This window comes from Streptomyces sp. NPDC007901, assembly GCF_042959465.1.
Lineage (GTDB): Bacteria > Actinomycetota > Actinomycetes > Streptomycetales > Streptomycetaceae > Streptomyces.
In genome coordinates this window covers 1-56,468 of record NZ_JBIBKW010000003.1, presented here as the reverse complement: position 1 = coordinate 56,468, position 56,468 = coordinate 1, and the positions used below count along the sequence as shown (strand labels likewise).

Sequence of the window (56,468 nt, the reverse complement as noted above, 5' to 3'; positions counted from 1 at the left end):
TGCTGATCGGCTGGGCCACCCAGTCCCGGACGGACCGTCAGTGGCGCTTGCTGTCCCGGCTGTCCGGCCACTTCCTGGACGTGGTCGCCGGGTTGCCCACGCTGAAGGTGTTCGGCCGGGCCAAGGCGCAGGCCGAGTCCATCCGCCGGATCACCGGCGAGTACCGGCAGGCGACGATGCGGACCCTGCGGATCGCCTTCCTCTCCTCCTTCGCGCTGGAACTGCTGGCCACGCTGTCGGTGGCGCTGGTCGCCGTGACCATCGGCATGCGGCTCGTCCACGGCGACATGGACCTGTACATCGGGCTGGTCATCCTGGTGCTGGCGCCCGAGGCGTATCTGCCACTGCGCCAGGTGGGCGCCCAGTTCCACGCGGCCGCGGAGGGGCTTGCGGCGGCCGAGGAGATCTTCGCGGTGCTGGAGACACCGGTGCCGGTGTCCGGCGCGGACGAGGTGCCCTCGGGGGCGGCTCTGGCTTTCGACGGGGTGACGGTCCGCTATCCGGGCCGGTCGGCTGACGCGGTCACCGACGTCTCGTTCACCGTCGAACCCGGTGAGACCGTCGCCCTGGTCGGCCCCAGCGGGGTGGGCAAGTCGACGCTGCTGAACGTGTTGCTGGGGTTCGTACGGCCCGCGGAGGGGCGGGTACGGATCGGGGGAGCCGACCTCGGCGAGGTGGACCTGGAGACCTGGCGGTCGCGGATCGCGTGGGTGCCTCAGCGGCCGCACCTGTACGCCGGGACGATCGCCGAGAACGTACGGCTCGCGCGTCCCGACGCGGACGACGACGCGGTACGGCGGGCGCTGAAGGACGCGGGGGCGCTGGAGTTCGTGGACGCGCTGCCCGAGAGGGCGGAGACGGTTCTCGGCGAGGACGGGGCCGGACTCTCCGCCGGGCAGCGGCAGCGGCTGGCGCTGGCGCGGGCGTTCCTCGCGGACCGGCCGGTGCTGTTGCTGGACGAGCCGACGGCCGCGTTGGACGGGGCGACCGAGGCGGAGGTCGTGGCGGCGGTACGGCGGCTCGCCGAGGGGCGGACCGTGGTGCTGGTCGTGCACCGGCCGGCGTTGCTGTCGGTGGCGGACCGGGTGGTGCGGGTCTCCGGGGGCGAGGTCACCAGGGGGCTCCGCCCCCTGGACCCCCCGGACCTTCGCCCACCGACCACCCGGCTCGGTTCGTTGGAAAGTGAGGTTGCCGAGCCGCTCGGGCAGTTGGAAAGCGGCCCGGTGGAAGGCTGCCTGGGGGAAGGCGGCTTGGTGGAAGGCGGACGCCTGGAGTCGGCGGGGGGACGTTCGAGGAGCGTGCTCGCCCGGGTCCGTGCCGCCTCCGGTGCCCGGCGGGGGCGGCTGCTGCTCGCTCTGCTGCTCGGGGCTCTCGCGCTTGGCAGTGCCGTGGGGCTGATGGCGACCTCCGGATGGCTGATCTCGCGGGCCTCGCAACAGCCGCCGGTGTTGTATCTGATGGTCGCCGTGACGGCCACACGGGCGTTCGGGATCGGGCGGGCCGTGTTCCGGTACAGCGAGCGGCTGGTGTCGCACGACGCCGTGCTGCGGATGCTCGCGGACACGCGGGTGGCGGTGTACCGGCGCCTCGAACGGCTGGCGCCCGCCGGGCTGCGGGCCACCCGGCGGGGCGATCTGCTCAGCCGGCTGGTCGCCGACGTGGACACCCTGCAGGACTACTGGCTGCGGTGGCTGCTGCCCGCCGGGGTCGCGGTGGCCGTGTCCGCCGGGGCCGTGGGGTTCACGGCCTGGCTGCTGCCCGAGGCCGGGGCCGCCCTCGCGGTGGGACTGCTGGCGGCCGGTGTCGGTGTTCCGCTGGTCACCTCCGCCGTGGCCCGTCGCGCCGAGCAGCGGCTGGCGCCCGCCCGCGGGCTCCTCGCGACCCGGGTGACCGACCTGCTCACCGGTACCGCCGAGCTGACGGTCGCCGGAGCCCTGCCCGCCCGCAGGGCCGAGGCCCGGCAGGCCGACGGCACGCTCACCCGGATCGCCTCGCGGGCCGCCACGGCCACCGCGCTCGGCGACGGGCTGACCGCACTGCTGACGGGCCTGACCGTCGCCGCGACCGCGCTGCTGGGCGCCCAGGGTGTCGCCGACGGCCGGCTCGGCGGAGTGGCGATGGCGGTCGTCGTCCTCACCCCGCTGGCCGCCTTCGAGGCCGTGCTGGGGCTGCCGCTCGCCGTGCGGCACCGGCAGCGGGTGCGCAGGAGCGCCGAGCGCATCTACGAGGTGCTGGACGCGCCGGAGCCGGTACGGGAGCCGGAGCGGCCGCGCCAGGCGCCCCCCACGCCGTTCCCCCTCGTACTGAAGGGCCTGTCCGCCCGCTACGAGGGCCAACGGCGGGACGCGCTCGCCGCGGTCGACCTCACGCTCCCCGAGGGGCGCAGGGTTGCTGTGGTCGGTCCCTCCGGCTCCGGCAAGACGACCCTCGCCCAGGTCCTGCTGCGGTTCCTCGACCCGGACGCGGGCTCCTACACCCTCGCCGGCGTGGACGCCCACGGCATGGACGGCGACGACGTACGGCGGCTCGTCGGGCTCTGCGCCCAGGACGCGCACCTCTTCGACAGCTCCGTGCGCGAGAACCTGCTGCTCGCCCGGAAGGACGCGACCGAGGAGGACCTGCGGGACGCACTGGGCCGGGCCCGGCTGCTCGACTGGGTGGACGGGCTGCCCGACGGCCTGGACACCCTCGTGGGCGAGCACGGGGCCCGGCTGTCCGGCGGGCAGCGGCAGCGGCTGGCGCTCGCCCGGGCGCTGCTCGCGGACTTCCCGGTGCTCGTCCTGGACGAGCCCGCCGAGCATCTGGACCTGCCCACGGCGGACGCGCTCACCGCGGATCTGCTGGCCGCCACCGAGGGCCGCACGACCCTGCTCATCACCCACCGGCTGGCGGGCCTGGAGGCCGTGGACGAGGTGCTCGTGCTCGACGAGGGCCGCGTGGTGCAGCGCGGCCCGTACGCGGAGCTGGCCGCCGAGGCGGGGCCGCTGCGCACAATGGCGGAACGGGAGTCGGCGGCGGAGTCACTGGTGGGGGCGGCGACCCCTTAGCCCCCTTGGACGACCAGGACCCGTCGGCTGTGCCGGTGGCGTCAGTCGCGGGCGACCAGCAGCTGCTCGATCACGACCGCCACCCCGTCCTCGTTGTTGGCGACCGTGCGGCCGGAGGCGGCGGCGATGACGGCGGGGTGGGCGTTGCCCATCGCGTACGAACGGCCGGCCCAGGTCAGCATCTCGACATCGTTGGGCATGTCGCCGAAGGCCACGACCTCCTCGGGCGAGATGCCGCGCTCGGCGCACTCCAGGGCGAGCGTGCTGGCCTTGGAGACACCCGGGCCGCTGATTTCCAGCAGGGCGCTCGGGCTGGAGCGGGTGACGGTGGCGCGGTCGCCGATGGCGAGCCGGGCGAGGGTGAGGAAGGCGTCGGGGTCCATATCGGGGTGGTAGGCGAGGATCTTGAGCACGGGCTCACCGCCGCTCGGACCGCCGGCCGCGAGGATCTCCTCGGCGGGCAGCAGATGGTCTGGTATCTCCATGTGCATCTTGGGATAGGCCGGCTCCTGGTGGAAGCCGTACGTCTGCTCGATCGCGTACACCGTGCCGGGCGCGGCGTCGCGCAGCAGCCGTACGGCGTCCAGCGCGTTCTCCGTGGCCAGCTCGCGCACCTTCACGAAGCGGTGGGCGCCGCGGCCGCCGTGCAGGTCGACCACGGCGGCGCCGTTGCCGCAGATCGCCAGGCCGTGGCCGTGGACGTGGTCGCTGACCACGTCCATCCAGCGGGCCGGGCGGCCGGTGACGAAGAAGACCGCGACACCTGCCTCCTCGGCGGCGGCCAGCGCGGCCACCGTCCGCGGGGAGACCGACTTGTCGTCGCGCAGCAGGGTGCCGTCGAGATCGGTGGCGATCAGCCGGGGCGGGGTCGCGAAGGCAGGGGTCTCGGGCTGTCGGGTCGCTGAGGTCACCGGGCCATTCTCGCGCATATGCCCGCACGCCAGTGCGGCACTGTGCACAGATGAGACACAGACGACTCCGAAGTGTCCTGAAGGGCGCCTCAGCCCAGCTGGGCCGGGGCCTCCATGGCGATCTGCTCGAAGACCTTCTGCTCGGCCGCGAAGTCCGAGTCGGGGATGGGCCAGTGGATCACCAGCTCGGTGAAGCCCAGCTCCTGGTGGCGGCCGGCGAAGTCCACGAAGGCGTCCAGGGACTCCAGCGGCCGAGCCCGGTCCGGGGTGAACCCGGTGAGCAGGACCTTCTCCAGCTCCGAGGCGTCCCGGCCGGTCGCCGCGCAGGCCTCGCCGAGCCTGCCCAGCTGGCCGCGGAGCGCCTCGACCGACTGCTCGGGCGTGCCGTTCTCGTAGAGCTTCGGGTCGCCGGTGGTCACCCACGCCTGGCCGTGCCGTGCGGCCAGCTTCAGCCCGCGCGGGCCGGTGGCCGCGATGGCGAAGGGCAGCCGGGGCCGCTGCACACAGCCGGGGATGTCGCGCGCCTCGTGGGCCGAGTAGAACGCGCCCTCGTAGGTCACGGAGTCCTCGGTGAGCAGCCGGTCGAGCAGCGGCACGAACTCGGCGAACCGGTCGGCGCGCTCGCGCGCGGTCCACGGCTCCTGTCCCAGCGCGGTGGCGTCGAAGCCGGTGCCGCCGGCGCCGATGCCCAGCGTCACCCGGCCACCGGAGATGTCGTCGAGGGAGATCAGCTCCTTGGCGAGCGTCACCGGATGCCGGAAGTTCGGCGAGGTGACGAGCGTGCCCAGGCGCAGCCGGTCGGTGACGGTCGCGGCGGCGGTCAGCGTCGGGATCGCACCGAACCACGGGCCGTCCCGGAAGGTGCGCCAGGACAGGTGGTCGTAGGTGTAAGCGGTGTGGAAGCCGAGCTCCTCGGCCCGCGTCCAGGCGGCACGGCCGCCCTCGCTCCAGCGGCGGTACGGCAGGATCACGGTGCTCAGACGCAGACTCATGCGTCCGAGACTAAGGGGACCCGTCGACAGCGGACGAAACGGTCACCGTATGCGGCCGCTCAGCCACGGCGTGAGCAGGTTCGCGGAGAGGTGCTCCTTGTACGTGCGGTCCCCGGGCAGCGGCACGACCAGCGAGGCCGTGGGCGGGAAGCGGCGGGCGCGGACGTGGGCCAGGCCACCGAAGACCGACCGGAGGAACGCGGGCACGTCGTCGCGCGGGATGTCGTGGAACTCGACGCCCTCGACCGTGATCAGCGCGTCGTCCTCCGGGTAGAGCCGCACCCGCACCCGGGGCACCCCGCCGAACTCGGCGTACGCCTCGTGCGGCAGCGAGCCGTCCGGGTCGGCGGTGACGCCGAAGCCCGCCGCGCTGCGGCGCGAGGTCTGGTCGGCGCGGATGTCGTGCGTCACCTCGATCTCGCGGCCGTACTCGACGGCGATCGCGTGGAGAGCGGTGACGGCGGCCTCGGTCGTGGGGAGGTGCTCGGCGTACTCCGAATGGTCCATACCAGTCATGATGCCGGGGTCAGTGCCCGTCGGGGAAGCGCAGGTATTCCGGCGGTACGGCCTTGGTCAGCCAGACCCCGTTCGCGCTGACGTGGAAGACATGGCCGTCCCGCTGCATCGCGCCCGCGTCGACCGACAGCACGACCGGACGGCCGCGCCGGGCGCCGACCCGGGTCGCGGTCTCGCGGTCCGCCGACAGATGTACGTCGTGCCGGTTCATGGGCCTGAGGCCGGCGGCCCGGATCGCGTCCAGGTTCCGTGCGACGGTCCCGTGGTAGAGGTACGGCGGCGGGGTCGCCGGGGGCAGTCCGAGTTCGACCTCGATGCTGTGGCCCTGGCTGGCGCGGATCCGGGTGCCGTCGATCGCGAACCGCTGCTTGTCGTTGCCGGCGACGACGTGGTCGAGTTCCTCGCGGGTGACCGGGAAGCCGTGTGCGGCCACCGCAGCGAGCAGCGTGTCGATCTCCACCCAGCCGGCTTCGTCGAGCGCGAGGCCGATGCGCTCGGGCTGGTGGCGCAGGTGCTTCGAGAGGTACTTCGACACCTTCACGGTGCGCCGCTCGTCCCACGTCTTGTCGTTCTGTCCGATGTTCGGCTTGTCATTCTGTCTGTCGTTCCGTCTGGGGCTCTTCTTGTCGTTCACCTCACCAGCGTGCCGGGAGAGACGGGGATCACGCAGTTATTTTTCGCCGGAGGTTTGATCCACAACCAAGTGCGGTTATCCACAGGGGAATTGGCAGCACTGTGGACAACCGCTGGGCGATTCACGGTGTTTCGTCAAGATCGTTAACAGGGTGGTGATGTGTGGCCAGCTCGTCCAAGTGCCGGGCCCGGACCTCGCGTTCGGCGGCCAGTGCGATGAACTCGGCGGTGCGGTCGGTCCCAACAAGACGTCGTACGGCCTGAATCGTCTCGGCGGGTAGAGACACGGTACGCGACTCCTCCCGGCTGATGGGCTGCTCCCCCGCACCCAGCTGCCGGCGCACCTCACGAGTCGCGAACAGACGCATGGCACGGGCGAGTTCGGCGTCCACCGTCTGCTGCGCGAGAGGGCGCAGACGTCGTACCAGCGAGGCCGCCTCGGCCGCTTTCGCGTCGGTGCGGTGGTCCGGGTCGTCGAGGTAGCGGGCGAAGACGTGCTCGGTGGTGAACTCCAGGAAACGGGCGGCTATGTGCTCCACCTGGACCCTCAACTCCCGCAGGTGCTCGGAGATCGCGAGGAGAGGCACCCCGGCCGCGTGCAACTCGGCGGCCACCGCGAGCTCTTGGGGGCTCGGTACGAGGAACGCGTCGGGGTCGCCGTCCGCCGGCTCCAGGATGCCGAGCTCCACGGCCTCCGCCACAGCCAGGTCGTCGGGGGTGCCCCCGAAGCGGGCGTCCAGCTCGGCGCGGGACAGCCGGACCGGTTCCTCGTCCGTCCAGGGCCCCTCCGCCTCGGTCACCAGACCGAGGACGCCCGCCAGGCCACGCCCGGTGTCCCAGGCGTCGAGCAACTCCTTGATGGAGGCCAGGGTGTAGCCGCGGGCGAGGAGGTCGGCGATCTGGTGCAGGCGGGTGAGATGCGCGTCGGAGTAGAGATTGGCCCGCCCTCGGCGCTCCGGGCGGGGGAGCAGCCCCTTGTCCTGGTAGGCGCGGATGGTCCGGACGCTGGACCGGCTGCGATGGGCCAGGTCCTCGATGCGGTAGGCGGGGGTGGCCGGGGGGCCGGTCATGTGAGGTTCCTTGGCTGGTGCGGCTGGGTGGGGGCTGAGGGCTGGAGACGCTTACCGTCGGAGAAGCTGCTGGGCAGCGCCCCGTCAGGGGCGCTGGGGGAGGAACTGCGCGACCAGCCCCCACCCACCCGCAGCCGAACACCGGCCGCCGCCGACGCCACCGTCACAACTTCGGCTCCACCCGCGCGATCCGCCGCAACACCCCCGGCGCCACCCGCGACAGCACCCGGGCCCCCCGCGCCTCCGGCGTCACCGGCACCACTGCCCTGTTCTTCTCCACCGCCTCCAGGATCGCCGAAGCCACCTTCTCCGGCGGGTAGTTCCGCATCCCGTACAACCGCGCGGAGCGCTGCTGCCTCCGCCGTTCCTCCGCCTCGTCGACCCCGGCGAAACGCGCCGTCGACGTGATGTTGGTGTTGACGATGCCGGGACAGATCGCTGTTACGCCGATGCGCCGGGGGGCCAGTTCGGCGCGCAGGCACTCGGAGAGCATGAGCACCGCCGCCTTGGAGGTGCTGTAGGCGGGCAGGGCGCGGGAGGGCTGGTAGGCCGCCGCCGACGCGACGTTGACGATGTGGCCGCCTTGGCCGCGCTCCGCCATCCGGGCCCCGAAGAGCCGGCAGCCGTGGACCACGCCCATGAGGTTGACGTCCAGGACCTTGCGCCAGTCGTCCGTGGTCGTCGCGAAGAAGGACCCCGACAGGCCGATGCCCGCGTTGTTGACCAGTACGTCCAGGACGCCGTACTCGCGGTGGACCTTCTCCGCGAGCTTCTCCATCGCCTGCTCGTCGGAGACGTCGGCCGTCTCCGCCCAGGCGTCCGCCGCGCCGACCAGCCGGGACAGCTCGGCCGTGCGGGCGGCGGCCTCCGCGTCCCGGTCCACGGCCACCACCCGCGCGCCCGCCTCGGCGAACGCGAACGCCGTCGCCCGGCCGATGCCGCTGCCCGCGCCGGTGACCAGGACCAACTGCCCGCCGAACCGCTGGGCATGGCGGTCGGCACGCTTGGGCTCCGCGCCCCGCCCGTCCTCCACCGACGTCACGAACTCCTCGATCCAGGCCGCCACCTGGTCCGGCCGGGTGCGCGGGATCCAGTGCTTGTCGGGCAGGGTGCGCCGGGTCAGCTGCGGCGCCCAGCGCTCCAGGTCGTCGTAGAGCCGCTCGGAGAGGAACGCGTCGCCGAGGGGCGTGATGAGCTGCACGGGCGCGTGCGCGTACGCGTCCTCGCGCGGGCGGCGCAGGCGGGACCGGACGTTGTCGCGGTACAGCCAGGCGCCGTGTGCCGCGTCCGAGGGCAGGGTGGCGGTGGGGTAGTCGCCGGAGGCGGGGAGCCGCTCGACCCGCTGGAGGATCTTCGGCCACTGCTTGCCGAGCGGGCCGCGCCAGGCCAGTTCGGGCAGGGCGGGGGTGTGCAGCAGGTACACGTACCAGGATTTGGCGCCCTGGCCGAGGAGCTGGCCCACCCGGCGGGGTGTCGGGCGCTTCACGCGCGCGTTGATCCAATGCCCGAAGTGGTCCAGGGACGGCCCGGACATCGAGGTGAAGGAGGCGATCCGGCCCTCCGTGCGGCCCACCGTGGCGAACTCCCAGGACTGCACCGAGCCCCAGTCGTGGCCGACGAGGTGGACCGGGCGGTCCGGGCTGACCGCGTCCACGACGGCCAGGAAGTCGTCGGTCAGCTTGGCCAGGGTGAAGCCGCCGCGCAGCGGCTGCGGGGCCGTGGAGCGGCCGTGGCCCCGGACGTCGTACAGGACGACGTGGAAGCGGCCGGCCAGGCGGGTCGCGACCTCGGACCAGACCTCCTTGCTGTCCGGGTAGCCGTGGACGAGGACGACCGTCGGGGCCGACGGGTCGCCCAGTTCCGCCACGCACAGGTCGACGCCGCCCGTGTGTACCCGGCGCTCGCGCGCGCCTTCCAGTGCCGTCACTTGTCCTCCGCCCAGCGCCGCACGTGCGGCAGATCGTCGTCCAGCCAGAAGGCGCTCTGTTCGGGGTCCCGGGAGTCGGTGACGACCAGGATCTCCTCGAACTTGGCGCCCGTACCCCGGAATCCGAGGTGCGGTTCGACCGCCCACAGGCCCGGCCGGGGCGGGTGGTCGGAGAAGCGGTACGGCGACCACAGGGGCGACCAGCCCTCGCGGTGGCCGTGCAGCGCGTCGGCGGCGAGGCCCTTGAGGGACTGGGTGCCGAACCCGAAGAGATGCGGTGACCAGCGCCGCTGTCTCACCCGGTCCACCTTGTGGGCGATCACGCCGAACGGGTACGCGCGGTGCCGGTTGGCGTAGCCCTGGCGGACCATCAGCCGGTCCACGTCCTCGTAGATCTCGCGCAGCGACCGCCGCTCGCGCACCTCGCGCAGGAGCAGCTCCCGGTGCGCCTCCAGGTCGGCCGTCAGCCGGTCCTGCACGGGGTTGGCCCCGAGGGAGCCCGAGTAGCCGATGTCGGCCGTGTAGCCCTCGTACACCGGGGCCATGTCCAGGATGAAGGGCATCCCGGGCTCGAGCCGACGGTCGGTGGGGAAGAACTGCAGCGGTATACGGAAGTTCACGAACGCCGTGCGGTCGCCGAACCAGGCGAAGGGGAGGTGGAACCAGTCCCGCACGCCCCGCTCGCGCAGCCACTCGCGCTGCATCCGGGCCGCCTCGCGCTCGGTGATCCCCGGCTCCAGCCGGGCCGCGACCGCCTCGGCGCACTCGTACGCGAGCCGCTGCACCCGCCGGAAACCTTCGAGTTCCGTGGAACGTTCTTCCTTCACTGCCGTCGTCATCCGCCCCGTCCCCGTCGACTGCGGTACGTGCCCGTAACTTGACACTGGTGAATGTGACAGTTGTTAGAGGCGGCGTCAATAGGAGGGGACAGGGCCTGTGGACAACTCTGCGTAGCTCTCAAGCAGGGGATCCCCTAGGGCCCCGTAATACTCGAGAGTGATGCGAAGACGGCTCTCGGGTCTGACGACCGGCCGTGGTCCAGGTCACTACCTTCGACGATGTGACTGTGATCGCGACCGAAAGCCTGAGCAAGCGGTTCCCCCGGGTGACCGCGCTCGACCGGCTGTCCGTGGACATCGGACCCGGTGTGACCGGACTCGTCGGAGCCAACGGCGCCGGCAAGTCCACCCTGATCAAGATCCTGCTGGGTCTGTCCCCCGCGACCGAGGGCCGTGCCGAGGTGCTCGGCCTCGACGTCGCGACCAAGGGCGCCGCCATCCGCGAGCGCGTGGGCTACATGCCGGAGCACGACTGCCTGCCGCCCGACGTCTCGGCCACCGAGTTCGTCGTGCACATGGCCCGGATGTCCGGCCTGCCGCCCGCCGCCGCGCGCGAGCGCACCGCCGACACCCTGCGCCATGTCGGGCTCTACGAGGAGCGGTACCGCCCCATCGGCGGCTACTCGACCGGCATGAAGCAGCGCGTGAAGCTCGCCCAGGCCCTGGTGCACGACCCGCAGCTGGTCTTCCTCGACGAGCCGACCAACGGCCTCGACCCGGTCGGCCGCGACGAGATGCTCGGCCTGATCCGCCGGATCCACACGGACTTCGGCATCTCGGTCCTGGTCACCTCGCACCTGCTCGGCGAACTGGAACGCACTTGCGACCACGTGGTCGTCGTCGACGGCGGCAAGCTGCTGCGCTCCAGCTCCACCACGGACTTCACGCAGAGCACCACCACCCTCGCGATCGAGGTCACCGACAGCGACACGCACCCCGACGGCACCCGCGCGCTACGCGACGCGCTGCACGCGCGCGGGGTGGAGACGGACAACGAGGGCGGCGGCCTCCCCGGCGCCGGCCACATCCTGCTGCTCACCGCCCAGGGCGAGGAGACGTACGACCTGATCCGTGACGTGGTCGCCGACCTCGGCCTCGGCCTGGTGCGCATGGAACAGCGCCGCCACCACATCTCCGAGGTGTTCACCAGCAGCGACGACGAGCAGCGGAAGGAGGCGGCCGTCCATGGCGGTTGAGCAGCCCCTGGCCACCCCCGCGGGTGACCAGTCCCGGATCCACGACATCGGCTACCGCGGCTACGACGGCCCGCGCCTGGGCCGCGCCTACGCCCGCCTGTCCCTCTACTCGCAGACCCTGCGCGGCTCCTACGGCCTCGGCCGCTCGGTGAAGTCCAAGGTGCTGCCCATGCTGCTGTTCGCGGTGATGTGCGTGCCCGCGGCCATCATGGTCGCCGTCGCCGTCGCCACCAAGGCGCACGACCTGCCGGTGTCCTACACGCGGTACGCGATCATCATGCAGGCCGTCATCAGCCTGTACGTCGCCTCGCAGGCACCCCAGGCCGTCTCCCGCGACCTGCGCTTCAAGACCATCCCGCTGTACTTCTCGCGGCCCATCGAGACCGCCGACTACGTCCAGGCCAAGTTCGCCGCCCTGGCCTCCGCGATGTTCATCCTCACCGGCGCCCCGCTGGTCGTGCTCTACGTGGGCGCCCTGCTCTCCAAGATGGACTTCACCCACCAGACCAAGGGGTTCGGCCAGGGACTGCTCTCGGTGGCCCTGCTGTCCCTCCTCTTCGCCGGCATCGGCCTGGTCATCGCCTCGATCACCCCGCGCCGCGGCTTCGGCATCGCCGCCGTGATCGCCGTACTGACCATCTCCTACGGCGCGGTCTCCACCCTCCAGGCCATCGCCGACTCCCAGGGCAGCACCGGCGCCATCCCGTGGATCGGCCTGTTCTCGCCGGTCACCCTGATCGGCGGCCTGAGCTCCGCCCTCCTCGGCGGCACCAACACCTTCCCCGGCGGCGACGGACCCTCCCACGCCCAGGGCGCGGTGTACCTGCTCGTCGTCCTCGGCCTCATCGCCGCGAGCTACGGCCTTCTGCTGCGCCGCTACAAGAAGGTGGGACTGTGACCACGCTCTCCATCGACCACGTCTCCCGCTGGTTCGGCAACGTGGTCGCCGTCAACGACATCACCATGACCATCGGCCCCGGAGTCACCGGCCTCCTCGGCCCCAACGGTGCCGGGAAGTCCACCCTCATCAACATGATGGGCGGCTTCCTCGCCCCCTCCACCGGCACGGTCACCCTCGACGGGCAGCCGACCTGGCGCAACGAGGCCATCTACAAGCACATCGGCATCGTCCCCGAACGCGAGGCGATGTACGACTTCCTCACCGGCCGCGAATTCGTCGTCGCCAACGCCGAACTGCACGGCCTCGGCGCCAAGGCGGCCCAGAAGGCGCTCGCCACGGTCGAGATGGAGTACGCACAGGACCGCAAGATCCAGACGTACTCCAAGGGCATGCGCCAGCGCGTGAAGATGGCGTCCGCCCTGGTCCACGACCCCTCGCTGCTCCTCCTCGACGAGCCCTTCAACGGCATGGACCCCCGCCAGCGCATGCAGCTGATGGACCTGCTGCGCAGGATGGGCGACGAGGGCCGCACGGTCCTGTTCTCCTCCCACATCCTCGAAGAGGTCGAGCAACTCGCCTGGCACATCGAGGTCGTGGTCGCCGGACGGCACGCGGCCAGCGGCGACTTCCGCAAGATCCGCCGCCTGATGACCGACCGCCCGCACCGCTACCTGGTCCGCTCCAGCGACGACCGCGCCCTCGCGGCCGCCCTCATCGCCGACCCCTCCACCTCGGGCATCGAAGTGGACGTCACCGAGGGCGCGTTGCGCATCCAGGCCGTCGACTTCGGCCGCTTCACCGCCCTGCTGCCCAAGGTCGCCCGTGACCAGGGCATCCGGCTGCTCACGGTCTCGCCGTCCGACGAGTCCCTCGAATCCGTGTTCTCGTACCTGGTCGCGGCGTAGGAGGCCGAAGATGTACGACCCCACAGTCGCCCGCCTCACCTACCGAGCCCTGCTCGGCCGTCGCCGGGCCCTCATCCTGGGCGCCCTGCCCCTGCTGCTCATCGCGATCTCCGTCGTCGTCCGCGGCCTCGCCGGTGCCGACGACCAGACGGCCGCGGACCTGCTCGGCGGCCTCGGGCTCGCCACGATGGTGCCGATCATCGGCGTCATCGCCGGCACCGGCGCGATCGGTCCGGAGATCGACGACGGCTCGGTGGTGTACCTGCTGTCCAAGCCGATCAAACGGCCGACGATCATCTTCACCAAGCTGATCGTGGCGATCGCCGTGACGATGGTGTTCTCGGCCCTGCCGATGCTCGTCGCGGGCTTCGTCCTCAACGGCAACGGCCAGCAGATCGCCGTCGCCTACACGGTCGCGGCCCTGGTCGCCTCCATCGCCTACGCCGCGCTCTTCCTGCTGCTGGGCACGGTGTCGCGGCACGCGGTGGTCTTCGGGCTCGTCTACGCCCTGGTCTGGGAGGCCCTGTTCGGCTCCCTGGTGTCCGGCGCGCGCACGCTGAGCGTTCAGCAGTGGGCCCTGGCGGTCGCCCACAAGGTGACCGGCGGCGAACTGGTCACGTCCGACGTGTCGCTGACGACGGCCACGGTGCTCCTGATCGCGGTCACCGTCCTGGCGACCTGGTACGCGGGCCAGAAGCTGCGCTCGCTGACGCTGGCGGGCGAGGAGTAGACGCCCGCCTTGTTGACGGGGGCTTCACCTCTGTCCGGGCAGACTGGGCAAAGGGGCGTTCTGTGGAGAGGAACGGGGATGGCAGAGGACTGGGACGGCATCGTTCTGAACGAGGACTTCATACGGTCGGCCGAGACCTCGGAGCCGTCCGCGCGGGCGCGGATGCTGGCGGCGCGGTGGAAGGCCGAGCAGCCGGAGCCGCAGCCGTGGCGTTCCGATGAGCCGCCGGCGGGGTGGTTCTTCAGCAGGGGGCGGCGGAAGTGGTGGCGCCGTTGAGGTCGGGGGGTGACTGCGGGCCGGTGGGGGCTGGTCGCGCAGTTCCTCCCCCAGCCTTCGGCCGGGGGTGCCCCCAGCGCCCCTTTGGGGCGCGCTCACTGCACGTAAATTGAGTGGCACCCAACTCGGCTTACAGGCACAGTTGTTGTGTCAGCCCATGAGCCGGGAGAGGAGCCGGACGATGTCCATGTACGACAGTACGTCCCGCTCCCACCAGGGCAGCCTTCGGCGGATCGCCGTGTAGCTGCCCGGGGCGGCCGCTTCGAGCACGCGATGGTCGCTCTCGCGTGGGCCGCCCACCCGGAGGATTGGCCGAGTGGTAAGGCACTGGCTTGCTAAGCCATGGTCGGGTCTGAAAAGCCCGCGCACGTTCGATTCGTGCATCCTCCGCAGAACTTGTCAGCGTGCGTGAGCGGCCCCACCTCAGCCCAGCAGACGCTCCACGACCACCGCGATCCCGTCCTCCTCATTCGAAGACGTCACCTCGTCGGCCACCGCCTTGAGCTCCTCATGGGCGTTGGCCATGGCCACCCCCCGAGCCGCCCAGGCGAACATCGGGATGTCGTTCGGCATGTCGCCGAAGGCGATCGTGTCGGCGGACTTGAGGCCCAGCCGACGCGCGGCCAGCGAGAGACCGGTCGCCTTCGACAGTCCCAGAGGCAGCAGCTCCACGATGCCCTCGCCCGCCATGGCCACCGTGACGAAGCCCCCGGCCGCCGTGCGCGCCGCTTCCGCCAGCTCGTCGTCGGACAGCTCGGGGTGCTGTATGTAGATCTTGTTCAGCGGCGCCGCCCAGAGGTCCGCCACGTCCGTGAACGGGGTCGACGGGAGATGTCCCGTCACCGCGTACCCCGGCCCCACCAGCACGTCGCCGTCGAGGCCGTCGCGGCTCGCCGCGAGATACAGCGGGCCGACCTCCGCCTCGATCTTCGCGAGGGCGACGCCGGCCAGCTGGCGGTCCAGCGTCACCGACGTCAGCAGGCGGTGCGAGCCGGCGTCGTACACCTGCGCGCCCTGGCCGCAGACGGCGAGGCCGTCGTAGCCGAGGTCGTCGAGGATGTGCCGGGTCCAGGGGACCGCGCGGCCGGTGACGACGATGTGCGCGGCGCCCGCCGCGGTGGCCGCGGCGAGCGCTTCACGGGTGCGCGGGGAGATCGACTCGTCGGAGCGCAGCAGCGTCCCGTCGAGGTCGGTGGCGATGAGCCCGTAGGGGAAGCTCACCGGGACAGCGGCTCCAGGACCTCCCGGCCGCCCAGGTACGGGCGCAGCACCTCGGGCACGCGCACCGAGCCGTCGGCCAGCTGGTGGTTCTCCAGGATCGCCACGATCGTGCGCGGTACGGCGCAGAGCGTGCCGTTGAGCGTCGAGAGCGGCTGCACCTTCTTGCCGTCGCGCATCCGGACCGAGAGCCGGCGGGCCTGGAAGCTGTCGCAGTTGGAGGCCGACGTCAGCTCGCGGTATTTGCCCTGGGTCGGGATCCACGCCTCGCAGTCGTACTTGCGGGACGCCGACGAGCCGAGGTCGCCCGAGGCCACGTCGATGACCTGGAAGGGCAGCTCGAGGCCGGTCAGCCACTGCTTCTCCCAGTCCAGGAGCCGCTTGTGCTCGTTCTCCGCGTCCTCGGGAGCGACGTAGGAGAACATCTCGACCTTGTCGAACTGGTGCACGCGGAAGATGCCGCGGGTGTCCTTGCCGTAGGTGCCCGCCTCGCGGCGGAAGCAGGGCGAGAAGCCCGCGTAGCGCAGCGGCAGCTGGTCCGCGTCGAGGATCTCGTCCATGTGGTACGCGGCGAGGGGGACCTCGGAGGTGCCGACCAGGTAATAGTCGTCCTTGTCCAGGTGGTACACGTTCTCGGCGGCCTGGCCGAGGAAGCCGGTGCCCTCCATGGCGCGCGGGCGGACCAGCGCGGGGGTCAGCATCGGGATGAACCCGGCCTCGGTGGCCTGCGCGATCGCCGCGTTGACCAGCGCCAGCTCGAGGAGCGCGCCGACGCCCGTCAGGTAGTAGAAACGCGAGCCGGACACCTTGGCGCCGCGCTCGACGTCGATGGCGCCCAGCGCCTCGCCGAGCTCCAGGTGGTCCTTGGGCTCGAAGCCCTCGGCGCCGAAGTCGCGGATGGTGCCGTGCGTCTCCAGGACGACGAAGTCCTCCTCGCCGCCGACCGGGACGTCGGGGTGCACGAGGTTGCCGAGCTGCAGCGCGAGGCGCTTGGTCTCCTCGTCGGCCTCGTGCTGCTCGGCGTCGGCGGCCTTGACGTCGGCGGCGAGCTGGCCGGCCTGCTTCAGCAGCTCGGCCTTCTCGTCGCCGGAGGCCTTGGGGATGAGCTTGCCGAGCGACTTCTGTTCGTTGCGCAGCTCGTCGAAGCGGACGCCGGAGGACCTGCGCCGCTCGTCGGCGGAGAGCAGGGCGTCGACGAGCGCGACGTCCTCTCCACGGGCGCGCTGGGACGCGCGCACACGGTCGGGGTCCTCACGGAGCAGGCGAAGGTCAATCACGGAGCCAAGGCTACCGGGGTGGGGTGGCCGCTCACGAATCACTATTCGTATGTGTTCCGAATCGCGGCTTACGTTCCGTTATGGGGGAATTGCCGAGCGTGTCAATAAAAAGTGTCTCACTCCCCGGGACGGGGCAAGCGCGCGGCCGGTGGTTGACTCGATTCCCTTGTGAAGAGCGGGACTTGGGGGCGCGGTTGTCCACAGGGGTCCACACCCTCGCGAGAGTTATCCACAGGGTGTGTGGATGGGGTGTGGACTTCGGAATTGATCACTCCGCAAGCGTCCCGTGAAGAGAGGAATTCCCGGTTCAAACCGGGGCAATACCCACTTTCGAGTGGAAAGGCGTCGCTCCAAAAGATGAACCATGGGAAACGAGTGGACGAAGGGTGATGCGAGTGATCACGACCCCATCGGGGGCCTGTAGGCCGATTTGTCGACAGACTCATGCGTCGCTGTCGACTTGTCCCCAGGTCGAGAAGGGCACCTGTGGATAACTCCTGTGGATAACGAAGATATGAACGTATGGCTGGTTAGAAACGGCCGTCCTGGCAGCGCGCCACCCAGTCCGAGGCGGCCACGAACTCCTCGTCCGACGTCCCCGGGCGCAGCGGCCCGACGGTCTCGCCCGGCTTGATGTCGGCCCGGGGGTACGAGCCCAGGAACCGCACCTGGCGGCAGATCCGCTTCAGCCCCATCAGGGCCTCCGCCACCCGCCGGTCGGAGATATGGCCCTCGGCGTCGATACAGAAGCAGTAGTTGCCGATGCCGGCGCCGGTCGGCCGGGACTGCAGGAGCATCAGGTTGATGCCCCGGGTGGCGAACTCGCCGAGCAGATCGCGCAGCCCGCCGGGGTGGTCGTCGTTCTGCCAGAGCACGACCGAGGTCTTGTCGGCGCCGGTCGGGGCGGCGGGCCGGGCCGGGCGGCCCACCAGGACGAACCGGGTCTGCGCGTTCTCCGCGTCGTGGATCCCGGTCTCCAGGGCCTCCAGGCCGTAGCGCTCGGCCGCGAACTCACCGGCGAACGCGGCGTCGTAGCGGCCCTCCTGGACCAGGCGGGCGCCGTCCGCGTTCGAGGCGGCGGACTCCCAGAGCGCCTCCGGGAGATTGGCCCGCAGCCAGTTGCGGACCTGCGGCTGGGCGACCGGATGGGCGGTCACCGTCTTGATCTCGGAGAGCTTGGTGCCCGGGCGGACCAGCAGCGCGAAGGTGATCGACAGCAGCACCTCGCGGTAGATCATCAGCGGCTCGCCCGCGACCAGCTCGTCGAGGGTCGTGGTCACCCCGCCCTCGACGGAGTTCTCGATCGGCACGAACGCGGCCTCGGCCTCGCCGCCCCGCACCGCGTCCAGCGCGGACTGCACGGAAACGTAGGGGATCAGCTCCCGGGTGGCGGCCTCCGGAAGCGTGCGCAGGGCGACTTCGGTGAAGGTGCCTTCGGGACCGAGATACGCATAGCTCGCTGGCATGTCCCTCACCCTAATGGGCGCAGGGAAGCCCGGCTCACTTGTCTCGTCGGAACCACTCGACCGGGTGGTTTGAAATGCGGAATCGCACCAATAGTGATCAGAAACCACTGCGGTAACCGCAGATCACCCTTGATCACCCTTCGAGCAGCCGCTGTCCCACATACTCCCCGTCGCCCGCCCCGCCCGGCACCGCGAACAGCCCGCTCGCCTCGTGCCGGATGTACGGGGACAGCGCGTCCCCGCGGTCCAGCTTCCGCTGCAGCGGAACGAACCCGCGCAGCGGATCCGCCTGCCAGCAGACGAAGAGCAGCCCCGCGTCCGGCGTCCCGTCGGCGTCGATGCCGTCGTGGTACGAGAACGGGCGCCGCAGAATGGCCGCGCCCCCGTTCTGGTCGGGCCGGGTGATCCGGGCATGGGCGTTGATCGGGACGGCGTACTCGCCGTCGGCCTTGGCCTTCTCCAGATCCATCGCCGTCGTCTCGGTGCCCCCGGACAGCGGGGCCCCGTTCGCCTTCTTCCGCCCGATCACGTTCTCCTGGGCGGCGAGCGACAGCTTCTCCCAGTCGTCGAGGAGCATGCGGATCCGGCGTACGACGGCGTAGGAGCCGTTCGCCATCCAGGCGGGCTCGCCCGACGACGGCACGAAGATTCGCTGGTCGAAGTCGGAGTCCGCCAGTTTCGGATTCCGGGTCCCGTCCAGCTGGCCCATGAGGTTGCGGGCCGTCATGGGGTGGGCGGTCGCGCCCGGGGTGCGGTTGAAGCCGTTCATCTGCCAGCGCACCTTGGCCGCGCTGCCCGCGTCCTTCTGGATGGCGCGCAGGGCGTGGAAGGCGACCAGGGCGTCGTCGGCGCCGATCTGCACCCACAGGTCGCCGTTGCTGCGCGTCCTGTCGAGGTGGTCGGAGGAGAAGTCGGGCAGCGGGTCCAGGGCGGACGGGCGCTGCTTCTCCAGACCGGTGCGGGTGAAGAAGCTGTTGCCGAAGCCGAAGGTGATCGTCAGCGACGAGGGACCCGCGTCCCGGGCCACATCCGTGTCGTCCTGCGTCATCGGCTCGCCCGCCATCAGCCGCCCGGCCGTCGTCGACCAGCGGCGCAGCAGTGCGGCGGCCTCCGTGCGGCCGGCGCCCGCCGCCAGGTCGAAGGCGACGAGATGGCCGCGCGCCTGGAGGCCCTCGGTGATGCCCGGCTGATGTTTCCCGTGAAACATCGCCCGGCCGGAGCCCACCGAACTGAGCGGGGTGGCCCCGGCGGGCGCGGCCGCGTAGCCGACGCCCGCGCCCGCGGCGCCGAGGACGAGCCCGGTGGCCCCGGCGGTGCCGAGCAGCGCGCGCCGGCTGACGCCCCCGGCCGGGGGAGCCGCGGGACTCTCCTCGCCGGCGGACGGACGGAGGGACGAGGACGGTTCAGCCATGGTGCGGTTCAGCCGATCTGCGCGTTCTTGGAGACGGTCACCTGGTCGATGTCGGAGGTCCGCACGGTCACGGAGACCTTCCAGTCGCCGGCCATGGGGATCTGCACCCCGTTGGCGGCCCAGTGCCCGGTGGTGACGTGGTCGGGGGCCACCGGAAGCGGCCCGAGGTTCTTGGCGGCGAGGGTGAAGGCGACCTTCACCTCGGGGATGTCGAAGGCGCGCCCGTTGGGCCGCTGGACGTAGACGTGCATCTCGTTGCTGCCCACGGCCGCGGGGTCGAGGTCGACACGGACCACGCCCTTGCCGTCCTTGCCGCCGGTGTCGAAGGACATGTCGAGGGTCAGTGCGCCCGAGGAGGAGTCCGACGCCGAGGAGGACGACGAGGAAGCCGCGGTGGCGGCCTTGGCCTCCTGCTCGGTACGGCCTGGCTCGGTCTGCGTCAGCACGGTCGTGACGGCGAGCAGGGCGACGGCGACCCCGGCCTCCGCGAGCACCGAGCGGCGCAGCCCGAAGCGGGTGGGGTCGGCGTCCCGGACGCGCTTCTGCCGGGCGCTGTCCACGGCGGCCTGCTGCCGGGCCAGTTGGGCGGCGCGCTCGGGGCTGTCGTCATCGGCGGAGGAGGACCGACCGGCCGACCCGCCCTTGCCGGAGACCTTGCCGGAGACCTTGGCGCCGGACTTGACGGCGGCCTCCTTCGTGGCGGCGGACGCCTTGACCTTCTCCTTCTCCTCGGCCTCGGCAGTCTCCTCTTCCTCGGTCACGGCTTCCGTCACGGCCGGGTCGGTCAGCCGCCCCGTCCACCGCCGCGAGATGGACGCGATGCCGACGAGCAGCGCCACGAGCCCGATCTTGACCAGAAGCAACTGCCCGTACGTCGTGTCGGTGAAGGCCGACCAGGAGCCGAGCTGACGCCAGGACTGGTAGATGCCGGTGGCGACCAGGGCGAGCACGGACCCGAAGGCGACGCGGGAGAAGCGGTGTACGGCGGCGGCGTCGACGGGGGTGTCGGCGGGCGCCCGGTACAGGGCGACCAGCAGGGCCGTGAGGCCGCCCAGCCAGGTGGCGACCGCGAGCAGATGGAGGACGTCGACCGGCATCGCGATGCCTGGCTGGAGCCCGGTGGAGGCGTGCTCTGCCATGGCCCAGCTCGCCGCGAGCCCGGCGGCCACCACGGTCCCGCCGATGGCGAGCCCGAAGGTCAGGTCGCGCTTCTCCTCTTCCTCCTCGCGCTTGTCGTAGGCGCCGAAGAGGACGGCGATGAACAGCGCGGCCGCCGCGAGCAGCAGCAGCCGGGAGACCAGGGCCGCGCCGGGCTTGGTCTGCAGGACCTGGCCGAGCAGGTTCAGGTCGAAGATGTCGCCGACGCTGCCGGAGGTCGTGTAGGAGCCGCGCAGGAGCAGCAGCCAGAGGGTGGCCGCGGTGAGTGTCAGCCAGCCGCCGACGACCAGGCGCTGCATGGCCCGCACCCCGGAGCCGCGCTGCCAGCAGGCGAGCACGAAGGCGGCGCCGCCGACGAGCACGATGTACCCGGCGTACGACATGTACCGCCCGAAGCCGTAGAGCCAGCCGACGACCCCGCCGCCCGCGTCCTGGTCCCCGACCGAGGCGACGGTCCTGGAGGGCGCTCCGACGGAGAAGGTGTAGGCGCCGGCGACGGGGTGGCTGTCGGCCGAGACGACCTGGTAGGCGACGGTGTAGGTGCCCTTGCCGAGCCCGCTCTTGAGCTGCACGCCGTAGGTGGTGCCGCTCAGGTTGCTCGGCTTGCCCTTGTCGACGCGCTTGCCCTGGGGGTCGAGGACCCGCAGCGAGTTGTCGTTCATCGACACGTTCTCGGAGAACGTGAGCGAGACCTGGTCGGGCGCCTTCGGGACCACCACCCCCTGGGAGGGGTCGCTGCCGGTCAGCGCGGCGTGCGCGGAGGCAGGCCCGGCGCCGGCCAGCAGCGCGCCGGTGACGGCGAGGAACAGCAGCACCAGCGTGCGCAGGCGGGGGGTGATGGTCCGCGTCAAGGTCGGTCCCTCCCTCAGTGTCCGGTCGACGGGTTGTACGTGGCGGACTTCACCGGCATCTCGACGGTGAGCGGACCGGATTCGGCGAACTTGAGTTTCACAGTGATCGTGTCGCCCTGCTCCGGGCGGCGCTTCAGCTTCTCGAACATCAGATGGTTGCCACCGCTTTTGAACACGAGTTGACCGTGTGCGGGCACCTCGAAGGAATGGACCTCCTCCATCGCTCCGCCGTTGGTCTCGTGCATGGTGATCTCACCGGCCGAGTCGCTGGTGACGGAGGTCAGCTCGTCCTTCGTGCCGCCCTTGTTGGTGATCGTCAGGAATCCGGCGGCCATGTCGGCGGAGACGGGCTGCGGCATGTAGGAGGCGGCGACGGACAGCTCGGCCGCCGAGGAGCCGGAACCGGAGCCGGAGCCGCCGCAGCCCGCGAGGGCGAGGGCCCCCGTGATCGCTATCCCGGTCAGGGCGAGGTGCTTGCCGGGCTTCACGGGTTCTCCCCCTTGATCAGCTTGGGGAGGTCCTTGGTGTAGTCGTCGACGGTGGCGTCCTCGCCGTAGAGGACGTAACCGCCGTCGGTCTTCGGCGAGAACGCGATGACCTGGGTGCCGTGCACCGAGACGACCTTGCCGGTCTTCTTGTCCTTGTGGGTCGGCTCGATGGAGATGCCGAGGGTGCGGGCGCCGGCCTGGATGGTGGCGAAGTCGCCGGTCAGTCCGACGAAGCTGGGGTCGATGCCCTTGAGCCACTTGCCGAGCTCGGAGGGGGTGTCACGGGCCGGGTCGGTGGTGACGAACACGACCCGCAGCTTCGCCTGCTCGGCCTTGGACAGCGCCTTCTTGGCGACCGCGAGGTTGTTCATGGTGAGCGGGCAGACGTCGGGGCAGTGCGTGTAGCCGAAGTAGATCAGCGTGGGCCGGCCCTTGGTCTCGGCACGCAGGTCGTACTTCTTGCCCTGGGTGTCGGTGAGGACCAGGTCCGGCTTCTCGAAGGGCGTGTCGAGGATGGTCGCGGCCTTGTTCGAGGTGTCCCCGGCGACCACCGTGACCGGTGACTTGGAGTCGTCGCCGCTGCCGCAGGCGGAGAGGGTCAGGGTGGCGGCGGCGAGCAGCGCGGCCGCGGCGAACGTCTTCTTGCGCATAGGAAAATGTCCCAGATGTGAGAGATCCGGCGCGCACCGGGGTCGTACGGCGGCCGTCGGCGGTGACGGTCCGCGCGACCCCGGTGTGCGCTACGGACGTGGGGCTCAGGCTTCGGAGCCGGTGGTGGACCGGCGACGGCCGGCGAGGACGCCGTAGGCGACCCCGGCGGCGCCGACGACGATGCCGACGACACCGAGGACGCGGGCGGTGGTGTCACTGCCGCCGGACGAGCCGGTGTCGTCGGAGGCGGTGGTCTCCGTCCTGGCCGCGGTGTCCTCGGCCGAGGCGTCCTCGGCCGTACCGGTCCCGTGGTGGTCGTCGGTGGCGGCGGACAGCGTGAGGACCGGGGCCGGGTTCTCCGGCTCCTCCTGGCCCTTCTGCTGCACCTCGATCCAGCGGACGACCTCCTTGTTGGAGTACGTCTGGACCGCCTTGAAGACCAGTTCGTCGGTGTCCTCGGGCAGGGCGCCCACGGAGAGCGGGAACTTCTGGAAGTAGCCCGCCTGGATGCCCTTGCCGTCGGTGGCGGTCCAGGTGACCTTGGTGACCGCCTCGCCGATCTTCTCGCCGTGCATCTCCAGTGGCTTGGCCAGCTTGGACTTGGTGACCTCGATCTTCCAGCCGGCCATCGGCTGCGGCATCACGGAGGCCAGCGGGTGGTCGGTGGGGAAGTTGACCTCGACCTTGGTGGTCGAGGCGTTGTCGCGCTCGTTGGGAACCTTGAAGTCGATGACCGCGTAACCGCCCTTGGCGGCGGTGCCCTCGGGCTGGACGCTGACGTGCGCGAACGCGGGCGAGGAGACGGCCAGCACGGCCGTACCCGCGACGGCGGCGACGGCGGCGATACGAGAAGCCTTCATGGCAGGGAGCACTCCACTCTGAGTGAGTTCTGTCGTTGAGGGGGCGTGCGGGCAGCGGAATGCGCACGCACGCGCGCGTGCCGCACGACGGCGGCCGGCCCCTCCGGATCGGACAGATCCCGGTGAGTGCGCTGGTCGCGTCGTGTCAGGCGGCGAGAGCGAGAACGGCGGCGGACCTCGGCGGGCCGCGCCGGATCACGGAGTGCTGGAGCGTGACGGCGCACGGGGCGGGCGGTTCCCCCCAGGCGCTACGGCGGTCACGCGCGGGCGCCTCAGGGACCGCCACGAGCCCGGCGCACAGGGCGCACGCCAGCGCGAGCGCCCCCCGCAGGGAACGGACGAGCGCCGCTTCCCCGACCCCGCGCGCAGACTCGGCGGACAGCTCGATCAGCCGCAGCAGCGCCAGATCGCCCCGGCGCAGCAGCCACCCGGCCACGACGGCCGCGAGCACGTGCCCGAGCAGCATCGGCACGGAGGGCAGCAGCGAGCCGAAGGACCCGGTGCCCGCCGTCTCGCCCATCCCGCTCATGCCCGTGCTCATGCCCGTGGCGGAGGAGGTGGTGAGATGCGCGTCCGCGAGGATCCTGTACGCGTGGGCGGGGCTGAGCTGCGCCGCGCCGGCCCCGCACAGCAGCCGTGCGGCCCGCTCGACCGCCGAGGCGTCGCCCGCGGACCCGGACGACATCGACGACATCGTCATCGAGCCGCCGGACAGCGCGGTGGCCCCGTGCTGGCCGAGGCCGAACAGCGTGTGCAGGACGGTCTGCAGGACCACGAGCAGCGCCACGATCCCCGGCAGGGTGCGGGCCCGCCCGGTCAGCGGGGCGACGAGTGCCAGGGTGCCCAGGAAGCCCGCGCCGAGCGTCCACAGCGGAACGGTCGCGCAGGAGGCCAGAGCGTGCCCCGCCGCGGCCAGCACGACGCAGAGCGCGGCGAACACCACGGCCCGCAGGAGCCGCAGTCCGCTTCCGGTGCGCGCCGTGCGCGGGCGGGGGGCAGTCATGGCGCGCTCATCATCGCACTGGACCCGCACCCGCTTTACGTCAGGTCCGGAAGATTCCGTTACCTGCGGAAAGGGGGAGTGGGAAGGGTGGTGGGCGGCATACGAAAGGTGATCTAGGGAAAGAACCGAAAGATCATTCTTGTGCCGAACCACCCGCTCATACACCGAAACCTCCCACGGCGCATCCCCCGGATGGGCGTTCTCACATGAACGGAGTGCTTACACCCGCGCACGGGTGGCAATAGGTATCGGTATGTCGAGCCGCGGCCAGGAGGCTGGAGCATGAGCATCTGGTGGTCACTCCATCTGAGGCGCGAGGCCGCGAGCGTGCCGCTCGCCCGGCGGCTGCTGATCGGCACGATGGAGACGGCGGGCGTCGACCCCGACATCTCCTACGACCTCTCCGTCGCCCTCAGTGAGGCCTGCGCGAACGCCGTCGAGCACGGCGGGGCCGGCCGCCCCTCGGAGGCGTACCGGGTCACCGCCTACCTGGACGGCGAGAAGTGCCGTATCGAGGTGGCCGATTCGGGTCCGGGGCTCGGTCCGGGGTTCGCCCGCACCCAGGACCTCAGACCCGCCCGTCCCGATGCCGAGAACGGCAGAGGGCTCTGTCTCATCAGAGAACTCGCCGATCACGTCCACATCGGCAACAAACCCGGTCGCGGCGGCACCGTGGTCAGCTTCGACAAGATCCTCAAGTGGAAGAAAGATCCTTCCCTGCTTTCGGCATGAAGCTCGCTCTCGCATAACACCCGCGCTAGGGTGCGCGCATGATTCTCAGAAAGATTAAAGAAAGTGTGCTCAGGCCCGGTGTGATATTGCGTCCGATTGCCGTGGGCGACGCGAAAGCGCTGTGCGCCGCATACGTCGGCAACCGAAGCCATCTCGAACCCTGGGAACCGGTCAGACCCGAGTCCTTCTTCACCGTCGAGGGCCAGACCGAACGCATCGATGGCCTGCTGGGACAGGCCGCCGACGGGCTCATGGCGCCCTGGATCATGGAGTCGGCCGAGGACGGCAGGATCGTCGGCGCGATCACCCTTTCCGGAATTTCCCTGGGTCCTTTCTGCAGTTCCTACGTCGGCTATTGGGTGGCCGGCGATCAGCAGGGCCGCGGTCTGGCCACCGCCGCTCTGGAGCGGGTCTGCGAGATCGCCCGGGATGTCGTGGGACTGCACCGGATCGAGGCGTCCACCCTGATCGAGAACACGACGTCCCAGCGGGTGCTGAAGAAATGCGGATTCGAGACGATCGGTGATGCGCCGCAGTATCTGCACATCAATGGAGAATGGCGGGACAGTCGGCTGTTCCAGCGGGTCCTGCACGACCATGCCCCGGCCCTGTGATGCCGTCGCCCCGATGCTGTGACTGCCTCGACCCGCCGCTGTGACCAGCGTCTTCGCGTCGGCTTCAGCTTCCTGGGTGTTCACAGCTCGTTGCCAGCTCGTGCCCATGCCCCTGACAAACGGCGTTTCTAGCTTCGTCGACCATGACGGGAAACCACAAGAACACGTCGATCACCCGGCGTCGGGCCCTCGCGGTGTCCGGCGGCACGGTGGCGGCCGGCGGCCTCGCGGTCGCCGGCTTCCAGTCGGCCTTCGCCGACACGACCGACAGCACCGACGCGGACGCCCCGGCTTCCGCCGACTCCACCAGCAGTGAGTGCATGACGCTGATGACCAGCGTCACGGAAGGCCCGTACTACCTCGATGGTGCCTTGGTGCGCAAGGACATCACCGAGGGCAAGGCCGGCGTTCCGCTGACCCTCCGCCTGACCGTCGTGGACGCCACCGACGGCTGCACCCCGGTCAAGGGCGCCGCGGTCGAGATCTGGCACTGCGACGCCTGGGGCTACTACTCCGGCTACACCACCGCCAACCCCGGCGGCTCCGCCCCCGCGGAGAGCGAGGAGGGCGACTCCGCCAACGACCAGACCTACCTGCGCGGCTACCAGATCGCCAACGCCAACGGGGTCGTCAAGTTCGAGACGATCTTCCCCGGCTGGTACACCCCGCGCACCTGCCACATCCACGTGAAGGTGCACACGGGCGGCGAGAAGGAGGACGGCACCTACGAGGGCGGCATCGTCAACTACACCGGGCAGCTGTTCTTCGACGACGACATCGCCGAGGAGATCTTCACGCTCGAGCCCTACTCGAAGCACACCGGCAGCTACACCGTCCTCGCCGACGACATGGTGTACGACGGGGGCGGCGCCTCCAGCGGTCTGCTGACCCTGAAGGCCGTGCACAAGAAGGACCCCTCGAAGGGCTACAAGGGCTCCCTGACCCTGGGCATCGACCCGGACGCCGAGAGCACGGGCGCCGGCAGCGGTGGCGGCAGCACCCCGCCGAGCGACGCTCCGACGGGCACCCCGCCGAGCGACGCCCCCAGCGACAGCGCCTCCCCCTCGGCCTCCGCCTCCTCGTAAGGTAACGGACATGACAAGCTGCGAGGACGACGCGCTGGCGGTGGCCGCGGTCACCGCGCTCACCGGTCAGCTGGCGCTGGCCCCGAAGCCGGGGCTGCCCGACCCGCGTGACCTGGACGCCCGCAGTACGCGTCGGGAGCACGACAGTCTGCGCTGGTCGGCCAAGGCGCTCGCGCCCGGCCTCGCGGCGATGGCCGCCTCCGCCCGCCGCACCGGCGAACCCTCGCCGGCGCTGCGGGCGGAACTGGGCGCGATCGGCCGGTGCACCGAGCACTCGATCGGTCTGGCCGGCGGCGGCCACAAGGGCGCCCTGTGGGCCCTCGGCCTCCTGGTCGCCGCGGCCGCCCTGGACCCCCGGGCCAAGGCCCGCGACATCGCCTCGAACGCGCGCAAGATCGCCGCGTTCAACGACAAGGGCGCCCCCAAGCGCCCCTCCCGGGGTTCGTCGATCTCCGCGAAGTACGGCGCGGCCGGCGCCCGGGGCGAGGCCCGCGCCGGATTCCCGCACGTCCGCAGGGCGCTGGACGCCCTCGCCGCCGCCCGCAAGGCCGGCGCCACCGAGAACCAGGCCCGCCTCGACGCCTTACTCACCGTGATGTCCACCCTCCAGGACACCGAACTCCTCTACGCCACGGGCCCCATGGGCCTGCGCCACGTCCAGGCGGGAGCGAGGGGCGTCATGGAAGCAGGCGGCACGGCGACAGCGGCGGGAGCAGAGGCCCTGGCAGCCCTGGACACCGACCTCCACAAACGCGGCTGGAGCCCAAGGGGCAGCGCGGGCCTGCTGGCCGGCGCCCTGTTCCTGGATGCCCTGCCCACTCTGTAACGCCCTGACCGGAGCGCCCCGACAGGGGCGCTGGGGGCACCCCCGGCCGAAGGCTCGGGGAGGAACTGCGCGAGCAACCCCCACCCACCCGCGGACCGCAACAATGGCCGGGCACCCACCCAGGTACCCGGCCATTTCGCATCCGTCAGCTCAGCAGCTCATCAGCTCTTCAGCGAAGCCATCCAGGCCTCGACCTCGTCCGACCGCCGAGGCAGCCCCGCGGACATGTTCCGGTTCCCGTCGGCCGTCACCAGGATGTCGTCCTCGATCCGCACCCCGATCCCCCGGTACTCCTCCGGCACGGTCAGATCGTCGGCCTGGAAGTACAGCCCCGGCTCGACGGTGAGCACCATCCCCGCCTCCAGAACACCCTCCACATACGTCTCGGTCCGCGCGGCAGCGCAGTCGTGGACGTCGAGCCCGAGCATGTGCCCGGTGCCGTGCAGCGTCCACCGGCGCTGCAGACCCAGCTCCAGCACCCGCTCCACCGGCCCCTCCACGAGCCCCCACTCGACGAGCCGCTCGGCCAGCACTCGCTGCGCGGCATCGTGGAAGTCACGGTACTTCGCGCCCGGCTGCACCGCCGCGATGCCGGCCTCCTGGGCGTCGTACACGGCGTCGTAGATCTTCTTCTGGAGCTCGCTGTACGTGCCGTTGATCGGCAGCGTGCGCGTGACGTCGGCGGTGTAGAGCGAGTGCGTCTCGACGCCGGCGTCGAGCAGGAGCAGTTCGCCCGAGCGCACCGGCCCGTCGTTGCGCACCCAGTGCAGCGTGCAGGCGTGCGGGCCGGCCGCGCAGATGGAGCCGTAGCCGATGTCGTTGCCCTCGACCCGCGCGCGCAGGAAGAACGTGCCCTCGATGTAGCGCTCGCTCGTCGCTTCGGCCTTGTCGAGCACGCGTACGACGTCCTCGAAGCCGCGCGCCGTGGAGTCGACGGCCTTCTGCAGCTCGCCGATCTCCCACTCGTCCTTGACCAGGCGGGCCTCGGAGAGGAAGACGCGCAGTTCCTCGTCGCGCTCGGCGGTGACCTTGTCGGTCAGCGCCTCCTGGATGCCGGCGTCGTACCCGCGCACGACCCGCACCGGGCCGGTGGCCTCACGGAGCTGGTCGGCGAGTTCGCGGACGTCGGCGGCGGGGATGCCGTAGAGCGCCTCGGACTCGGTGAGGGAGTGGCGGCGGCCCACCCACAGCTCGCCCTGACCGGAGAGCCAGAACTCGCCGTTCTCGCGGTCGGAGCGGGGCAGCAGGTAGACGGTGGCCACATGGCCGTCGTCCTTCGGCTCCAGGACGAGTACGCCGTCCTCCGTCTGGTTGCCGGTGAGATAGACGTACTCGACCGACGCCCGGAACGGGTAGTCCGTGTCGTTCGAGCGGGTCTTCAGGTTGCCGGCCGGGATCACCAGGCGCTCGCCCGGGAAGCGGGCGGACAGCTCGGCGCGGCGGCGGGCGGTGTGCCCGGCCTGCTCGACGGGGGTCAGGTCGTGCAGCTCCGTGTCGGCCCAGCCGGACTTCATGCTCTCGGCGAGCTCGTCGGACACGCCCGGGTACAGGCCGTTCTTGCGCTGCTTGATCGGCTCTTCGCTCTCTTCCGGGGTCTCCGGGGTGAGCTCGTCGGCCACGTCATCCTCCTCGACACTGCTGTGGATCCCGTCCATCGTACGGTCGTACCGAACGGCGTCCCAGGGAGTGGGGACCACGGGCCGTGTGACGTGCGCCGAGCTCCGCTTCTGACTGACCGATCAGTCGAACCGGGCGGCCAGCAGAACGACGTCCTCCTCGCTGTCGGCCGCGTCGAGGCCGTCCGGCAGGACGGTGCGCAGCACATGGTCGGCGACCGCCCCGGGGTCGCCGCGCAGGGGGCGCGGGATGCTCGCGGCGGCCGTGTGCAGCCGGGCGAAGGCGCGGTCCATGGGGTCGCCGGTGCGGTGCAGCAGCCCGTCGGTGTAGAAGAGAACGGTTTCGCCTGCTTCGGCCTGGATCTCCACGCTGGGCGCCTCCCAGCAGGCCAGCATGCCCAGCGGCGCGGACACCGAGGTCTCCGCGAACTCGGTCCGGTGCTCCCCGATCAGCAGCGGCGGGCTGTGGCCGGCGCCGGCCAGGGTGACCTTGCGCAGGGCCGGCTCGCAGTAGGCGAACAGGGCGGTGGCGGAGCGGGCCGGCTCGGTCAGCCGCAGCAGCAGCTCCAGGTCGGACAGGACCGCGACCGGGTCCTCGCCCTCCATCACGGCGTACGCCCGCAGGGAGGCGCGCAGCCGTCCCATCGCGGCGACCGCGCTGGGCCCGGAGCCGGTCACCGAGCCGACCGCGAGCCCGAGGGCCGCGTCGGGCAGCGGCAGCGCGTCGTACCAGTCGCCGCCGCCGCGCGGGCCGGTGCGGTGCCGGGCGGCGAGCTGGACGCCGGCCACCCGGGGCAGCCGGGAGGGGAGCAGTTCCTCGGCGATGGTCGCCATGCACGCGCGCGTGCGCTCCACCTCCAGCAGCCGGGCCAGGTACTCGGCCGCGTACCGGACGTACAGGCCGATGAGATGGCGCCGGCGCTCGGCGGGCTCGGCGGGCTCGTCGTAGAGCCAGACGACCGCGCCCAGGCGGACCGCGGAGTCGGTGGTCACGGGGAGCGCGTAACTGGCGGCGTAGCCGAGGCGGGCGGCGACCTCGCGGTGCCGGGGGTGCAGGCCCTCCTCGGCGAACAGGTCGCAGTGCACGATCTCGTCGGCGGTGGCGCTGTCGTACGGCAGCGCGTCGGGCGGCACGGTCTCCATGTGACCGAGGTCCGCGCGGCCGAGACCGAGACCGATGGTGGTGCGCGGGCCGAGCCCGTCGGCCGGCTCCAGCGCTACGAGACCGCGCCGGGCGCCCACGAGGGCGGCACCGGCGCGCAGCAGCTCCTGGAGGGCGGGCTCCAGTCCGTCGGCGCGGGCGAGCCGTTCGGTCAGTTCGTGCAGCGTGGTGAGGTCGGAGACCCAGCCGGCCAGCCGGTCCTGGAGGACGGTGCCGGGCGCCGGTGCGGCGGGGGCCTTCGGGACGGGGGGTGCGCCGGGGGCGGCGGGCACGGGCGCGACAGTGTGTGCGGGCGTGGGAACCGTTGGATCGATTCCGGCCACTTTCGGAGGGTGCGGGGCGTTCATCGCGTCCGGCTTTCAGACCTGTGCGTATTGCTCAAAAGCATCGCAAACCCCCATGTCTTTCTGCGCCGCTAGCAGTGTCTCCACATGTACACGCACTCGTGAGGGGATGTCCAGCATTGTCCTGCCGGGATTCCTGGTGTCCGTGGGCCTCTTGAGGTCTTCTCCTGGACGGCTTGCACAAAATCAAAGTTGGCTTAAAACTGACTCGGGTAACGGTTCATTGCGGTCGACTGGCCTTGCTCCACAGAGCGTCACAGCGGTCGTGATGGGTACGTACTCGGTGAAGGCCAGGGGTGGTTGGGGGATCACCCGGAACCTGGCAACGGACCCGGGCGTCTTAACCACCGACGACCGTGCCCCATCCTCCCGTGGCGGAGGCGGAGAGAAACACTCGGAACGGCAAAACGCCAGACTTCGCCACCCCCACGCCGTGGCCGTGCTTTTGATAGACGCAGTACGAGCAGCAGTACGCAGCTGTACGACGCAGTACGACACAGTGCTTGAACGCGGGCGCGGCCCCCGCTCGACCCCATGGGGTTCCCCTTGCCCAGCGCAGGGGTGTGATGCGCCAACAGGTACGCACAGTGAAGTGATCGACACATGATGTGATGTGGTCCACGGTGTTGCCAGCGGTGCAACGGAAAGGAACGAGCGCTCATGCGCGAGATCCTCGGAAGGCGACGCAGGCTCCTGTCCAAGCGCAACGACAAGGGGCCTGAGCTGCTCGGCGCGGCCCTGACCTTCGCGACGGAATGGCAGTGGCCCGTACTCCCGGGCGTGGCTCCGGACCCGCAGGGCCGGGCCCGTTGTGCCTGCCCCGACCCGGAGTGCACGGTCCCCGGCGCGCACCCCTTCGACCCCGGTCTGCTCGCCGCCACCACCGACGAGCGCATGGTGCGCTGGTGGTGGGGCAACCGGCCGGCCGCCCCGATCGTCCTGGCCACCGGGGCCTCCGGCGGCAAGGCGCCCTGCGCGGTCAGCCTGCCGGCCCTCGCCGCCTCCCGCGCCCTCACCCTCCTCGACCGCCGCGGTATGCGGCTCGGCCCGGTGGTCGCCGCGCCCAACCGGTGGGCGCTGCTCGTCAAGCCGTACTCCATGGAGCAGCTGGGCGAGCTGCTGTACGCCAAGGACTTCGTCCCCGGCTCGCTCCGCTTCCACGGCGAGGGCGGCTATCTCGCCCTGCCGCCCTCCGGGACCGGCCAGGGCGCCATCCGCTGGGAGCGCGCGCCGCTGCCCGGCTCGGCCAAGCCGTGGGTGCCCGATGTGGAGGCTGTCGTGGACGCCGTGGTCGACGCCCTCACTCGTACGGGTGTGAGCGCACCCGAGTTGTAAGGGTGTCGGGCGCGAGAACACGGCTTCCCGCGCCGGGCTGGTTACCCTCCGCACATGCTGCGTAATTCTGGGGGGCACGGTAAGCGAGGGCCGCTCCGCGGCGGTCCGGACTCCCGACTGCGTCTGCTCGCCCTCGCGGGCGTCATGGTGTGCGCGGTGGCGCTGCCACTGACCGTGGCCTCCGCGGGGCAGGTGGGCGACGTCACCGCACACCCCGCCCGGCACGACGCTCGGCACGACGGCGACGCGAAGCTGCCGAAGCCCGCCCGGTCCCCCCTGGTGCTCGGCCTGGGCCTGTCCACGGCCGCCCGCTGCGGCCCCGAACTCACCTCCCCCGACGGGGTGGAGGCGCAGACCTGCGTGATGGCGCAGGGTCCGGACACCTGGGCGCGCACCTACTACCGCAATGCCACCGGGTCGGCCCTGGAGGCCGTCCTGAGCTTCATGGGCCCGGCCGGCCGCACCGTGCAGACGCACTGCGCCGCCGACGCCGACGACGAGCCCGCCACCTGTGAGACGCCCCGGGAGCGCGCACGGGGCTCGCTGGACGGCTACACGGCGGTCACGGAGTTCGCGGCGCGGGAGGGCGACGGACGGCTGCTGCTGCATTCCGCGAGCAACTCCGAAAACGGCTCCGGGGCCGGCTCCGGTGGCTCAGGCGGCTCGCCGGCGGGCAGCTTGGGCGACCTTTCCCGGGAGTGACTCCGACAGCGAATCCGGGGGTGACCCGGCCGTGGCGACGGGCGCGGGGCGTGGATCAACTCCCGGAGGTCAAACGGGAGTTGACGAACAGCCTCGGTCCGTACACCGGACGCGGGCATGAAAGGGCCCGGTTGCTGGCGACGGGGGATGCACCAGCAACCGGGCTACTGAGACCGTAACAAGAGATCGGCGGTTCGCAAATTCGATCTCGGCTATTCGGACACGTATTTGCTTGCCACGTAGGGAAGTTGTGACAGGAGTCACCCGATTCAACACACCTGGGGCGGCTGACCGGTCGGTCAGCCGCGACCCTTTGCCCGTGCTGATCGTCAGCTGAGCGTGACCTGTCGGTTGGTCAGCCCGCCGCGAGCCCGGCGCTCGTCCGCCGTGAGCGGTGCCGTCGAGGCCAGAGCGGTCGTGAGCCGCTCCGCGAACTCGGCGGCCGGCTTCTCCACGTCCTCCGCGCCGACCCCGCTCGGCAGGTCCCAGACCGGCACGGTGAGCCCGTGGGCGCGGAAGGAACCGACCAGCCGGGTGCCCTCGCCGAGGCTGGACCGGCCCGCCGCGTGCAGCCGCGCGAGAGCGTCCAGAAGCTGCTCCTCGGGATACGGCATGACCCACCGCAGATGGTTCTTCTCGGGCGTCTCGCACCAGTAGGCGGAGTCGACGCCGGTCAGCTTCACCGTCGGGATGGCCGCCGCGTTGGCCCGCTCCAGGGAAGCGGTCACGTCCGGGGTGGCGTTCTCCGCGTCCTGCACCCAGAACTCGAAGCCGTCGTGCACAACTGGCTCGAACGGGCCCTTCGGGTCGAGCAGATCCTGCAGCCGGGGACTGTCGGCGGGGGCGCGGCGGCTCTGCACCGGGGTGCCCGGCTCGGCGGCGAGCGCGCGCTGGAGGGTGTCGGCGAGGTCGCGGCTGATGTCCCCGGAGGCCGTGTCGTTCTGCAGGCCGATGAGGACCGTGCCGTCGTCGCGGCGCAGCGCCGGCCAGGCCATCGGCAGCACCGTCGCGAGCGTGACCGACGGGACGCCCTCGGGCAGGCCGTCCTTCAGTGTCAGCTCGACCGTGGCGGCGGGCACCAGCTCACGCAGCGCCACCCAGTCGCCCTCGCCGGCCAGCCCTTCGAACGGGCGGTGCACCAGCTCGGTCGCCGCGTGCGCGGCCGCCCGGCCGTGGCACGCCTTGTAGCGCCGGCCGCTGCCGCAGGGGCAGGGCTCACGGGCACCGACAACCGGGATCTCGGCATCGCTGAGCTGCGGCCGCGTGGCCGTCGTCTGGGGTCGCTTCTTGGCCATCTGGGTGTCTCCCGGTTACGGCTCGTCTCGTACGGGCGGGAGCCTAGCCGTTCGCGCCCCGGGCCACGGGAACCTGTGGACGACGGCGCCGACACGGGGCGTACGTCTCGGTGCACGGGACCCGGTCGGCCCGGTCGTTCGGTCGGCCCGGTGGGGTCCAGTCAGTCCAGGTCGTCGAACGCGTCCGCGAAGTCCAGTTCGGCCACCTCCGGGGTCGAGGCCGCCATGACGCGCGCGGCGAAGGCCTCGCGGCGCTCCCCGGTGTCCTGGTGGCCCACCTCCGGACGGCGCGCGTCGTGCTGGCGCACGTCCTGGTGGTGCACGTCCTTGTGGACCACGACCCACACGGTGACCTCGCCCCGGGCGTCGTCCCGGACGCCCCAGTCGTCGGCCAGTGCCGTGATGATGTTCAGCCCGCGCCCGCCGTGCGCCGTGACCGAGGGGGTCATCGGAGCCGGGCGGGTCGGGCCACCGCCGTCCGTCACCTCGACGATCAGCCGCCCGCGCGTGTCCACCCGCCAGGCGGCCCGGACGTCGCCGTCCCCGGCCAGTGCGTCCCCCAGAGGGCGCCCGTGTTTGCAGGCATTGCTCAAAAGTTCGGAAAGGATCAGCATGGCGTCGTCGATGACCGCTTCCGACACCCCACCGGTGCGCAACTGATCGCGCATACGGTGTCTCGCTTTCCCCACGCCCGCAGGGCCATGGGGTACGGCCATGCTCGACGACGTGGGCACCTCCTGTGCCACCACCAACGCCACCCCCGAGACCTCCTTTGCCCCACGCCACGGTGTGGATGCCCCATTGGCCTGAACCGGAAACCGGCCAATGAATGTCCGGTGACGCATTCGCAACCAACGAGTACGTACCGAACGCGCCGGAGCACTCCCTGTGACGGGTCGACGCCATATCCCCCAGATATGGCCTCGTGTGGCTGGATTTCGATGGTGTGGCCGAGAAGTGAGGATGCTGTGAGTGAGCTGGCGGGTCAAGGGGTGCGGGAGCGTCCTTACGTGACTTTTTATCTGAGCCCTACTCAGAACCGGCCCCGGTTCACCGCCCCAGCCGGTCCAGCACCGCCCCCGGCCGGTTGGTGATGATCGCGTCGATGCCGAGCTCCACGCACAGATCCACGTCCTCCGGCTCGTTCACCGTCCACACGTGAACCTGGTGGCCGTTGCGCTTCAGCCGCTCGATGTAAGCGGGGTGATTGCGCACGATCCGGATCGAGGGCCCCGCGATCCGCACCCCCGCCGGCAGTCGCCCGTCGCGCAGCCTCGGCGAGAGGAACTGCAGCAGATAGACCGTCGGCAGCGTCGGCGAGGCCGCCCGCACCCGGGCCAGCGACCGGGCGGAGAAGCTCATGACCCGCACCGGCGACTCGGCGGCGGTGGCCGGGGCGTCCAGCCCGAACCGCTTGAGCAGGACCAGCAGCCGCTCCTCGACCTGCCCCGCCCACCGCGTGGGGTGCTTGGTCTCGATCGCCAGCTCCACCCGCCGCCCGGCGTCCGCGACCAGCTCCAGCAGCCGCTCCAGCGTCAGTACGGAGGTGTCCGCGCGGTCCTCGGGCCGGAACTCCCAGTCCGGCTCCTCGTCCCGCCCCCGCCAGGCCGGGCCCTTCTTCCAGGCGCCGAAGTCCAGGGCGGCCAGCTCCGCGAGCTCCAGGGCCGACACCGCGCCGCGACCGTTGGACGTACGGTTGACCCGTCGGTCGTGGACGCAGACCAGATGGCCGTCGGCGGTCAGGCGTACGTCGCACTCCAGGGCGTCGGCGCCGTCCTCGATGGCCTTCTTGTAGGCGGCCAGCGTGTGCTCGGGGGCGTCCTCGGAGGCGCCGCGGTGCGCGACGACCTGGATGCGATGGCGTGGTGCGTGGGTCACCGCGACATGGTGCCACCGAGTGGCCGTACGTGGGGGTATCCCGGATGCCAGCAAAGGGAACTTTTGTCGGACAGGCCCTATATAAAGGTTGTCCGTGTACCCACAGCCACCGCTTATGGTGCTCTGACGGCCTGTGGGAAAAGCTGACGGCATACAAAAGCACATGCACAGCTGAATCGCGCCGGACCGACAGTAAGCGTGAATGAGCGTGACCGAGTGCGACCGAGAAGAACAGCCGTGGATCGAGGAGAAAAGCTGTGAGCACCGAGAACGAGGGCAACCCGGTACCTCCGGCCCCGTCCGCACCTCCCGTGCCGCCGGCCTCTCCCGCTGCTCCCCCGCAGCCGGCCGCATCCGGCGGGGACGCGCCGACCGCACCGCTTCCGCCCGCCCCGTCGAGCGACCCTTACGCGACCCCGCCGCAGGCCCCGGAGGGCTCCTGGCCGCCCCCACCCCCGGCGACCCCTTCCTACGCGGACGCCGGCGCGGGTGCCGCCCCGGGCGCCGGCTGGGGATCGTCGTACGACCAGGCGCACCAGGCGCACCAGGCGCACCAGACGACCTACGACCATGCGAACCAGCCGTACCAGCAGCCGCAGCCCGCGCCGAAGAAGGGCGGCGGGCGCGGCGGTCTGATCGCCGCCGTCCTGGTGGCCGCCCTGGTCGCGGGCGGCCTCGGCGGCGGCCTCGGCTACACGCTGGCCAAGAACAACGACGACGGCGGTTCTACGACCGTCTCCGCGTCCACCGACAGCGGCGCCACCCAGGTCAAGCGGGCCGCCGGCACGATCGCCGCGATCGCCGCCAAGTCGCTGCCCAGCACGGTCACCATCGAGGCCGAGTCGACCAGCGGCGATGGCGGCACCGGCACCGGGTTCGTCTTCGACACCCAGGGCCACATCGTCACCAACAACCACGTGGTCGCCGACGCCCTCGACGGCGGCAAGCTGACCGCGACCTTCCCGAACGGCAAGAAGTACGACGCCGAGGTCGTCGGCCACGCACAGGGCTACGACGTCGCGGTGATCAAGCTCAAGAACCCGCCGTCGGACCTGCAGCCGCTCGCCCTGGGCGACTCCGACAAGGTGGCCGTCGGCGACGAGACCATCGCCATCGGCGCCCCCTTCGGCCTGTCCAACACGGTCACCACGGGCATCATCAGCGCCAAGAACCGCCCGGTCGCCTCCAGCGACGGCAGCGCCTCCAGCAAGGCGTCCTACATGAGCGCCCTGCAGACCGACGCCTCCATCAACCCGGGCAACTCCGGTGGCCCGCTGCTGGACTCCTCCGGCGCGGTGATCGGCATCAACTCCGCGATCCAGTCCGCCTCCAGCGGCGGTCTGGGCAGCAGCGGCCAGTCGGGCTCGATCGGCCTCGGCTTCGCCATCCCGATCAACCAGGCCAAGTACGTGGCCCAGCAGCTGATCAAGACCGGCAAGCCGGTCTACGCGAAGATCGGCGCGTCGGTGTCCCTGGAGGACGGCACCTCCGGGGCACAGATCACCGACTCCGGCTCGGGCGGCGCCGCCGCGGTCGAGTCCGGCGGCCCCGCGGACAAGGCCGGCCTCAAGCCCGGCGACGTCATCACCAAGCTCGACGACTCGGTGATCGACAGCGGCCCGACCCTGATCGGCGAGATCTGGACCCACAAGCCCGGCGACAAGGTCCAGATCACCTACAAGCGCGGCGGCTCCGAACACACCGTCACCGTCACCCTCGGCTCCCGCGTCGGCGACAACTGACCCCCACCCGCCCGCACGAACCGGTTACTCTGTTCCCCGCGTCGATCTCGGTCGACGCGGGGTGGGTTGCCCGAGCGGCCTAAGGGAACGGTCTTGAAAACCGTCGTGGCGAGAGTCACCGTGGGTTCAAATCCCACACCCACCGCATGACGCGAACGGCCCCTGACCAGGTATGACGGTCGGGGGCCGTCGGTGTGTGCGGGGTGCCTGGGGTGCTTGGGGTGGCGGTTCGTGTGTGGGCATGCCGGGGGTGGAGGGGCGCGGTACGGTCGGAGGACGGCGTAGGTGCGGACTCGCTGCCGGTGGACGGCCGGTGGCCGGGATGTGTCCGGGAGTGCCCATGACTCAGCAGACGAACATCGCCTCTCAGACCGCTTTCGGGGAGGCTGTCGTCACCGGTGATCTTGATGCTCTCGACGGGATTGTCGCGGCCGGCTCGGTCGATCATGATCCGGCTCCGGGGCAGGCGCCGGGGCCTGAGGGGTACAAGGCGATGTTCGGCGCGTTGCGGGCCGCGTTTCCGGATCTGAATGTTCAGGTGGAGCACCTGGTGGCGACGGATGACGAGTTGGCTTTCGCCTACGTCATCACAGGGACGCATCTGGGACCGCTGATGGGCCGGCCGGCGACCGGTAGGAAGGTCAGCTACCGGGGTATGCAGATCAGCCGTTTCGACAGGGACGGAAAGCTGGTCGAACGCTGGGGCAGCAGTGACGAACTCGGGATGTTGCGGCAGCTCGGCCTGGCCGAGGTGTGACCCCGCGAGTGGGGGGCGCCACGGTGCTGTGCGTATGCCCTGGACGTGTGCGGCGGGGTGGGAAAGCATCAGGCATGCGCTCAGCCGACTGGCAGTTGACCGAAGACGTCGACGACTTTCTCGCCCGGGCCGGGGATTTTCTGCGTTCGCGGCCCGGTCCGCACGTGATGCAGCTGACCTGGGCGGAGAGAGTGCGAAAGCGGGGGGCGCGGGCGTTCGGTGCCGAGGCTGCCGTCTTCGGTCTGCTGGAGCGGGCGGGTGAGGTGCAGGCGACCTTCTACCACCTCCCGCCCCGGGCGTTGGGCCTGTCGCCCCTCACGCCCGAGCAGGCCGACTCGCTCGCCGCTCACCTGGCCGAGCTCGGCACAGACCTTCCTTCCGTCGGCGCTGACCACGGCACGGCCACCGCGTTCGCCGAGGCCTGGCAGCGGCACACCGGCGCGACGCCCAGGATCCGCGACACACGCGTGCGTCTGTACAGCCTCGGCACGCTCACGCCGCCCGACCCGATGCCGGCGGGCCGGGCCCGTGTCCTGGGCGAGGAGGATCTTGAGGAAGCCATGTTCTGGTGCGGTGAGTTCGCCAAATCGGTGGGGGAGGACGTGGTCATCGACGCCGGCACGTGGGGCGACACCCGCTTCGCCGACAAGCGCTACACGCTCTGGGAGACCCCGGACGGCACCCCCGTCTCCGTCGCGGGCATGAACCCGTTGATCGGCGGCCAGATCCAGGTGGACATCGTCTACACCCCGGCACACCTGCGCGGTCGGGGCTATGCGGGTGCCGTGGCGGCGGAGGTGAGCCGGGTCGCGCGGGCCGCCGGGGCCACGGACGTCGTCCTGTTCGCGGACCGGTCCAACCCCACCAGCAATGCCCTCTACCAACGCCTCGGATACCTCCGGCTCGCCGACTGGTGCGCGTACGACTTCTCGGGTGCCGGGGCGGACGCCGGCTGAGCAGTTGCCGGCCGCCGTCGCCGTCGTGGTCGGGAACGATGTAAGGGGTGCTCCTCCAAGGAGGGCACCCCTTACGCATGCGGTCTCTGCGTTCGTTGTGCGGCGGGTGTCAGGCGCGGTGGCCCGTCATCCGCGCGGCCGAGGCGATCGTCGCGCGGGCCTCGGCCTCCGTCAGGCCCGTGTGGACGGCGGCGTCGATCAGGGGGGCCCGCAGGGCGCGGCCGATGCCGTTCTCGTAGGCGCGGCAGGCCGCCCAGAAGAGGCGGGTGTTGCGCTGGCCCTCGTGGGCGGAGAGGACGAACTGGACCAGGCCCTGGCCACGGTTGCCGACCGAGGGGTGGGTGGCGGGGTGGGGCGCGCGCGGGGGTGGCAGGAGCAGGCGGAGCAGGGACGGCGGGCAGGGGGCCGGGACCAGGTGTGCGGTGCCGGGGGCGGTGGCGTAGAGGCCCTGGTCGGTGCGGGAGCCGGGGCCGACCAGGTAGCCGCCGGCGCCCCGGATGTCGATGCCGGGCGCCAGACGGCTCGCCGAGTTGGGGACCACGACGTCCGGCGGCCCGGTCAGCCAGAGGTGGCGGCCGCCGCTCGGCGTGAGCACGACGACCGTCGGCGGGATGGTGAACAGGTGCCGCAGCGCCAGTTCGCGCAGGGCCGAGGTGGAGTCCGTACCGGACTTCACGTCGAGGTCGACGCCGATGAGGCGGTGCGGGGGCAGTCCGCAGGCGATGCCGTAGCCGGTTGCCCAGGGGGCCGCGGCGAACAGTTCGCGGATGCGGGCCGGGTCGCTGGTGGCGTCGTACACCCCGTGGCCGGGGCGGCCGCACTCGCCGTGGCAGGGCGGCACCGTCGGTTCCGGGTGGTCGTGCGGGGAGGCGTTGTTCGAAGAGCCGGGCGAGGCGCGGTGCGGGGAGCGCAGGGCCGGGAGCTTGGTGCGGGACAGGGGGATGACGGCCAGGCCGCGCTCGGCGGCTGACAGGGCGTGTGCGAGGGCCAGGGTTGTCGCCTGCCGGTCGGTGATGGCCATGACTCCATGTTCGTACGTACGTTCGAAAAAGGGAAGAGGTGGCAGAGGTGACACGCCGACGGGTGCCGGTTGGCCGGAAAGCGGCGCCGGAACGGTTTTTCCCTTGGGGTGCCTGGAGGGGTCTATGTCCTGATTGGTCATGGCTGGGGTTGGAATCGACCAAAGATGGCGAAAGGGGTTTATCGACTTGTCATCACGCTTGAGGGCGAATGACGGCTTCCGGGCTGGTTCGCCGGGGATTCGGTGGGCAATTCTGATCTCGCGACGTCGATGAAACCACCGAGGCGGTCGGCCAACTGCCCCGGAAAAAGCATTACTTGACGTACTTCCGGCACAGCCGGGCTCTGAGAGGAAACAACATGGCAAGCATCCGTACCGCCCGCGTTCTCGCCGCCGTCTCCGCCCTCCCGCTCGCCGCCGCGCTCTTCGCCGGTGTCGCGGTCGCTGACAACGGTGCCATCGCGGGCAACGGATCGAGCGCCAACGCCGGCACGGCGGGCATCATCGGCAGCGGGGTCGGCCACAACAACAGCGGCAACTCCTCCACCACGCAGCAGAACGCGGTGGGCAACGGCGCCTCGAACCAGAGCAACACCGCTCAGGTCAACCGCTCCGCGTGGACGGCCGTCCAGCAGGGCAACGACAACGTCGCCGTCCACTTCACCCAGCTGTGGTAGGACCCGCCTGAGCCCTGGTGGGGTGTGGTCTGTGGGGATGGGCAGTGCGTCCGCGCGGCGGTGCTTCGGCGCCGCCGCGCAGGCGTTTTCCGGCCCCTTCGCCGCTCCGGAGTCCCTTCCTGCGCCGCCCTGTTCGACCTTGACAGTGAGCCGTATCTGACGGACAGTCAGAAACCATGCATCTGGCTCCCACCGAACGCCAGCAGCGGCTGCGTGCCGAACTCCGCGCCTACTTCCGGTCCTTGATCCCGTCCCAGGCCCCCGAGGACACCGCCGAACGCCGTGTCCTGCTGCGCCGTATCGGCGCGGACGGACTGCTCGGCCTCGGCTGGCCCGTGGAGTACGGCGGTCAAGGCCGGGGTCCGGACGAGCAGTTCGTGTTCTTCGACGAGGCGTACCGGGCCGGCGCCCCGGTCTCGATGGTCACGCTCAACACCGTCGGGCCCACGTTGATGAAGTACGGCAGCGACGAGCAGAAGGCCCGCTTCCTGCCCGGCATCCTCCGCGGTGACCTGGTCTTCGCCATCGGCTACAGCGAACCCTCCGCCGGCACCGACCTGGCCTCGCTGCGTACCCGTGCGGTGCGGGACGGCGACGGCTGGCGGATCGACGGGCAGAAGATCTTCACCTCGGGCGCCCAGCACGCCGACTGGATCTGGCTGGCCTGCCGCACCGACCCCGAGGCGCCCAAGCACCGCGGTATCTCGATCCTCCTGGTGCCCACCGACGCACCCGGGTTCTCCTGGACCCCGATCGAGACGGTGGGCGGGCAGATCACGACGGCGACGTACTACGACGGCGTCCGCGTCCCCGCCGGGAACCTGGTCGGCGCCGAGCACGGCGGCTGGTCGCTCATCACCAACCAGCTCAACCACGAGCGGGTCGCGCTCGCCGCGACCGGCATGCAGGCCGAGGACTTCTACGAGGCGGCGCTCATCGCCGCCCGCACCCCCGATCCGGTGACGGAGCGGCGGCGTGTTGACGAGCCGTGGATTCGATTTCGGCTGGCCGAAGCGCATGCCCGGCTGGCGGCGAACCGCCTGCTCAGCTGGCGTTTGGTGGGGGATGTGGGGGCGGGCCGGGTGGCCCCCGCGGAGGCCAGCGGGGTGAAGTTCGCGGGAACGGAATCGGCAGTCGCGACGTATCGCATGTGTCAGGAGATCGTCGGCGAAGCGGGATGGGTCCGGTCCGGATCGCCGGGGGCGTTCGGGGACGGCGAGCTGGAGCGGCTCAACAGGGCGGCACAGATCAACACGTTCGGGGGCGGGGTGAGCGAGGTGCAGCGGGAGATCGTCGCGACCATGCGGCTCGGGATGCCGAGGGGTGGTGGCCGTGACCGGGGCGGGCGCTGAGCCGGGAACGCGGCTCAAGGCGTACGAGGGGCAGCCGGCCGCCGTGGCCGGCGTGGGCAAGGACCCGGTCAACCTGCCCATGATCCGGCACTGGTGCGAGGCCACGGGCGACATGAACCCGGCGTACGAGGGGCCGGACGCGATCGCCCCGCCCACCATGCTCCAGGCGTGGACGATGGGCGGCCTGTCCGGACACGAGGGGCGCACGGGCGCGTACGACGAGCTGATGACGCTGCTCGACGAGGCGGGCTGCACCTCGGTGGTCGCCACCGACTGCGAGCAGGAGTACCTCAGGCCCCTGCGGCCGGGCGACGAGGTGGTCTTCGACACGGTGATCGAGTCGGTCTCCGAGCGGAAGACGACCAAGCTGGGCACGGGTTACTTCGTCACGACCCGCACGGACATCCGTGTCGGCGACGACCTCGCCGGTACCCACCGCTTCCGCATCCTCAAGTACGCGCCCGCCGGAAAACCCCGCAAGGCTCCGCCACGCCCCCGCCCGGTGGTCAACCGGGACAATTCCGGATTCTGGGAGGGTGTGGCCGAAGGACGCCTCCTCATCCAGCGCTGCGCGGGCTGCGGCACCCTGCGCCACCCCTGGCTGCCCGGCTGCAACGCCTGTGGCTCCCTCGACTGGGACACCGTCGAGTCGGCCGGCGCGGGCACGGTCTACTCGTACGTGGTCATGCACCACCCGCCCTTCCCGGCCTTCGACCCGCCCTACGCGGTCGGCCTCATCGAACTCGCCGAGGGCGTGCGGATAGTGAGCAACGTGGTGGGGGTGCCGTACGACAAGGTGCGGATCGGGCTGCCGGTCCGGGTGGAGTTCCTCCGGTACGAGGAGGACGGCACGGCGACGACCCTGCCCGTCTTCCGGGCCGTGGACGCTCTCGGCGGGGAGGCCTGACATGGAATTCACGCCCACCGAGGCCCAGGCCGAGGCCCGTGACCTGGCCGCCAGGATCTTCGCCGACCTCGCCACCCATGAGCGGCTGCGGGCCGCCGGCACCGGCAGCGACCCGGAGCTGTGGAAGGCCCTCACCGCGGCCGGGCTGGTGGCCGCGGTGGAGGAGCTGGGCCTCCTCGGACTGGTGCTGCTGCTCGAGGAACAGGGGCGCACCACGGCCCAGGTGCCGTACGCGGCGAGCTGTGTCTACGGACAGCTGGCGGTCGCCGCGCACGGCACGGTCGAGCAGCGGGAGCGGCTGCTGCCGGGCATCGAGGACGGTTCGGTGGTCGTGACCGGCGCGTTCCCGGCACAGTCGGCGGTACGACCCTGCGCGCACGGTGGCCTGAGCGGCACCGTCCCCGTCGTCCCGTGGCTGCGTGACGCCACCCATGTCCTGGTCGCCGACGCCGGCCGGCTGCTGTGGCTGGTGCCCCTCGGCGAGAGCACCGGTGGCACCGGCGTCGAGGAGATCGAGCTGACCGCCCCCTGGTCGGCGGGCCGGCTCACGCTCCACGAGGCTCCCGCCGAGCCGCTCGGCGCCGTGGACGCCTACACCGACGTCCTGGCCACCGCCCGCACCGCCTTCGCCGGGCTCCAGGCCGGGGTCTGCGCGGGCTCCCTGGCCCGGGCCGTCGCGCACACCACCACCCGCGAGCAGTTCGGCCGGCCGCTCGCCACCCGCCAGGCCGTGCAACTCCGGGCCGCCGACGCGCACATGGACACCGAGGCGATACGGGTGACGGCGTACGAGGCGGCCTGGCGGCGGGACGCGGGGCTGCCGTACGCCACCCACGCGCTGACCGCCGCCTGGTGGGCGTCCGAGGCGGGACAGCGGGTCGTGCACTCGGGCCAGCATCTGCATGGCGGCGCGGGTGCCGACGTCGACCATCCGGTGCACCGGCACTTCCTGTGGGGGCGCCAGTTGGACGCGTATCTGGGCAGCGGGGGCGAAGTGCTGCAGGAACTGGGGGAGTTGATCGCACGTGGGGACTGAGACGACACACACGACCCGGCAGGGTGTGGGCACCCGGCTGCCGTCGCTGGAGATCCCGATCACGCGGACGCTGATCGTGGCGGGGGCGATCGCGTCCCGGGACTACCAGGATGTGCACCACGACGCCGAACTGGCCCGGCGGAAGGGTTCGCCGGACATCTTCATGAACATCCTGACGACGAACGGCCTGGTCGGCCGCTACATCACCGACCACTTCGGCCCTACGGCGGTGCTCCGCAAGGTCGCCATCCGGCTGGGGGCGCCCAACTACCCCGGGGACACCATGGTGTTGACCGGCCGGATCGAGGAACTGGACGAGGAGACGGGGACGGCGACGGTCCGGGTGGTCGGCGCCAACGCCCTCGGCAACCACGTCACCGGCACGGTGACGGTCACCCTCGCCGAGGCCGAGGCCGAGGCCGAAGCCGACGCCGAGACCGAGACCGAGACCACGGTCACCGTCACCGTCACCGTCACCGACGAGGAGGTCTCATGAGTGTGCGGGGCCGGGACTCGCTCGGCGGGCGGGCGGCGATCGTGGGGATCGGGGCGACCGAGTTCTCCAAGGACTCGGGGCGCAGCGAGCTGCGGCTGGCGGCGGAGGCGGTGCGGGCCGCGCTGGACGACGCGGGGCTGGCTCCGGCGGACGTGGACGGGATGGTGACGTTCACGATGGACACCAGCCCGGAGATCACCGTCGCCCAGGCCTGCGGGATCGGCGAGCTGTCCTTCTTCTCCCGGGTCCACTACGGCGGCGGCGCGGCCTGCGCGACGGTCCAGCAGGCGGCGCTCGCGATCGCGGCAGGCGTCGCCGAGGTGGTGGTCTGCTACCGGGCGTTCAACGAGAGATCGGGCCGCCGCTTCGGCTCGGGCGTGCAGCACCGGGAGCCGTCGGCGGAGGGGGCGGCGCTCGGCTGGGCGCTGCCGTTCGGGCTGCTCACCCCGGCGTCCTGGGTGGCGATGGCGGCGCAGCGCTATCTGCATACCTACGGGCTGACCCCGGAGGCGTTCGGGCATGTGGCGGTCGTCGACCGGAAGTACGCGGCGACCAACCCGGCCGCCTACTTCCACGGCCGCCCCCTCACCCTCGCCGAGCACGCGGCCTCCCGCTGGATCGTCGAGCCGCTCCGGCTCCTCGACTGCTGCCAGGAGACGGACGGCGGTCAGGCCCTCGTCGTCACCTTGGTGGAGCGGGCGCGCGATCTGCCGCATCCGCCGGCGGTGGTCGCGGCCGCCGCACAGGGCGCCGGCCGGGCGCAGGAACAGATGACCAGCTTCTACCGGGACGACCTCACCGGCCTCCCGGAGATGGGCGTGGTGGCCAGACAGCTGTGGCGGACCTCCGGGCTGGCCCCGGCCGACATCGACGTGGGGATCCTCTACGACCACTTCACACCGTTCGTGCTGATGCAGCTGGAGGAGTTCGGGTTCTGCGGACGGGGGGAGGCGGCGGACTTCGTGGCCGAGGAGCGGCTGCCCCTGAACACGCACGGGGGGCAGCTCGGAGAGGCGTACCTCCATGGGATGAACGGGATCGCGGAAGGGGTGCGCCAGCTGCGCGGCACGGCCGCGAACCCGATACCCGGGGCGGACCGGGTCCTGGTGACGGCGGGCACGGGCGTACCGACGTCGGGGCTGGTCCTGACCTCGGACGGCTGAGCCCTGAGCCAGCAACCCCGAGCCCCGAGCCCCGAGCCCTCGGCCCCGAGCCCCGAGCCCTCGGCCCCGAGCCCGGTGGCCTCGGACGACCGGGTCCGTGGCCGCCGTCGTACCCCTCCCGCAGGGGTAAACCCGCAGGAGTACCGCCCTCGTACTCCACCTTCAGGAGGTGTAGTCAACCCCACCCCTACACCCTGAGGCGGACTCTGCTTCGGGACCTGCGGCCGATCCGCCGGAACATCGCTCGCTCATAGCGTGGAGCCATGACCACACCCGTCTGCACCAGCGCTTCGGACGCCGCTGTCTCGGCACGGCAGACCCTCTCCCACGCTCGGCTTCGCTCGCGCGGGGGGACCCCCCCGCCCCCCCGCCCCTACCCCTCGTTCGCCTCGTACGTCATGGCCCGCCAGCCGGTTCTGCTGCGCACCGCCCGGTCGCTGACCGCGAACCCGAGCGATGCCGAGGACCTCCTCCAGACCGCGCTCGCCAAGACGTATGTGGCCTGGGAGCGGATCGAGGACCACCGGGCGCTCGACGGCTATGTGCGCCGGGCCCTGCTCAACACGCGGACCTCGCAGTGGCGCAAGCGCCGGGTCGACGAGTTCGTCTGCGACGAGCTGCCCGAGCCGGAGCCGACGGGCGGTGAGGACGACCCGGCCGAGCGGCAGGCGCTGCACGACGCGATGTGGCGGGCGATCATGAAACTGCCCGCGCGGCAGCGGGCGATGGTCGTGCTGCGCTACTACGAGGACCTGAGCGAGGTGCAGACGGCCGAGGTGCTCGGGGTGTCGGTGGGGACGGTGAAGTCCGCGGTGTCGCGTGCGCTCGGAAAACTGCGCGAGGACCCCGAGCTGGACCTCGCCCGATAGCGTGCCCGACAGCGTCCGGAAGCCTTCGGACAGGCTTTGTTGGCTTTCCCCTAGTGACATACCAAGTGGTATGTGCGCAGAATCAGCGGAGCCCTGACACCGCCGAGTAGGCAATGACGCCCCCGGGAGGACGCCGTGCAGAGCACCATGCAGGACGTACCGCTGCTGATCTCCAGGATCCTGACCCACGGGTCGAGGATTCATGGCGAGTCACAGGTGACCACCTGGACGGGCGAGGCCGAACCGCACCGTCGCAGCTTCGCCGAGGTCGGCGCCCGTGCCGCCCAGCTGGCCCACGCCCTGCGCGACGACCTGGGTGTCCGGGGCGACGACCGGGTGGCCACCCTGATGTGGAACAACGCGGAGCACACCGAGGCGTACTTCGCGATTCCTTCCATGGGTGCGGTCCTGCACACGCTCAATCTGCGGCTGCCCGCCGAGCAGCTGGTCTGGATCGTCAACCACGCCGCCGACCGCGTCATCGTCGTCAACGGCTCGCTGATCCCGATGATCGCGCCGCTGCTGTCCAAGCTGCCGACCGTCGAGCACCTCGTCGTCTCCGGCCCGGGCGACCGTTCGCCGCTCGCCGGCGCCGCCGCGCAGGTGCACGAGTACGAGGACCTGATCGCCGGGAAGCCGACCGCGTACGACTGGCCGGAGCTGGACGAACGCCAGGCCGCCGCCATGTGCTACACCTCCGGCACCACGGGCGACCCCAAGGGCGTGGTGTACAGCCACCGTTCGATCTACCTGCACTCGATGCAGGTCAACATGGCCCAGTCGATGGGCCTGACCGACCAGGACACGTCCCTGGTCGTCGTGCCGCAGTTCCATGTCAACGCCTGGGGTCTGCCGCACGCCACCTTCATGACCGGCGTCAACCTCCTCATGCCGGACCGTTTCCTCCAGCCGGGCCCGCTCGCCGAGATGATCGAGAGCGAGCGCCCGACGCACGCGGCCGCCGTCCCCACCATCTGGCAGGGCCTGCTCGGCGAACTCACCGCCCGACCCCGGGACGTCTCCTCCCTCACCCAGGTCACCATCGGCGGCGCGGCCTGTCCGCCCTCCCTCATGAGCGCCTTCGACAAGCTCGGCATGCGGGTCTGCCACGCCTGGGGCATGACGGAGACCTCCCCGCTGGGCACGATCGCCCGGCCGCCGGCCCATGTGGTGGGTACGGAGCAGGAGTTCGCGTACCGCCTCACCCAGGGCCGTTTCCCGGCCTCCGTCGAGGCCCGTCTCAGCGGTCCCGGCGGGGAGCGCCTCCCCTGGGACGGCGAGGCGGCGGGCGAGCTGGAGGTGCGCGGCCCCTGGATCGCCGGCGCGTACTACAACGGCCCCGACGCGCAGCCGCTGCGCCCCGACGACAAGTTCAGCGAGGACGGCTGGCTGAAGACCGGTGACGTCGGCACCATCTCCGCCGACGGCTTCCTCACCCTCACCGACCGCGCGAAGGACGTCATCAAGTCCGGCGGCGAGTGGATCTCCTCGGTCGAACTGGAGAACGCGCTGATGTCCCACCCGGACATCGCCGAGGCGGCGGTCGTCGCCGTCCCCGACGACAAGTGGGGCGAGCGCCCGCTGGCGACGGTCGTCCTGCGGGAGGGCTCCACGGCCACCTTCGAGACCCTGCGGACCTTCCTCGCCGAGGAGGGCAAGATCGCGAAGTGGCAGCTGCCGGAGCGCTGGACGCTGATCGAGGCGGTGCCGAAGACGAGCGTCGGCAAGTTCGACAAGAAGGTGCTGCGGAGGCGGTACGCCGAGGGGGAGCTGGACGTCACCAGCCTGTGAGCGACCTGCGCTGAAGCGCCCCTTCAGGGGCGCGGGGAACTGCGCGACCAGCCACGATCAACGCGCGGCCGACGGTCGGCAGTTCCCCGAACGGCGCTCCCTCAGTTAGTCCCGATCCGCGCCAGCAGATCCACGATCCGGCTCTGCACCTCGCCGCTGGTCGACCGCTCCGCCAGGAACAGCACGGTCTCCCCGGACGCCAGCCGAGGCAGGTCCGCCTGGTCCACCGCCGCCGTGTAGACGACCAGCGGCGTCCGGTTGAGCTGCCCGTTCGCCCGCAGCCAGTCGATGATCCCGGCCTGGCGGCGGTGCACCTGCATCAGGTCCATCACCACCAGGTTCGGCCGCAACTGCCCCGCCAGCGTCACCGCGTCCGCGTCGCTCGCCGCCCGCGCGACCTGCATCCCGCGCCGTTCCAGCGTCGCGGTCAGGGCGAGGGCGATCTCCGCGTGCTCCTCGATGAGCAGCACCCGCGGCGGGTGCTGCTCGCTGTCCCGGGGCGCGAGCGCCTTCAGCAGTACGGCGGGATCGGCGCCGTACGCCGCCTCCCGCGTCGCCTGCCCCAGCCCTGCCGTGACCATCACCGGCACCTCGGCGGCCACCGCCGCCTGCCGCAGTGACTGCAGCGCGGTGCGCGTGATCGGCCCGGTCAGCGGGTCCACGAACAGCGCCGCCGGGAACGCGGCGATCTGCGCGTCGACCTCCTCACGGGAGTGCACGATCACCGGCCGGTAGCCGCGGTCGCTCAGCGCCTGCTGGGTGGTGACGTCGGGCGCCGGCCAGACCAGCAGCCGACGCGGGTTGTCCAGCGGCTCCGGGGGCAGTTCGTCGTCCATCGGCTGCGGGCGCGGCGGATCCGCGACCTCGATCGCGCCGCCCGGACCGTCCAGCGGTTCGGGCCCCTCGGCGGCGTTCACGTCCGGCGCCCCTATGGCGTACGACCGTCCGGCACCGTCGGTGGCGCCGACGAGCCGGGACTGCCCGGCCAGCGACGGCTGCGGCAGCGGCTGGGCCGCGACCGGCTTGGCGGCGACCGGCTGCTCGGCCGGCGGATGCGGCCGGGCCGTCTGCTCGGGCTGCGGCTGCGGCTGCTCGGCACGCGGGCCCGGGTCCGGGGGCGTGCCCAGCTTGCGGCGCCGTCCGTTGCCGCCCGGCTGGTGCGGGGGCGGGGTGGCCGTCGGCTGCTGCACCTGTGCGGCCTGCCGCGAGAACGGCACCCCCTGCCCCAGCGTCCGCACGCTGAACGCCCGGCCCTGGGTGGAGTCCGGGTCGACCGGCGCGGGCGTCGCTGCCGCCTCGGCGGGCAACGGCTGTGCGGCACGAGGGGGTTGAGGGGTGGGGGTGGCTGTGGGTGCGGGTGTGGCGGCTGCTGCGGGTGGCAGGGCGGGCGTGGCCGGTGTGGCGGGCTGCTGGGCGGGTGCTTCGTCCGCGCCCGGCCACTGCTGCGGTACGGGGGCCACGGGGGCGGCCTCCGCCGGAAGGGGCTGGGCGGGGGCCGGCGCGGGAGCCGTCGGAGCCATCGGAGCGGACTCGGCGGCGACCGCCGGTGCGGCGCCCTGTGTCTGCCCCTGTGCCTGAGCCTGCCCCTGCGCCGGTACGGCCGCGCTCGGCAGCGCCTGCGCCGCGGGGGCGGCCTGGACCGGAATACCGGGCCCCGGGAGTCCTGGCATCCCCGGCTGTCCGGGCTGAACCGGCATCCCCGGCTGTCCGGGCGCGCCCGCCTGCGCGGGCACCGTCGGCACGGCGGCGGCCGGGTTGCCCTCCGCGGGCTGGCCCACGGCCCGCCTGCGGCGGCCGGTCGGCGCGGTGGTGGGGTGCGGCTGCGGCGGGGTGTGGTCCTCGGCCTGGTCGTGGGCCACGGCGTCGTGCCGGCCCTCGTCGCCCGCCGTCTCGCCGTGGTCGGGGGTGCGGTCGGCCTCGGCGGGCGGCAGCGCGAAGACCGGGCGGGGCCCCGCCTGCTGCTGCTCGGCCCGCTCGGCGGCCGCGGCCAGCGCACGGCGCCGGCGCCCGCCCGGCTGGCCGTCCTCGGCCGCCGGTTCGGAGGGAGCCGCGGGCAGCGCCGGCGGCAGCGCCTGCCGCTCCTCGGGTTCCCGGCGCGCGCGGCGCCCCGACGCGGGCGCGGGCACGCCCTGCGGTGGCACGGCGGCACCCAGTCCCGTGGCCGAAGCCGCCGCTCCTGCGCCCTGCTCGGCCGCCGTCACCACGGCACCCTCGGCCACTCCCGCGTCACCGTCGCCCGGACGCCCGCGCCGCCGCCCGGTACCGCCGGACTCCGAGCCCGACGCCGACTCCGCGCTCTCGATCGCGGCGGGGCCGCTCTCCTGGCCCGCCGCCTCGGCGGCACGCCGGCGCCGCCGTCCGGTCGGCGCGGCCGGGACCTCGCCCTCGACCTCGTCCTCGCCGGACGCGCCGGGGACGTCGCTCTCCAGGAAGGCGTCCACGGAGGACCGCCGGGCCCGCCGCCGCCCACCGGCACCGGTCTCCTCGACGGCAGGGGCCGCCTCCAGCGCCAGACCGGCCGGCGGGGGCACGGCCCCGGCGCCGCCCCCGATGGGCACCTCCAGCACGAAGGCGCTGCCGCTCATGCCCGGCACGTCGTGGGTCTGCAGCACCCCGCCGTGCGCGCGCACGATCCCGCGCACGATCGGCTCGTGCACCGGGTCGCCCCCGGGGTACGGCCCGCGCACCTCGATACGGACGACCTCACCACGCTGGGCCGCCGCGACGACGACGGTGTTGTCCATGTAGCCGCCCGCGGAGACGGGCGCGTTGCCGGTCGCGTCGACGCCGGCCACGTCCGCGACGAGATGCGCGAGCGCGACGGCGAGCCGCTGCGGGTCCACCTCGGCCTCGATGGGCGGCGCGTGCACGGCGAACTGCACCCGGCCGGGCCCGATCAGCTCCACCGCGCCGTCCACACCGGCGGCGACGACGGCGTCCAGCATGACCTTGGTGCGGTTGATGTCCTCGGTGCCGGCGTCCAGCGCCTGGTAGCCGAGGACGTTGTCGATGAGCTGGGTGATACGCGAGTAACCGGCCGAAAGGTGGTGGAGCACCTGGTTGGCCTCGGGCCACAGCTGCCCCGCGTCGTCGGCGGCGAGCGCGGCGAGCTCGCGGCGCAGCTCGTCGAGCGGCCCGCGCAACGACTGCGCGAGCAGCGTCAGCAACTGCTCGTGCCGCCCGTGGAGGGCCTCGTACCGGTCCTTCTCGCGCTCGCCGAGGGCCGCGTACCGGTCCTCGCCGGCGGCCACCTCCTCGGCGTGCCGCTCGCGCAGCTCCTCCACCTCGGTGACGTGCTTCTGGCGCAGCGCGGTCAGGTCGGAGGCGTGCTCCTCGGAGAGCTTCTCCAGCTCCTCGGCGTGCGCCTTCTCCAGGGCGTCCTTCTCGTCGACGACGCTGTCGTACGGCCGCCGGTCGGTGAAGGTCATCACGGCGCCGACGAGCTGGTCGCCGTCGCGCACCGGCGCGGTCGTCAGATCGACCGGAACCTTCTTGTCGCCCTTGGCCCACAGCGCCTGCCCGCGCACCCGGTGCTTGCGCCCGGAGCGCAGGGTGTCGGCGAGCGGCGACTCCGCGTACGGGAACGGCGAGCCGTCGGCGCGCGAGTGCAGCACCAGGTTGTGCAGCTCCTTGCCGCCGAGCTCACCGGCCCGGTAACCCAGTATCTGGGCGGCCGCCGGATTGACGAGCACGATCCGCCCGTCCGTGTCCGTTCCTACGACGCCCTCGCTGGCGGCCCGCAGGATCATCTCGGTCTGCCGCTGCGAGCGGGCCAGCTCGGCCTCGGTGTCCACGGTCCCGGTCAGGTCGCGCACGACGAGCATCAGCAGCTCGTCGCTGCTGTAGCCGTAACCGTCGTAGGCCTGCTGTCCGTTCTCCAGGTTGGCGCTGGTGACCTCGACCGGGAACTCGGTCCCGTCGGTGCGCCGGGCGACCATCCGGGTCGGCTTGGTCCGCCCGCGCGGGTCCATGTGGTCGGGCCGCCGCATCGAGCCGGGGATGAGCCGTGAGTCGAACTCCGGAAGCAGATCGAGCAGCCCGCGCCCCACCAGCGCCGTCCCCGGCGCCTCGAACGCCTCCAGGGCGATGGTGTTCGCGTTGACCACGGTTCCGTTGGCGTTGACCAGCACCAACGCATCCGGCAGCGCATCCAGTATGGCTGCGAGGCGAGCAGCGCCTCGGGATGGCCTGCTGCTCACGAGACGCTTCCTCCCTGTTACCGCACCTTGCCGACCGCTCGGGCCATCTTGCCAACCGGCTCGCAGCGTGTCACGCGAGGGAGTCTAAGGGCACGGGTTCCGGTCGCGGCGCCGGATGAGAGGGAGGTCGCACGACGAAGTGACGGCGAACATGTGACCGACACGCTTCGCCTCCGCCGTACCTTCGCGAGACATTTACGGGTCGGGGCTGCGGCCATGAAACGGCTGTGTCGCGGTGATGAGCCTTCGCTATGACCCGGGCCGCCTCTTCCGTCAGGCCTCCGCCCACGCCTGCGGGGCTTCACGGGCCGAAGTCGGGCAGCAGCGGCACCATCCGGTTCCAGCGGCCGATCTCGCAGCCGTTGCTGCGGTCGTACGTCGCGTCGACCGGCCTGCCGGCCCAGGTGCCGGTGACATGGGCGGTGGCCGGGCCGCCGTAGAGCATGGTGCAGGCGCTGCCCGGGGCGACCGGGGCGAAGGTGTCGTGCCCCCACCGCGTGTTCTGGTCCAGCACCCGGCACGCCCCGCCCACGTCCGGGTGACTGCCCGCGCCGGGGTGACAGGACAGCTCGTACACCCCGTCCCGCCCGGCTCCGGCGTGCCGGACGGTGACGGTGAGGTGGTCGGCCGCAGTCCCGGCAGCCACCGCGGGCGGAGCGGGAAGGACGGAGAGGACGGAGAAGGACCCGAGGACGGCGGCCACGGCACCGAGGGGGCGACCCCGCCCGCCGAAGCGTCGTGCGGCGGCCTCGGACAGGACCTGAGACAAGGCATGAGACATGCCCTGCCCAACGCGCCGCCCGCCCGGACGTTGCGCGACGCCCCCGCAGACCGGAAGGGCTTTGCCCTGCGGCCCGGCTGCCTAGTACCGTGGGAGCCGATTGGTGACAGCACGCTCGACTGTGTCATCATCTGCACGCACCACTCGCGCTCACGCGGGCGGCTGTGCGGGAGGCGTCGCCTAGTCCGGTCTATGGCGCCGCACTGCTAATGCGGTTTGGGACTTCAATCCCATCGAGGGTTCAAATCCCTCCGCCTCCGCCACAAGATCAGGGAGCCCAGCCATTGCGGCTGAGCTCCCTGAGTCGTTTCACGGCGCCGGCGAGTCCTCGATCATCCAGGCGCGCGGTCGACTGCCGGCCCGCCGACCCACAGCACGGAACCGTCGGACACCGACCGGCACTTCAGCGCACGCACCACCACATGGCCGCCTCAGCTCCGCTGCCGGCCCGCGCACCACCGGCCGGGGCCGCGCCGCCGTCACCGGACCCCCACGAATCGGCGTTTTCGCAGGTCGCAAGGGGTATGCCTAACGGATTTCACATGGCGGCGGCAGTCATGTAATGTTCTTCCTGTCGCCGCGAGCGGCCCGGAAGGGCAAGAAGCGAAGACAGAAAAACAAAAAACAAGCACTCGTAGCTTAACGGATAGAGCATCTGACTACGGATCAGAAGGTTGCAGGTTCGAATCCTGCCGAGTGCACACAGCTCAAAGGCCCCGGATCATTCCGGGGCCTTTGACGTTTCGGGGACGTACAGCAGCGAAGTACAGCGACGGCTGATGTCAGCCGTCAGTCCGTGCGCCGCCCATCGCCTCGGACAGCTTGCCGAGGGCAGCCCGTACCTCTTCTTCGCTTGCCTCTGCGTAGACCTCCATCGTCATGGCTATCTGCGAGTGCCGGAGGATGCGCTGAGCTACCTTCGGGTGGACCTTCAGGGCGACCAGGAGCGAGCTGCACGTGTGCCGGGTGTTCCGGAGCGGGATGCCCCGGAGGCCGGCGCGACGGGCCCGCAGGGCGAACATGCGGGTGAGGTTGTCCGGCTCGATCGGGGTCCCGTACTTCGTCGTGAAGATGAGCCCCCGGGTGTCCTGCCAGAGATCACCGGCAGCCTTCCGGTCGCCGGTCTGCTGAGCGTGGCGCATCCGGAGCGCCTTGGGGCAGAACCGGGGGAGCGGAAGGAAGTCGTCCGACTCCTCTGTCTTGGTCTCCCGGTGGAGAATCTGACGGGCCGCCCGCTGGATCTGGTGGTCCACGTACAACTCCCCCGTCTCGAAGTCGATCGACTTCCAGGTGAGCCCCAGGACCTCACCATGACGTAGCCCGAGGCAGAGCACGAGCACCCAGGCCGCGAACAGCGGATCTTCACGGGCCAGGGAATCGGCGAGGAAGCGCCCCGCTTCGACGACGGACCACGGCTTGATCCGGCGACGACGAGGCTTCGGGGCCTTGACCAGGGAGGCCACGTTCTTGCTGATCTCCTCCTCGGTCACGGCGTGCGTCAGCGCGGCCCGCAGCGCGTCGCGAGCGGCCTGGACGACCCGGCGGGAGGGAAACGCTTCGCAGCACTAGCCGACGGCGCAGCAGCGCTGCCGGGCCCTCGGGCGCTTGGCGTCCTTGCCCTGCGCGCAGCACTGGCAGATGCGGGCCAGCTTGGTCAGCCACTCCCGCACGTCCCTGACGGTCAGCTTGTCGAGCCGTTTCGAGCCCAGGTGCGGGGCGATGTAGAGCCGCACGACCGTGCGGTGACGGGTCTGCACAGGACCCTTGCCGGCTTCGGAGTGCAGCTTGATCCACTTCTCGTGGGTCTCTTCGCGCGTCTTGCCGTAGACGTACTTCCGCTTGTGGTCGCCCTCCGGGGTGGTGACCCAGGCGTACGCGGCGAAGCTGTTCTTGTAGGCGTAGATGGATCCTTCGCCGTTGGCGCGCTTTCCGCTCATGCCGCCCACTCCTCGGCGTCCGCCGCACAACGGTTCACGTACTCGTCGACCCAGGCCGGGATGATCCGCCGGTTGCGGCCGACCTTCACTGAGCGGATCTCGCCGCTCAGGACCAGCGCCTTGGTCTTGGACAGACCGAAGCCGAGCATCACGGCCACCTCAGCAGTGGTGTGCCACTTGCGCTGGAGCGTCATCGAGGTCATGCGGTGGGTTCTCCTTCCGTTCCGGGGGCTGGTTCGAGGCATGCGGCGATCCAGGTCTCGGTGGCGCTGAGGCCGGTGCCGGCGAAGACCCAGTGGGCGAGGACGTACGTCGTCTCGGTGCTGGTGGGACTGTTGGCTGCTGCTTGTGCTCGGCGCCATTCGGCGCGGGCGTCGCGGAGGGCGCCGAGGGTGGTGGAGTAGCGACGGGAATTGGTGGAGAAGTGGCCGCGGAAGCCGAGCATGTGGGCCCAGGCGCGCAGGCGGAGGTGTCCGAGGTCTTTGCGGGCGCCGAGGGTCCAGGCGGTTCGGATGAGTTGGCGGGAGGCACGGCGGCTGTTCGAGGCGCGAAGATCGGCGCAGAGACGGCAGCAGCCGCAAGTCGGCAAGTAGTAGAGGACCAAGCAGAGGCCGATCACGCACACTGGCTGAGGGAGCAGCGGCAAGTGTCTTACGGCAGTCTGCTCGGCGAAGCGCAGAACTTCAGTCGAGCGGCGCAAACCCTCTGTCGGCGACGGCTGAAAAGTGGTTCTGGATCACTTTTGGTGCCGGAGCAACGGAGGGTCACCACCTCCGCGATCATGAGCGGTCGTGACCCACGACCCGCTCCAGGACCTCTGGCTCCACCAGACCACCGACGTCGCGATCAGCGACGTCACCATCCACGCC

Annotated in this window: 50 protein-coding genes, 4 tRNA genes and 1 pseudogene (1 of these 55 running past the window's edge); 27 read left to right on the top strand and 28 right to left on the bottom strand. The window is 71.4% G+C overall.

The annotated features are described in order from the left end of the window. A protein-coding gene (gene cydD / locus ACFZDK_RS10570; RefSeq protein ID WP_390971649.1) for a thiol reductant ABC exporter subunit CydD crosses the window boundary here: on the top strand, positions 1-3,047 show its 3' portion. It extends 526 nt beyond the left edge of the window; the window shows 3,047 of its 3,573 coding nt (coding positions 527-3,573); the start codon falls outside the window, past its left edge; it ends in the stop codon at positions 3,045-3,047. 41 nt (positions 3,048-3,088) lie between these two features. Here cydD and ACFZDK_RS10565 read toward each other — a convergent pair whose 3' ends face one another. From ACFZDK_RS10565 to ACFZDK_RS10535, 7 genes are all read right to left on the bottom strand, one after another. Further along, the gene (locus tag ACFZDK_RS10565; protein ID WP_390971648.1) at positions 3,089-3,976 is read right to left on the bottom strand and encodes an HAD-IIB family hydrolase; all 888 of its coding nucleotides are present in this window, start codon (positions 3,974-3,976) and stop codon (positions 3,089-3,091) included. Between the two features lie 71 nt (positions 3,977-4,047). After that, on the bottom strand, positions 4,048-4,950 hold the full coding sequence (locus tag ACFZDK_RS10560; RefSeq protein ID WP_390971647.1) for an LLM class flavin-dependent oxidoreductase: 903 nt from the start codon (positions 4,948-4,950) through the stop codon (positions 4,048-4,050). A 42-nt stretch (positions 4,951-4,992) separates the two neighbouring features. Beyond that, the gene (locus ACFZDK_RS10555; RefSeq protein WP_390971646.1) at positions 4,993-5,457 is read right to left on the bottom strand and encodes a hypothetical protein; all 465 of its coding nucleotides are present in this window, start codon (positions 5,455-5,457) and stop codon (positions 4,993-4,995) included. A 19-nt stretch (positions 5,458-5,476) separates the two neighbouring features. Further along, positions 5,477-6,046, bottom strand: coding sequence for an RNA 2'-phosphotransferase (locus ACFZDK_RS10550; RefSeq protein WP_390972487.1), 570 nt, complete (start codon positions 6,044-6,046; stop codon positions 5,477-5,479). Positions 6,047-6,221: 175 nt separating this feature from the next. After that, entirely contained in the window at positions 6,222-7,169 is a 948-nt protein-coding gene (locus ACFZDK_RS10545; RefSeq protein WP_390971645.1) for a MerR family transcriptional regulator, read from the bottom strand. Positions 7,170-7,332: 163 nt separating this feature from the next. Further along, on the bottom strand, positions 7,333-9,096 hold the full coding sequence (locus ACFZDK_RS10540; protein ID WP_390971644.1) for an SDR family oxidoreductase: 1,764 nt from the start codon (positions 9,094-9,096) through the stop codon (positions 7,333-7,335). Beyond that, positions 9,093-9,935, bottom strand: coding sequence for a M24 family metallopeptidase (locus tag ACFZDK_RS10535; RefSeq protein WP_390971643.1), 843 nt, complete (start codon positions 9,933-9,935; stop codon positions 9,093-9,095). The genes ACFZDK_RS10540 and ACFZDK_RS10535 overlap by 4 nt, the downstream gene beginning before the upstream one ends. 227 nt (positions 9,936-10,162) lie before the next feature. Between ACFZDK_RS10535 and ACFZDK_RS10530 the strand changes: the two genes are divergently transcribed. From ACFZDK_RS10530 to ACFZDK_RS10510, 5 genes are all read left to right on the top strand, one after another. Next, positions 10,163-11,131: an ATP-binding cassette domain-containing protein gene (locus ACFZDK_RS10530; RefSeq protein WP_390971642.1), complete on the top strand. Its 969-nt coding sequence runs from the start codon at positions 10,163-10,165 to the stop codon at positions 11,129-11,131. Then, on the top strand, positions 11,121-12,029 hold the full coding sequence (locus ACFZDK_RS10525; RefSeq protein ID WP_390971641.1) for an ABC transporter permease subunit: 909 nt from the start codon (positions 11,121-11,123) through the stop codon (positions 12,027-12,029). Before ACFZDK_RS10530 ends, ACFZDK_RS10525 begins: the two co-directional genes overlap by 11 nt. Next, positions 12,026-12,937 (top strand): ATP-binding cassette domain-containing protein, encoded by a 912-nt coding sequence (locus tag ACFZDK_RS10520; RefSeq protein ID WP_390971640.1) that lies wholly within the window; start codon positions 12,026-12,028, stop codon positions 12,935-12,937. Before ACFZDK_RS10525 ends, ACFZDK_RS10520 begins: the two co-directional genes overlap by 4 nt. Positions 12,938-12,947: 10 nt before the next feature. Further along, positions 12,948-13,667 carry an ABC transporter permease subunit gene (locus ACFZDK_RS10515; protein ID WP_390971639.1) on the top strand — a complete coding sequence of 240 codons (720 nt, stop codon included), beginning with the start codon at positions 12,948-12,950 and terminating at the stop codon, positions 13,665-13,667. A gap of 78 nt (positions 13,668-13,745) precedes the next feature. Beyond that, positions 13,746-13,943 carry a hypothetical protein gene (locus ACFZDK_RS10510; RefSeq protein WP_390971638.1) on the top strand — a complete coding sequence of 66 codons (198 nt, stop codon included), beginning with the start codon at positions 13,746-13,748 and terminating at the stop codon, positions 13,941-13,943. Positions 13,944-14,093: 150 nt separating this feature from the next. On the opposite strand, the gene ACFZDK_RS10505 is transcribed toward ACFZDK_RS10510, so the two are convergent. Continuing rightward, positions 14,094-14,243, bottom strand: a complete 150-nt coding sequence (locus ACFZDK_RS10505; RefSeq protein ID WP_390971637.1) for a hypothetical protein — start codon at positions 14,241-14,243, stop codon at positions 14,094-14,096. 2 nt (positions 14,244-14,245) lie between these two features. On the opposite strand from ACFZDK_RS10505, the gene ACFZDK_RS10500 reads away from it, so the two are divergent. After that, a tRNA-Ser gene (locus ACFZDK_RS10500) sits at positions 14,246-14,333 on the top strand. A gap of 33 nt (positions 14,334-14,366) precedes the next feature. Here the strand turns inward: ACFZDK_RS10500 and ACFZDK_RS10495 are convergent. The 9 genes from ACFZDK_RS10495 to ACFZDK_RS10455 form a co-directional block, all read right to left on the bottom strand. Next, entirely contained in the window at positions 14,367-15,164 is a 798-nt protein-coding gene (locus ACFZDK_RS10495; protein WP_390971636.1) for a Cof-type HAD-IIB family hydrolase, read from the bottom strand. After that, positions 15,161-16,438 (bottom strand): serine--tRNA ligase, encoded by a 1,278-nt coding sequence (gene serS, locus ACFZDK_RS10490; RefSeq protein ID WP_390971635.1) that lies wholly within the window; start codon positions 16,436-16,438, stop codon positions 15,161-15,163. The genes ACFZDK_RS10495 and serS overlap by 4 nt, the downstream gene beginning before the upstream one ends. A gap of 530 nt (positions 16,439-16,968) precedes the next feature. Further along, positions 16,969-17,904, bottom strand: coding sequence for a prephenate dehydratase (gene pheA / locus ACFZDK_RS10485; RefSeq protein WP_355724510.1), 936 nt, complete (start codon positions 17,902-17,904; stop codon positions 16,969-16,971). Between the two features lie 133 nt (positions 17,905-18,037). Continuing rightward, the gene (gene efeB, locus ACFZDK_RS10480; protein ID WP_390971634.1) at positions 18,038-19,315 is read right to left on the bottom strand and encodes an iron uptake transporter deferrochelatase/peroxidase subunit; all 1,278 of its coding nucleotides are present in this window, start codon (positions 19,313-19,315) and stop codon (positions 18,038-18,040) included. An 8-nt stretch (positions 19,316-19,323) separates the two neighbouring features. After that, a complete protein-coding gene (locus tag ACFZDK_RS10475) occupies positions 19,324-21,324 on the bottom strand; it encodes a copper resistance protein CopC (RefSeq protein WP_390971633.1) in 2,001 nt (666 codons plus the stop codon). 14 nt (positions 21,325-21,338) lie between these two features. Next, on the bottom strand, positions 21,339-21,812 hold the full coding sequence (locus tag ACFZDK_RS10470) for a copper chaperone PCu(A)C (protein WP_390971632.1): 474 nt from the start codon (positions 21,810-21,812) through the stop codon (positions 21,339-21,341). Beyond that, positions 21,809-22,462, bottom strand: a complete 654-nt coding sequence (locus tag ACFZDK_RS10465) for an SCO family protein (RefSeq protein ID WP_390971631.1) — start codon at positions 22,460-22,462, stop codon at positions 21,809-21,811. Before ACFZDK_RS10465 ends, ACFZDK_RS10470 begins: the two co-directional genes overlap by 4 nt. A gap of 105 nt (positions 22,463-22,567) precedes the next feature. Next, positions 22,568-23,323 carry a DUF1775 domain-containing protein gene (locus tag ACFZDK_RS10460; protein WP_390971630.1) on the bottom strand — a complete coding sequence of 252 codons (756 nt, stop codon included), beginning with the start codon at positions 23,321-23,323 and terminating at the stop codon, positions 22,568-22,570. Positions 23,324-23,468: 145 nt separating this feature from the next. Then, complete coding sequence (locus ACFZDK_RS10455) at positions 23,469-24,326, bottom strand: hypothetical protein (protein ID WP_390971629.1); 858 nt, start codon at positions 24,324-24,326, stop codon at positions 23,469-23,471. A 282-nt stretch (positions 24,327-24,608) separates the two neighbouring features. Between ACFZDK_RS10455 and ACFZDK_RS10450 the strand changes: the two genes are divergently transcribed. The 4 genes from ACFZDK_RS10450 (at position 24,609) to ACFZDK_RS10435 (ending at position 27,583) form a co-directional block, all read left to right on the top strand. After that, a complete protein-coding gene (locus ACFZDK_RS10450) occupies positions 24,609-25,058 on the top strand; it encodes an ATP-binding protein (RefSeq protein ID WP_355724531.1) in 450 nt (149 codons plus the stop codon). Between the two features lie 38 nt (positions 25,059-25,096). After that, a complete protein-coding gene (locus ACFZDK_RS10445) occupies positions 25,097-25,672 on the top strand; it encodes a GNAT family N-acetyltransferase (RefSeq protein ID WP_390971628.1) in 576 nt (191 codons plus the stop codon). Between the two features lie 143 nt (positions 25,673-25,815). After that, positions 25,816-26,757: an intradiol ring-cleavage dioxygenase gene (locus tag ACFZDK_RS10440; RefSeq protein WP_390971627.1), complete on the top strand. Its 942-nt coding sequence runs from the start codon at positions 25,816-25,818 to the stop codon at positions 26,755-26,757. Positions 26,758-26,767: 10 nt separating this feature from the next. Beyond that, positions 26,768-27,583 carry a triphosphoribosyl-dephospho-CoA synthase gene (locus ACFZDK_RS10435; protein WP_390971626.1) on the top strand — a complete coding sequence of 272 codons (816 nt, stop codon included), beginning with the start codon at positions 26,768-26,770 and terminating at the stop codon, positions 27,581-27,583. 161 nt (positions 27,584-27,744) lie between these two features. On the opposite strand, the gene ACFZDK_RS10430 is transcribed toward ACFZDK_RS10435, so the two are convergent. Together ACFZDK_RS10430 and ACFZDK_RS10425 are read right to left on the bottom strand one after the other, a co-directional pair. After that, complete coding sequence (locus tag ACFZDK_RS10430; protein ID WP_390972485.1) at positions 27,745-29,202, bottom strand: aminopeptidase P N-terminal domain-containing protein; 1,458 nt, start codon at positions 29,200-29,202, stop codon at positions 27,745-27,747. A 120-nt stretch (positions 29,203-29,322) separates the two neighbouring features. After that, positions 29,323-30,708, bottom strand: coding sequence for a SpoIIE family protein phosphatase (locus tag ACFZDK_RS10425; RefSeq protein ID WP_390971625.1), 1,386 nt, complete (start codon positions 30,706-30,708; stop codon positions 29,323-29,325). A gap of 657 nt (positions 30,709-31,365) precedes the next feature. Here ACFZDK_RS10425 and ACFZDK_RS10420 point away from each other — a divergent pair. Next, a complete protein-coding gene (locus ACFZDK_RS10420) occupies positions 31,366-32,040 on the top strand; it encodes a bifunctional DNA primase/polymerase (RefSeq protein WP_390971624.1) in 675 nt (224 codons plus the stop codon). A 54-nt stretch (positions 32,041-32,094) separates the two neighbouring features. Further along, complete coding sequence (locus ACFZDK_RS10415) at positions 32,095-32,742, top strand: hypothetical protein (RefSeq protein WP_390971623.1); 648 nt, start codon at positions 32,095-32,097, stop codon at positions 32,740-32,742. 329 nt (positions 32,743-33,071) lie between these two features. On the opposite strand, the gene ACFZDK_RS10410 is transcribed toward ACFZDK_RS10415, so the two are convergent. The 3 genes from ACFZDK_RS10410 to ACFZDK_RS10400 all read right to left on the bottom strand — a co-directional run bounded on the left by ACFZDK_RS10410 (position 33,072) and on the right by ACFZDK_RS10400 (position 35,915). Continuing rightward, positions 33,072-34,037: a DUF5926 family protein gene (locus tag ACFZDK_RS10410; protein WP_390971622.1), complete on the bottom strand. Its 966-nt coding sequence runs from the start codon at positions 34,035-34,037 to the stop codon at positions 33,072-33,074. A 161-nt stretch (positions 34,038-34,198) separates the two neighbouring features. Beyond that, positions 34,199-34,882 carry an ATP-binding protein gene (locus tag ACFZDK_RS10405; RefSeq protein WP_390971621.1) on the bottom strand — a complete coding sequence of 228 codons (684 nt, stop codon included), beginning with the start codon at positions 34,880-34,882 and terminating at the stop codon, positions 34,199-34,201. Between the two features lie 205 nt (positions 34,883-35,087). Beyond that, positions 35,088-35,915, bottom strand: a complete 828-nt coding sequence (locus tag ACFZDK_RS10400; protein WP_390971620.1) for a glycerophosphodiester phosphodiesterase family protein — start codon at positions 35,913-35,915, stop codon at positions 35,088-35,090. A 257-nt stretch (positions 35,916-36,172) separates the two neighbouring features. Here ACFZDK_RS10400 and ACFZDK_RS10395 point away from each other — a divergent pair, with 257 nt between their 5' ends. From ACFZDK_RS10395 to ACFZDK_RS10380, 4 genes are all read left to right on the top strand, one after another. Continuing rightward, a complete protein-coding gene (locus ACFZDK_RS10395; protein ID WP_390971619.1) occupies positions 36,173-37,657 on the top strand; it encodes a trypsin-like peptidase domain-containing protein in 1,485 nt (494 codons plus the stop codon). Positions 37,658-37,717: 60 nt separating this feature from the next. Continuing rightward, a tRNA-Ser gene (locus ACFZDK_RS10390) sits at positions 37,718-37,802 on the top strand. A gap of 195 nt (positions 37,803-37,997) precedes the next feature. After that, on the top strand, positions 37,998-38,414 hold the full coding sequence (locus tag ACFZDK_RS10385) for an ester cyclase (protein ID WP_390971618.1): 417 nt from the start codon (positions 37,998-38,000) through the stop codon (positions 38,412-38,414). A gap of 74 nt (positions 38,415-38,488) precedes the next feature. Beyond that, positions 38,489-39,370, top strand: coding sequence for a GNAT family N-acetyltransferase (locus tag ACFZDK_RS10380; protein WP_390971617.1), 882 nt, complete (start codon positions 38,489-38,491; stop codon positions 39,368-39,370). 109 nt (positions 39,371-39,479) lie between these two features. Here ACFZDK_RS10380 and ACFZDK_RS10375 read toward each other — a convergent pair whose 3' ends face one another. Further along, the gene (locus tag ACFZDK_RS10375) at positions 39,480-40,391 is read right to left on the bottom strand and encodes a bifunctional DNA primase/polymerase (RefSeq protein ID WP_390971616.1); all 912 of its coding nucleotides are present in this window, start codon (positions 40,389-40,391) and stop codon (positions 39,480-39,482) included. Between the two features lie 359 nt (positions 40,392-40,750). Here ACFZDK_RS10375 and ACFZDK_RS10370 point away from each other — a divergent pair, with 359 nt between their 5' ends. From ACFZDK_RS10370 to ACFZDK_RS10335, 8 genes are all read left to right on the top strand, one after another. Further along, entirely contained in the window at positions 40,751-41,068 is a 318-nt protein-coding gene (locus tag ACFZDK_RS10370) for a hypothetical protein (protein ID WP_390971615.1), read from the top strand. A 176-nt stretch (positions 41,069-41,244) separates the two neighbouring features. Further along, on the top strand, positions 41,245-42,420 hold the full coding sequence (locus tag ACFZDK_RS10365) for an acyl-CoA dehydrogenase family protein (RefSeq protein ID WP_390971614.1): 1,176 nt from the start codon (positions 41,245-41,247) through the stop codon (positions 42,418-42,420). After that, a complete protein-coding gene (locus ACFZDK_RS10360; RefSeq protein WP_390971613.1) occupies positions 42,401-43,327 on the top strand; it encodes an OB-fold domain-containing protein in 927 nt (308 codons plus the stop codon). Before ACFZDK_RS10365 ends, ACFZDK_RS10360 begins: the two co-directional genes overlap by 20 nt. Position 43,328: 1 nt before the next feature. Beyond that, positions 43,329-44,363 (top strand): acyl-CoA dehydrogenase family protein, encoded by a 1,035-nt coding sequence (locus ACFZDK_RS10355; RefSeq protein ID WP_390971612.1) that lies wholly within the window; start codon positions 43,329-43,331, stop codon positions 44,361-44,363. A 25-nt stretch (positions 44,364-44,388) separates the two neighbouring features. Further along, positions 44,389-44,859 carry a MaoC/PaaZ C-terminal domain-containing protein gene (locus ACFZDK_RS10350; protein WP_390972483.1) on the top strand — a complete coding sequence of 157 codons (471 nt, stop codon included), beginning with the start codon at positions 44,389-44,391 and terminating at the stop codon, positions 44,857-44,859. Continuing rightward, positions 44,856-46,022, top strand: a complete 1,167-nt coding sequence (locus ACFZDK_RS10345; protein ID WP_390971611.1) for a lipid-transfer protein — start codon at positions 44,856-44,858, stop codon at positions 46,020-46,022. The genes ACFZDK_RS10350 and ACFZDK_RS10345 overlap by 4 nt, the downstream gene beginning before the upstream one ends. A 263-nt stretch (positions 46,023-46,285) precedes the next feature. Continuing rightward, positions 46,286-46,891, top strand: a complete 606-nt coding sequence (locus ACFZDK_RS10340; RefSeq protein WP_390971610.1) for a SigE family RNA polymerase sigma factor — start codon at positions 46,286-46,288, stop codon at positions 46,889-46,891. 147 nt (positions 46,892-47,038) lie between these two features. Next, a complete protein-coding gene (locus ACFZDK_RS10335) occupies positions 47,039-48,682 on the top strand; it encodes a long-chain-fatty-acid--CoA ligase (RefSeq protein WP_390972482.1) in 1,644 nt (547 codons plus the stop codon). A gap of 101 nt (positions 48,683-48,783) precedes the next feature. Here the strand turns inward: ACFZDK_RS10335 and ACFZDK_RS10330 are convergent, their stop codons facing one another. Both ACFZDK_RS10330 and ACFZDK_RS10325 read right to left on the bottom strand, forming a co-directional pair. Continuing rightward, positions 48,784-52,881, bottom strand: a complete 4,098-nt coding sequence (locus ACFZDK_RS10330) for a PAS domain-containing protein (RefSeq protein WP_390971609.1) — start codon at positions 52,879-52,881, stop codon at positions 48,784-48,786. A 301-nt stretch (positions 52,882-53,182) separates the two neighbouring features. After that, positions 53,183-53,650 carry an SSI family serine proteinase inhibitor gene (locus ACFZDK_RS10325; protein ID WP_390971608.1) on the bottom strand — a complete coding sequence of 156 codons (468 nt, stop codon included), beginning with the start codon at positions 53,648-53,650 and terminating at the stop codon, positions 53,183-53,185. A 181-nt stretch (positions 53,651-53,831) separates the two neighbouring features. Between ACFZDK_RS10325 and ACFZDK_RS10320 the strand changes: the two genes are divergently transcribed. Continuing rightward, positions 53,832-53,925: transfer RNA gene (locus tag ACFZDK_RS10320), tRNA-Ser, on the top strand. Positions 53,926-54,290: 365 nt separating this feature from the next. After that, a tRNA-Arg gene (locus ACFZDK_RS10315) sits at positions 54,291-54,363 on the top strand. Between the two features lie 81 nt (positions 54,364-54,444). Here ACFZDK_RS10315 and xerC read toward each other — a convergent pair. From xerC to ACFZDK_RS10300, 3 genes and pseudogenes are all read right to left on the bottom strand, one after another. Beyond that, a pseudogene (gene xerC, locus ACFZDK_RS10310) lies at positions 54,445-55,608 on the bottom strand (tyrosine recombinase XerC). Continuing rightward, positions 55,596-55,802 carry an excisionase family DNA-binding protein gene (locus tag ACFZDK_RS10305; RefSeq protein ID WP_390971607.1) on the bottom strand — a complete coding sequence of 69 codons (207 nt, stop codon included), beginning with the start codon at positions 55,800-55,802 and terminating at the stop codon, positions 55,596-55,598. Before ACFZDK_RS10305 ends, xerC begins: the two are co-directional and overlap by 13 nt. Further along, complete coding sequence (locus tag ACFZDK_RS10300) at positions 55,799-56,218, bottom strand: replication initiator (protein WP_390971606.1); 420 nt, start codon at positions 56,216-56,218, stop codon at positions 55,799-55,801. Before ACFZDK_RS10300 ends, ACFZDK_RS10305 begins: the two co-directional genes overlap by 4 nt. Positions 56,219-56,468: the final 250 nt, after the last annotated feature.

Excerpts from the sequence above, each read along its gene's own strand:
- ACFZDK_RS10435 (WP_390971626.1), top strand. The coding sequence starts at position 26,768 with ATGACAAGCTGCGAGGACGACGCGCTGGCGGTGGCCGCGGTCACCGCG.
- ACFZDK_RS10375 (WP_390971616.1), bottom strand. The coding sequence starts at position 40,391 with ATGGCCATCACCGACCGGCAGGCGACAACCCTGGCCCTCGCACACGCC.
- ACFZDK_RS10545 (WP_390971645.1), bottom strand. The coding sequence starts at position 7,169 with ATGACCGGCCCCCCGGCCACCCCCGCCTACCGCATCGAGGACCTGGCC.
- ACFZDK_RS10535 (WP_390971643.1), bottom strand. The coding sequence starts at position 9,935 with ATGACGACGGCAGTGAAGGAAGAACGTTCCACGGAACTCGAAGGTTTC.
- ACFZDK_RS10415 (WP_390971623.1), top strand. The coding sequence starts at position 32,095 with ATGCTGCGTAATTCTGGGGGGCACGGTAAGCGAGGGCCGCTCCGCGGC.
- ACFZDK_RS10455 (WP_390971629.1), bottom strand. The coding sequence starts at position 24,326 with ATGACTGCCCCCCGCCCGCGCACGGCGCGCACCGGAAGCGGACTGCGG.
- ACFZDK_RS10345 (WP_390971611.1), top strand. The coding sequence starts at position 44,856 with ATGAGTGTGCGGGGCCGGGACTCGCTCGGCGGGCGGGCGGCGATCGTG.
- ACFZDK_RS10305 (WP_390971607.1), bottom strand. The coding sequence starts at position 55,802 with ATGACCTCGATGACGCTCCAGCGCAAGTGGCACACCACTGCTGAGGTG.
- ACFZDK_RS10440 (WP_390971627.1), top strand. The coding sequence starts at position 25,816 with ATGACGGGAAACCACAAGAACACGTCGATCACCCGGCGTCGGGCCCTC.
- pheA (WP_355724510.1), bottom strand. The coding sequence starts at position 17,904 with ATGCCAGCGAGCTATGCGTATCTCGGTCCCGAAGGCACCTTCACCGAA.
- ACFZDK_RS10510 (WP_390971638.1), top strand. The coding sequence starts at position 13,746 with ATGGCAGAGGACTGGGACGGCATCGTTCTGAACGAGGACTTCATACGG.
- ACFZDK_RS10555 (WP_390971646.1), bottom strand. The coding sequence starts at position 5,457 with ATGGACCATTCGGAGTACGCCGAGCACCTCCCCACGACCGAGGCCGCC.
- ACFZDK_RS10425 (WP_390971625.1), bottom strand. The coding sequence starts at position 30,708 with ATGAACGCCCCGCACCCTCCGAAAGTGGCCGGAATCGATCCAACGGTT.
- ACFZDK_RS10445 (WP_390971628.1), top strand. The coding sequence starts at position 25,097 with ATGATTCTCAGAAAGATTAAAGAAAGTGTGCTCAGGCCCGGTGTGATA.
- ACFZDK_RS10355 (WP_390971612.1), top strand. The coding sequence starts at position 43,329 with ATGGAATTCACGCCCACCGAGGCCCAGGCCGAGGCCCGTGACCTGGCC.
- ACFZDK_RS10385 (WP_390971618.1), top strand. The coding sequence starts at position 37,998 with ATGACTCAGCAGACGAACATCGCCTCTCAGACCGCTTTCGGGGAGGCT.
- ACFZDK_RS10370 (WP_390971615.1), top strand. The coding sequence starts at position 40,751 with ATGGCAAGCATCCGTACCGCCCGCGTTCTCGCCGCCGTCTCCGCCCTC.
- ACFZDK_RS10525 (WP_390971641.1), top strand. The coding sequence starts at position 11,121 with ATGGCGGTTGAGCAGCCCCTGGCCACCCCCGCGGGTGACCAGTCCCGG.
- ACFZDK_RS10450 (WP_355724531.1), top strand. The coding sequence starts at position 24,609 with ATGAGCATCTGGTGGTCACTCCATCTGAGGCGCGAGGCCGCGAGCGTG.
- ACFZDK_RS10380 (WP_390971617.1), top strand. The coding sequence starts at position 38,489 with ATGCGCTCAGCCGACTGGCAGTTGACCGAAGACGTCGACGACTTTCTC.
- ACFZDK_RS10365 (WP_390971614.1), top strand. The coding sequence starts at position 41,245 with ATGCATCTGGCTCCCACCGAACGCCAGCAGCGGCTGCGTGCCGAACTC.
- ACFZDK_RS10340 (WP_390971610.1), top strand. The coding sequence starts at position 46,286 with ATGACCACACCCGTCTGCACCAGCGCTTCGGACGCCGCTGTCTCGGCA.
- ACFZDK_RS10460 (WP_390971630.1), bottom strand. The coding sequence starts at position 23,323 with ATGAAGGCTTCTCGTATCGCCGCCGTCGCCGCCGTCGCGGGTACGGCC.
- ACFZDK_RS10410 (WP_390971622.1), bottom strand. The coding sequence starts at position 34,037 with ATGGCCAAGAAGCGACCCCAGACGACGGCCACGCGGCCGCAGCTCAGC.
- ACFZDK_RS10420 (WP_390971624.1), top strand. The coding sequence starts at position 31,366 with ATGCGCGAGATCCTCGGAAGGCGACGCAGGCTCCTGTCCAAGCGCAAC.
- ACFZDK_RS10560 (WP_390971647.1), bottom strand. The coding sequence starts at position 4,950 with ATGAGTCTGCGTCTGAGCACCGTGATCCTGCCGTACCGCCGCTGGAGC.
- ACFZDK_RS10465 (WP_390971631.1), bottom strand. The coding sequence starts at position 22,462 with ATGCGCAAGAAGACGTTCGCCGCGGCCGCGCTGCTCGCCGCCGCCACC.
- ACFZDK_RS10565 (WP_390971648.1), bottom strand. The coding sequence starts at position 3,976 with ATGCGCGAGAATGGCCCGGTGACCTCAGCGACCCGACAGCCCGAGACC.
- ACFZDK_RS10335 (WP_390972482.1), top strand. The coding sequence starts at position 47,039 with ATGCAGGACGTACCGCTGCTGATCTCCAGGATCCTGACCCACGGGTCG.
- ACFZDK_RS10515 (WP_390971639.1), top strand. The coding sequence starts at position 12,948 with ATGTACGACCCCACAGTCGCCCGCCTCACCTACCGAGCCCTGCTCGGC.
- ACFZDK_RS10405 (WP_390971621.1), bottom strand. The coding sequence starts at position 34,882 with ATGCGTCACCGGACATTCATTGGCCGGTTTCCGGTTCAGGCCAATGGG.
- efeB (WP_390971634.1), bottom strand. The coding sequence starts at position 19,315 with ATGGCTGAACCGTCCTCGTCCCTCCGTCCGTCCGCCGGCGAGGAGAGT.